43 protein-coding genes and 1 pseudogene (1 of these 44 running past the window's edge) are annotated in these 57,671 nt (G+C 62.3%); 33 read left to right on the plus strand and 11 right to left on the minus strand.

Annotated elements, in window-relative coordinates; translation table 11 throughout:
* Positions 1 to 285, plus strand: a pseudogene (locus tag ASE49_RS18490) (arylmalonate decarboxylase); the annotation flags it as partial.
* A 167-nt stretch (positions 286 to 452) separates the two neighbouring features.
* Here ASE49_RS18490 and ASE49_RS16320 read toward each other — a convergent pair.
* Positions 453 to 2,840 carry a putative bifunctional diguanylate cyclase/phosphodiesterase gene (locus ASE49_RS16320; RefSeq protein ID WP_056774988.1) on the minus strand — a complete coding sequence of 796 codons (2,388 nt, stop codon included), beginning with the start codon at positions 2,838 to 2,840 and terminating at the stop codon, positions 453 to 455.
* Between the two features lie 135 nt (positions 2,841 to 2,975).
* Here ASE49_RS16320 and ASE49_RS16325 point away from each other — a divergent pair, with 135 nt between their 5' ends.
* Positions 2,976 to 4,355 carry an L-serine ammonia-lyase gene (locus tag ASE49_RS16325; protein ID WP_056774990.1) on the plus strand — a complete coding sequence of 460 codons (1,380 nt, stop codon included), beginning with the start codon at positions 2,976 to 2,978 and terminating at the stop codon, positions 4,353 to 4,355.
* A 47-nt stretch (positions 4,356 to 4,402) separates the two neighbouring features.
* Here the strand turns inward: ASE49_RS16325 and ASE49_RS16330 are convergent, their stop codons facing one another.
* The 4 genes from ASE49_RS16330 to ASE49_RS16345 all read right to left on the minus strand — a co-directional run bounded on the left by ASE49_RS16330 (position 4,403) and on the right by ASE49_RS16345 (position 9,087).
* Positions 4,403 to 4,861 carry a GNAT family N-acetyltransferase gene (locus tag ASE49_RS16330; protein WP_056774994.1) on the minus strand — a complete coding sequence of 153 codons (459 nt, stop codon included), beginning with the start codon at positions 4,859 to 4,861 and terminating at the stop codon, positions 4,403 to 4,405.
* Between the two features lie 7 nt (positions 4,862 to 4,868).
* Entirely contained in the window at positions 4,869 to 6,176 is a 1,308-nt protein-coding gene (locus ASE49_RS16335) for a dicarboxylate/amino acid:cation symporter (protein ID WP_056775245.1), read from the minus strand.
* A gap of 110 nt (positions 6,177 to 6,286) precedes the next feature.
* Positions 6,287 to 7,735, minus strand: a complete 1,449-nt coding sequence (locus ASE49_RS16340) for an alginate export family protein (RefSeq protein ID WP_056774996.1) — start codon at positions 7,733 to 7,735, stop codon at positions 6,287 to 6,289.
* A gap of 14 nt (positions 7,736 to 7,749) precedes the next feature.
* Positions 7,750 to 9,087, minus strand: coding sequence for a dicarboxylate/amino acid:cation symporter (locus ASE49_RS16345; protein ID WP_056774998.1), 1,338 nt, complete (start codon positions 9,085 to 9,087; stop codon positions 7,750 to 7,752).
* Positions 9,088 to 9,442: 355 nt separating this feature from the next.
* Between ASE49_RS16345 and ASE49_RS16350 the strand changes: the two genes are divergently transcribed.
* From ASE49_RS16350 to ASE49_RS16385, 8 genes are all read left to right on the plus strand, one after another.
* Positions 9,443 to 11,032 carry a sensor histidine kinase gene (locus ASE49_RS16350; RefSeq protein ID WP_235523027.1) on the plus strand — a complete coding sequence of 530 codons (1,590 nt, stop codon included), beginning with the start codon at positions 9,443 to 9,445 and terminating at the stop codon, positions 11,030 to 11,032.
* The gene (locus ASE49_RS16355) at positions 11,029 to 12,354 is read left to right on the plus strand and encodes a sigma-54-dependent transcriptional regulator (protein ID WP_082456533.1); all 1,326 of its coding nucleotides are present in this window, start codon (positions 11,029 to 11,031) and stop codon (positions 12,352 to 12,354) included. The genes ASE49_RS16350 and ASE49_RS16355 overlap by 4 nt, the downstream gene beginning before the upstream one ends.
* A 364-nt stretch (positions 12,355 to 12,718) precedes the next feature.
* Positions 12,719 to 12,925 carry a cold-shock protein gene (locus tag ASE49_RS16360; protein ID WP_056775003.1) on the plus strand — a complete coding sequence of 69 codons (207 nt, stop codon included), beginning with the start codon at positions 12,719 to 12,721 and terminating at the stop codon, positions 12,923 to 12,925.
* A 94-nt stretch (positions 12,926 to 13,019) separates the two neighbouring features.
* Positions 13,020 to 13,355, plus strand: coding sequence for a DUF6481 family protein (locus ASE49_RS16365; protein WP_056775005.1), 336 nt, complete (start codon positions 13,020 to 13,022; stop codon positions 13,353 to 13,355).
* Between the two features lie 25 nt (positions 13,356 to 13,380).
* Positions 13,381 to 14,088, plus strand: a complete 708-nt coding sequence (locus ASE49_RS16370; RefSeq protein WP_056775008.1) for a spermidine synthase — start codon at positions 13,381 to 13,383, stop codon at positions 14,086 to 14,088.
* Between the two features lie 128 nt (positions 14,089 to 14,216).
* Positions 14,217 to 16,604 (plus strand): DUF3772 domain-containing protein, encoded by a 2,388-nt coding sequence (locus tag ASE49_RS16375; RefSeq protein ID WP_327195771.1) that lies wholly within the window; start codon positions 14,217 to 14,219, stop codon positions 16,602 to 16,604.
* 62 nt (positions 16,605 to 16,666) lie between these two features.
* Entirely contained in the window at positions 16,667 to 17,452 is a 786-nt protein-coding gene (locus tag ASE49_RS16380; RefSeq protein WP_235523028.1) for a MucR family transcriptional regulator, read from the plus strand.
* A gap of 219 nt (positions 17,453 to 17,671) precedes the next feature.
* Entirely contained in the window at positions 17,672 to 18,712 is a 1,041-nt protein-coding gene (locus ASE49_RS16385; protein WP_082456544.1) for an MlaA family lipoprotein, read from the plus strand.
* Between the two features lie 14 nt (positions 18,713 to 18,726).
* On the opposite strand, the gene ASE49_RS16390 is transcribed toward ASE49_RS16385, so the two are convergent.
* Positions 18,727 to 19,632: a LysR family transcriptional regulator gene (locus ASE49_RS16390; protein ID WP_056775016.1), complete on the minus strand. Its 906-nt coding sequence runs from the start codon at positions 19,630 to 19,632 to the stop codon at positions 18,727 to 18,729.
* Between the two features lie 128 nt (positions 19,633 to 19,760).
* Between ASE49_RS16390 and ASE49_RS16395 the strand changes: the two genes are divergently transcribed.
* Positions 19,761 to 21,869: a malate synthase G gene (locus tag ASE49_RS16395; RefSeq protein WP_082456545.1), complete on the plus strand. Its 2,109-nt coding sequence runs from the start codon at positions 19,761 to 19,763 to the stop codon at positions 21,867 to 21,869.
* 71 nt (positions 21,870 to 21,940) lie between these two features.
* On the opposite strand, the gene ASE49_RS16400 is transcribed toward ASE49_RS16395, so the two are convergent.
* Positions 21,941 to 22,321, minus strand: a complete 381-nt coding sequence (locus ASE49_RS16400; protein ID WP_200922079.1) for a ribonuclease HI — start codon at positions 22,319 to 22,321, stop codon at positions 21,941 to 21,943.
* Positions 22,322 to 22,398: 77 nt separating this feature from the next.
* Here ASE49_RS16400 and ASE49_RS16405 point away from each other — a divergent pair, with 77 nt between their 5' ends.
* The 10 genes from ASE49_RS16405 to ASE49_RS16450 all read left to right on the plus strand — a co-directional run bounded on the left by ASE49_RS16405 (position 22,399) and on the right by ASE49_RS16450 (position 33,888).
* Positions 22,399 to 22,686 carry a glutaredoxin domain-containing protein gene (locus ASE49_RS16405; RefSeq protein ID WP_235523029.1) on the plus strand — a complete coding sequence of 96 codons (288 nt, stop codon included), beginning with the start codon at positions 22,399 to 22,401 and terminating at the stop codon, positions 22,684 to 22,686.
* A 70-nt stretch (positions 22,687 to 22,756) separates the two neighbouring features.
* Positions 22,757 to 23,170, plus strand: a complete 414-nt coding sequence (locus tag ASE49_RS16410) for an acyl-CoA thioesterase (protein WP_056775022.1) — start codon at positions 22,757 to 22,759, stop codon at positions 23,168 to 23,170.
* Positions 23,171 to 23,383: 213 nt separating this feature from the next.
* Complete coding sequence (locus ASE49_RS16415; RefSeq protein ID WP_056775024.1) at positions 23,384 to 23,650, plus strand: GlsB/YeaQ/YmgE family stress response membrane protein; 267 nt, start codon at positions 23,384 to 23,386, stop codon at positions 23,648 to 23,650.
* Between the two features lie 820 nt (positions 23,651 to 24,470).
* The gene (locus tag ASE49_RS16420) at positions 24,471 to 25,529 is read left to right on the plus strand and encodes a DUF1838 family protein (protein ID WP_082456534.1); all 1,059 of its coding nucleotides are present in this window, start codon (positions 24,471 to 24,473) and stop codon (positions 25,527 to 25,529) included.
* A gap of 25 nt (positions 25,530 to 25,554) precedes the next feature.
* Positions 25,555 to 26,409 (plus strand): DUF1838 family protein, encoded by an 855-nt coding sequence (locus tag ASE49_RS16425; protein WP_056775030.1) that lies wholly within the window; start codon positions 25,555 to 25,557, stop codon positions 26,407 to 26,409.
* A gap of 175 nt (positions 26,410 to 26,584) precedes the next feature.
* Positions 26,585 to 29,008 carry a TonB-dependent receptor gene (locus tag ASE49_RS16430; protein WP_235523030.1) on the plus strand — a complete coding sequence of 808 codons (2,424 nt, stop codon included), beginning with the start codon at positions 26,585 to 26,587 and terminating at the stop codon, positions 29,006 to 29,008.
* A gap of 105 nt (positions 29,009 to 29,113) precedes the next feature.
* Positions 29,114 to 30,703: a carboxylesterase/lipase family protein gene (locus ASE49_RS16435; RefSeq protein WP_200922080.1), complete on the plus strand. Its 1,590-nt coding sequence runs from the start codon at positions 29,114 to 29,116 to the stop codon at positions 30,701 to 30,703.
* On the plus strand, positions 30,700 to 31,947 hold the full coding sequence (locus ASE49_RS16440) for a serine hydrolase domain-containing protein (RefSeq protein WP_056775035.1): 1,248 nt from the start codon (positions 30,700 to 30,702) through the stop codon (positions 31,945 to 31,947). Before ASE49_RS16435 ends, ASE49_RS16440 begins: the two co-directional genes overlap by 4 nt.
* Positions 31,948 to 31,977: 30 nt before the next feature.
* The gene (locus tag ASE49_RS16445) at positions 31,978 to 32,904 is read left to right on the plus strand and encodes a DUF1838 family protein (RefSeq protein WP_056775038.1); all 927 of its coding nucleotides are present in this window, start codon (positions 31,978 to 31,980) and stop codon (positions 32,902 to 32,904) included.
* Positions 32,905 to 32,991: 87 nt separating this feature from the next.
* The gene (locus tag ASE49_RS16450) at positions 32,992 to 33,888 is read left to right on the plus strand and encodes a pirin family protein (RefSeq protein WP_056775041.1); all 897 of its coding nucleotides are present in this window, start codon (positions 32,992 to 32,994) and stop codon (positions 33,886 to 33,888) included.
* Between the two features lie 26 nt (positions 33,889 to 33,914).
* Here the strand turns inward: ASE49_RS16450 and ASE49_RS16455 are convergent, their stop codons facing one another.
* Positions 33,915 to 34,844: a LysR family transcriptional regulator gene (locus tag ASE49_RS16455; RefSeq protein ID WP_056775044.1), complete on the minus strand. Its 930-nt coding sequence runs from the start codon at positions 34,842 to 34,844 to the stop codon at positions 33,915 to 33,917.
* A gap of 121 nt (positions 34,845 to 34,965) precedes the next feature.
* Here ASE49_RS16455 and ASE49_RS16460 point away from each other — a divergent pair, with 121 nt between their 5' ends.
* The 11 genes from ASE49_RS16460 (at position 34,966) to ASE49_RS16510 (ending at position 51,786) form a co-directional block, all read left to right on the plus strand.
* Complete coding sequence (locus ASE49_RS16460) at positions 34,966 to 35,664, plus strand: pirin family protein (RefSeq protein WP_056775047.1); 699 nt, start codon at positions 34,966 to 34,968, stop codon at positions 35,662 to 35,664.
* A 297-nt stretch (positions 35,665 to 35,961) separates the two neighbouring features.
* Complete coding sequence (locus ASE49_RS16465) at positions 35,962 to 37,476, plus strand: MDR family MFS transporter (RefSeq protein ID WP_056775056.1); 1,515 nt, start codon at positions 35,962 to 35,964, stop codon at positions 37,474 to 37,476.
* Positions 37,477 to 37,566: 90 nt separating this feature from the next.
* Entirely contained in the window at positions 37,567 to 38,259 is a 693-nt protein-coding gene (gene rpiA, locus ASE49_RS16470) for a ribose-5-phosphate isomerase RpiA (protein ID WP_056775256.1), read from the plus strand.
* A gap of 71 nt (positions 38,260 to 38,330) precedes the next feature.
* Entirely contained in the window at positions 38,331 to 39,458 is a 1,128-nt protein-coding gene (locus tag ASE49_RS16475; protein WP_056775059.1) for a zinc-binding dehydrogenase, read from the plus strand.
* Between the two features lie 129 nt (positions 39,459 to 39,587).
* Entirely contained in the window at positions 39,588 to 41,675 is a 2,088-nt protein-coding gene (tkt, locus tag ASE49_RS16480; RefSeq protein WP_056775060.1) for a transketolase, read from the plus strand.
* Complete coding sequence (locus ASE49_RS16485; RefSeq protein WP_056775065.1) at positions 41,675 to 44,449, plus strand: bifunctional transaldolase/phosoglucose isomerase; 2,775 nt, start codon at positions 41,675 to 41,677, stop codon at positions 44,447 to 44,449. Before tkt ends, ASE49_RS16485 begins: the two co-directional genes overlap by 1 nt.
* A 17-nt stretch (positions 44,450 to 44,466) precedes the next feature.
* Positions 44,467 to 45,447, plus strand: a complete 981-nt coding sequence (gene gnd, locus ASE49_RS16490; protein WP_056775068.1) for a phosphogluconate dehydrogenase (NAD(+)-dependent, decarboxylating) — start codon at positions 44,467 to 44,469, stop codon at positions 45,445 to 45,447.
* A complete protein-coding gene (gene zwf, locus ASE49_RS16495; RefSeq protein WP_082456537.1) occupies positions 45,444 to 46,916 on the plus strand; it encodes a glucose-6-phosphate dehydrogenase in 1,473 nt (490 codons plus the stop codon). Before gnd ends, zwf begins: the two co-directional genes overlap by 4 nt.
* Positions 46,913 to 47,743: a Cof-type HAD-IIB family hydrolase gene (locus tag ASE49_RS16500; RefSeq protein WP_056775071.1), complete on the plus strand. Its 831-nt coding sequence runs from the start codon at positions 46,913 to 46,915 to the stop codon at positions 47,741 to 47,743. The genes zwf and ASE49_RS16500 overlap by 4 nt, the downstream gene beginning before the upstream one ends.
* A gap of 177 nt (positions 47,744 to 47,920) precedes the next feature.
* A complete protein-coding gene (locus ASE49_RS16505) occupies positions 47,921 to 50,068 on the plus strand; it encodes a histidine kinase dimerization/phosphoacceptor domain -containing protein (protein WP_056775073.1) in 2,148 nt (715 codons plus the stop codon).
* Positions 50,068 to 51,786 carry a PAS domain-containing protein gene (locus ASE49_RS16510; RefSeq protein WP_056775075.1) on the plus strand — a complete coding sequence of 573 codons (1,719 nt, stop codon included), beginning with the start codon at positions 50,068 to 50,070 and terminating at the stop codon, positions 51,784 to 51,786. Before ASE49_RS16505 ends, ASE49_RS16510 begins: the two co-directional genes overlap by 1 nt.
* A gap of 19 nt (positions 51,787 to 51,805) precedes the next feature.
* On the opposite strand, the gene ASE49_RS16515 is transcribed toward ASE49_RS16510, so the two are convergent.
* Both ASE49_RS16515 and ASE49_RS16520 read right to left on the minus strand, forming a co-directional pair.
* Positions 51,806 to 53,341: an MDR family MFS transporter gene (locus tag ASE49_RS16515; RefSeq protein ID WP_056775078.1), complete on the minus strand. Its 1,536-nt coding sequence runs from the start codon at positions 53,339 to 53,341 to the stop codon at positions 51,806 to 51,808.
* Positions 53,338 to 54,513 carry an HlyD family secretion protein gene (locus ASE49_RS16520; protein WP_056775081.1) on the minus strand — a complete coding sequence of 392 codons (1,176 nt, stop codon included), beginning with the start codon at positions 54,511 to 54,513 and terminating at the stop codon, positions 53,338 to 53,340. Before ASE49_RS16520 ends, ASE49_RS16515 begins: the two co-directional genes overlap by 4 nt.
* 559 nt (positions 54,514 to 55,072) lie before the next feature.
* Here ASE49_RS16520 and acs point away from each other — a divergent pair.
* Positions 55,073 to 56,989: an acetate--CoA ligase gene (acs, locus tag ASE49_RS16525; RefSeq protein ID WP_056775265.1), complete on the plus strand. Its 1,917-nt coding sequence runs from the start codon at positions 55,073 to 55,075 to the stop codon at positions 56,987 to 56,989.
* A gap of 51 nt (positions 56,990 to 57,040) precedes the next feature.
* Here acs and ASE49_RS16530 read toward each other — a convergent pair whose 3' ends face one another.
* On the minus strand, positions 57,041 to 57,671 hold the 3' portion of the coding sequence (locus ASE49_RS16530) for a glycoside hydrolase family 3 C-terminal domain-containing protein (RefSeq protein WP_056775084.1). 1,592 nt of this gene lie beyond the right edge of the window; only the last 631 of its 2,223 coding nucleotides appear in the window; its start codon lies beyond the right edge, outside the window; it ends in the stop codon at positions 57,041 to 57,043.

Raw genomic sequence — 57,671 nt, forward strand, 5'->3', positions numbered from 1 at the left:
ACCGTGAAGCGGGACGCGGCGCTGGAGTGCAAGCGCTGGACCGATATCGCCAAAGTGACGCCTGACACCTTGCGCGACGTGATCGCCCACCTCGATGGCAGCGATGTCGACGCGATCGTGCAGGTCGGCACCAACCTCTCGATGGTCGATCTGGCAGCCGAATACGAAGCGAAGCTGGCCAAGCCGGTAATCGCCATCAACACCGCGACATACTGGCACGCCCTGCGCGCCGTCGGCATCACCGACAAAATCAAGGGCATGGGACGCCTGTTGAACGAATTTTGAGGACGGGCGGCTCACGGCCTTCGAACCGTCGTGAAGGGCCTTGGCCAATATGATGCCTATCGACGCTGCAGCGTTCCCAATCGCGGCAGGCTGCCAATATTCTGGCTGGCGAGATATGTGGTTGGTTCGAAAGGACTGGCGACCCTATTGTGCCACCGCCGCGCCGGTCATCCGGTGTTGGAAAGCTGGTTGATGCCAGACGCAACACCTCGATCTGCGTGCCAGCGATACTGGTGCCGGACCTGCTGCCAAGTGTCCATGAACGTTGGCAGCCGGCCCGCACTCAACGCGCTGCCGAACAGGAAGCCTTGGGCGATGTCACAACCCAGCGCGCACAACTGATCGAGTTGTGCCTGGTTTTCCACGCCTTCGGCCACAGTGCGCACCGACATCCGGCGCGCGATATCGATCACGCCATGCACGATCGCAAAATCGTCCGCGTTCGCGGCATCGAGCTTGGAGATGAACGACTTGTCGATTTTCAACACGTCGACCGGAAACTGCTTGAGATGCGTGAGAGAGGCATAGCCGGTGCCGAAGTCGTCAAGCGCGATCGTCACCCCTTCGGCGCACAGCGTCCTCAGCGCGCGCTCCACGGTGTCCGAGACTTGGCCCAGAAATACGCTTTCGGTCACTTCCAGTTCGAGCATTGAAGGCGGGACGGACGTGGCGTGCAAACGGCTCAGGATGCGTTCGGCGAAATCGTCCCGCTTGAAATCCACCGGCGAGCCGTTGATCGCGATGCGCCCGACGTTTCTTCCCTCATCCAGCCATCGGGTTATGTCCGCTAACACCATGTCGAGCATGCGGTCTGTCAGCTGCGTGGACAGCGCGCCATCGTCGAAGGCCGCAGCTATGGTGTGCGGCGGCTGCAGGCCGCGCTCGTCGTGATTCCAGCGCAGCAGCGCTTCGAACCCCACGACATCGCCGCAGGCCAGGTCGATCTTTGGCTGGTAGAACGGCAGGATCCGGCCCTCATGGATCGCCATGCGGGCTTGGCGCAACATCGTCTTACGGGCTTCAAGGGCATCCCGCATTTCCGGCCGGAAACGTTCGACATCGCCCGCGCCCTTTGCTTTGGCCGCATAAAGCGCCAGATCGGCGCTTTTCAATATCTCTCCGGGCCTGGCGCCATCCGCCGGCCACATCGCGGCGCCCGCACTGACACGTATCTCGATCAGGCTTTCATCGACCGTGATCGGCTGGCTGACTGCCTGAAGTATGGTCCTGACCAAGGCTTCACATTGGACGTCTGGCAGGTTCGGCAGGATCAGCGCAAATTCGTCACCGCCCAACCGGGCTGCCATGGCATCAGGTGCCAGCTGCGCGGTAAGCCGGGCGCCCACGGTCTTGAGGACGAGATCGCCCGCTGCATGGCCCATGCTGTCATTGATGGATTTGAAGTTGTCCACATCGATTACGGCGACGCCTGTCGTCCAGCCGCGTGCAAGCCCCTGCGCCAGCGTTGTTTCCAGCTGTTGGCCGAACCGGGCGCGGTTCGGCAGCCCGGTCAAGGGGTCGTAATACGCTGCGTGCTGGAGCGCGATCTCGGCCGTTACCTGATCGTCGATATCTTCCAGGTTGCCGTACCACTTGAGGATGGTTCCATCGGCATCGAAGCGGGGAACCGATCGTCCGCGTACCCAGCGATAACGCCCGTCCGCCTGACGCAGGCGATAGCGAATGTCGACCATCGGATTGTCTTGCATGCGCAGTGCGGCGTGCCAGGAATCCAGCACGCGTTTCACGTCTTCGGGATGGACGGCTTTGATCCATCCTTCGCCCATGCCTTCTTCAATGCCGAGGCCGGTCATTGCTGTCCAGCGGGCACCTATTTCGCAGATGGACCCATCAGGATCGCTGATCCAGGGGAGCTGCGGATTGAGATCCACCGAATACCGGTGATGCTCCTCGCTTTTTTGCAAAGCGCTCAAAAGTGCGGTCAATTCGGCGCGCGATTGCAGCATCTCGGAAAACGCGGAGTGGTTGGTAGCGACCGTACGCAGGACCACCAGTGCAACCATCACAAATACCAGCCCCATGGCCATCAGGTAGCTGTCACCGGAAAGCAGCAGTCGGAGGATCACCGGCAGAGCGCCGGTGAGCACCACAAGCCGCGCCGCGAGGGGCAGCGCTTGAAGGCAATAGCAGCAGCCCATCGCGCCGAAGAAGATGTACAGCGCGATAGCCCCCGCGCGGGAGGGATCCGCATCGGCAAGAAGCAAAAGCCCCCAGCCCCCGAACAGCAGGCTGATGAGAGCCGCTCCGATCATCGTTCCGCGCATATGCTGGCGCATCCGGTCTACCGAAACATCGCGCCCGCGCCGGCGTATCCAGGTGATGGCCCGTGCCGCGGCCAGCGTGATCAGCACCAGCGGAATGCCAAGCGCCGTGCTGGCGGGCATGTCGCGGCTGGCCACGAACGCCATCGCGCCAGCGTTGATCGTCATCAGCAGGTACATCAAGGGTATCTGGCGCAGCAGATCGCGATACTGCTCACGCAGCACGTTTTCCGACGGATCGATATCTGGCCCTGACCTGTTCACACTGATCACAATGCAATTCACGAGGATGTGCGGAGGGTCGAGCACTAAGGTATAATCGTTAAGATATCGCTCCGCTTACTTGCTCTGGCCGACACTGCAAAAATTGGCATAGTCTTTTGGGCGTAGGCCATTATTGCGTCGGTGATGATCTCCGCGCTCGACTTGTTTCGTATCGGCCTTGGCCCTTCCAGCTCCCACACCGTCGGACCGATGCGGATATGCACCCGCTTTGTGCAGGGGGTGGAGGAAACAGCCGGGCTGGATGCGATCGGCCGGGTGCTGGTGGAACTGCAAGGCTCGCTGGCGTTGACGGGTGAAGGCCACGGCACGCCGGACGCATGCCTGATGGGGTTGAGCGGACTGGCGCCGGAAAACGTCGATCCGCAGCACGCGGTCGACGTCGCGGCCAGAGTAAGGGCGTCCGGGCAGATAGACGTGCTGGGCCGGCACCGGATCGCGTTCGATCCGGCAATGGACCTGATCCTCGATTTCAGCGCCATGCCTGATCTTCACCCCAACGGCATGGTCCTGACCGCGTTCGACACACACGGCGCGCAGATTACCCGGCAGGAATATTTTTCGACCGGCGGCGGCTTTTTCTCCACGCGCCGCCAGCTTGAGCAGCCCGCGCCTGACGATCAGGTCGTGCGCGGCAGGCAGGTGCCCCATCCGTTCGGATCGGGCGCGCAGTTGCTGGAGGTTTGCGCCGGCACCGGGCTGGACATAGCCGGTATCATGCTGGCCAACGAGGGCGTGTGGCGGCCCGAGGCGGAAACGCTGGGCGGGCTGGATGCGGTGGCCGATGCCATGAACCAGTGCATCGATCGTGGGCTGGCACGTGACGGATTTCTGCCAGGGCCGCTCAAGGTGCGGCGGCGGGCACGTTCCATCTACGAAAGCCTGCTGTCGCGCCCGCAGGACAATCAGGCGGAAACGCTGATGGACTGGCTTAATCTGTACGCCATGGCGGTGAACGAGGAAAACGCCAGCGGCGGGCGGGTGGTGACCGCGCCGACCAATGGCGCTGCCGGCATCATCCCCTCCCTGCTGCGGCATTACTGTTGCGAGGGCGGGGCGTTGCAGGTTGCAAGGGCGCGGCGTTATCTGCTGACCTGCGCCGGGATTGGCCTGTTGTATAAACAACGCGCGTCGATCTCCGGTGCGGAGATGGGCTGTCAGGGCGAGGTGGGCGTTGCCTGCTCGATGGCGGCAGCGGGGCTGGCGGCGCTGTGGGGTGGCACGCCGGAACAGGTCTGCGCCGCCGCCGAGATCGGCATGGAACACAACCTGGGGCTCACGTGCGATCCGGTTGGTGGTCTCGTCCAGATCCCGTGCATAGAACGCAACGCCATCGCGGCGGTAAAGGCCGTGAATGCCGCCAAGCTGGCGCTGCATGCCGGTGAAACCCCGCGCGTGTCGCTCGATCAGGTTATCGAGACGATGCGCCAGACCGGCATCGACATGTCCAGCAAGTACAAGGAAACCAGCCAGGGAGGCCTGGCGATCAACGTGGTTGCCTGCTGATCGTTGTCTAACTTGAAACCCCAATGGCTACTGCCAAGGGCGTTGGGTTATAGTGCCAGATGAAGAAATTGGTTGAAGTCGCTCGGCACATAATCGGAGAATGCGGGGCCATTGGTGAAGCCGCGCCGGCTATATAGCGCCAGCGCGGGCTGGAACGACGACCCGCTTCCGGTTTCCAAGCTGAGACGGCGGTTGCCGCGCGCTTTTGCAGCCGCGATGATCGTTTGCAAGATCGCCGCGCCCGCACCTTTTCGAACAAAAGCCGGGGCAGTGCGCATGGACTTAACTTCGCCATTACCGTCCGGGAGCATCTTGAGGGCACCGACGCTGGCGATGTGATCACCCTGCCACGCCGTCCACACTGTTACTTCGGGGCTCAACAAGCCTGACAAATCCAGCGCGAATACGCTACCGGGAGGGGAGCTGGCACGCATCCCTGCAAGATGCAGGGCCAACAGATCACGCGTCGGCTGCCCCGTCAAATCGTCTTCGCGTACCTCGAACATATCGCCGTCACCTTGTCACGCCCATGAGTATGTCATCACGCAGGCCCAGCCGCTGCGACACTATGGTGGGCACTAGGACTTGTCCCGCCACGTTGACCGCAGTGCGGCCCATGTCGAGGATCGGGTCGATGGCAAGCAGCAGGCCCACACCTTCCAGCGGCAGGCCGAGGGTGGAGAGCGTGAGCGTCAGCATCACCACCGCGCCGGTAAGGCCAGCCGTCGCCGCCGATCCGATCACGCTGACGAACACGATCAGCGCATAGTCCGACGGGTGCAGCACCAGCCCATAGAACTGCGCCACGAATATGGCGGATATGGCGGGATAGATCGCGGCGCACCCGTCCATCTTCGTGGTCGAGCCCAGCGGCACCGCGAAGGCGGCGTAGGAGCGGGGCACGCCCATGCGTTCCGTAACTTCTTCCGTCACAGGCATGGTGCCCACCGACGAGCGGGACAGGAAACCGATCTGGATGGCGGGCCATGCCACGGCGAAAAAGCGCAGCGGGCTGATCCGGTTGAGCAGCAGCAGGGCCGGGTAAACCCCGAACAGGACTAGCGCCAGTCCCAGATAGACCGCGCCCGCGAACGCGCCTAGTGCCGAAAGCGCGTCCCAGCCGTAATTGATCACGGCATCCGCGATCAGCGCGGCGGACCCCAGTGGAGTCAGCGCGATGAGCCAGCGCAACAACTGGCGCAGCACGAGGTTGGCCGAGGTCATGAAAGTCAGGAACGGTTCGGCCTTTTCGCCCACCCGCACCGCACCCGCGCCCACGGCGACCGCGGCGATGATGACCTGCAGCACGTTGAACGACACCGAGGTGGTCGCGGCCCCGCCCTCTATCTTCGTGGCAGCGGACAATCCCAGGTAGTTTGCGGGCACCAGTCCTTTGAGGAAATCCAGCCACCCGCCCACAGATGCCGGCGTCTGTGCCGCGCGTGGATCGATGCCGGCGTGCAGGCCCGGCTGGATCAGCACGCCCAAGGTAATGCCGATCGACACCGCGATCAGCGCGGTAAGGGCAAACCAGCCCAAGGTGTGGACCACCAGCCGCACCGCATTGTCCAGTCCGCGCAGCGCCGCCACTGACGCAACGATCGCGGTGAACACCAGCGGTGGCACCAGCGTGCGCAGCAATTGCACGAATATCTGCGCCACAGTGTGGAACGTGGCGATCGCGCCGCTGGCAAACGGTCCCGCAGGGTCCAGTTGGCGCACGATCAGCCCGGCGCTCAGGCCGATGATCATGCCCAGCAGGACCTGGATGCCGAAGCCCGGAAGCCACCGGCGGCGCGAAGTTGGATTTTGGGAAGACATGGGTTGTGCGAACGTCATGCGCTGGCCCCGCGTTCCCGTCAATCAGGCGGGACAGGCAAGAAATACTGCCCGGCCGGCAAGGTCCGTTTGTTCGCTGCCCGCCCGCTCGCTCAGAACCGGAAGCTGATCCAGCCCGACAGGAAATCGGAACTGCGATAGGCCGCGTCTGTCAGCGCTGGTCCTGCGGCCAGATGCTCGAAACGCCCGGTGAAGGACAGGCGCGGCGTGACCGCCCACGCCAGTTGCATACGCGCTACGTCGGCCACCTTGCGCGCATGAAAGTTTTGCGTGCCGGCAAAAGGCTGGCCGTTGGCCCGGTACACAGCATCGTTCACGTTATCGCGCCATACGAACTCGTATTCGGCCAGCAACCGCGCGTTCTTGAATGGGGCGAAGCTGAAATTGGGCGTCACCGCCACGAGGTTGGAAGGCGTCAAATACAGCTGATAGCTGAAATAGATGTTGTTTCCGAACGGGGCATACGCATTGCGCAGCTTGCCATCGCCATACCCGCCGCCGCCGCTGGCATAATCGACATGAAGGCCCACGCGCGGCCCGGTCTTGCTGGCACCCAGGCGGTAGCTTTGCGCCAGAAAACCCTGCCAGGCGGAAATGTCCTGGTTGATGTAGTAGCCCCACTGGCGGTTCACCGACCAGTCGATCTGCAGCGGGCCGACGTCACCGCGCAACCAGCCGCCCAGATAATAGCGCTCGGACGGCCCGATCCGGCCACCCCATGCGCCTACCTGGTTTCGCCTGCGCCAGAAGAAGGTGTCAAAGGCGAGAGTGTTTCCGCCCAGCCACGTCTTGGGCAGCACCACGCCAACGGTCGCACCGGAAAAACGACGTGCCGGATCGCTGATATCGTCTGCGAACTTGTCCTCACCGTAGGACGTAGGCCGAAAGTCGAAGGCGCCGAAGCGCAGCGTCTTGCCGCGCGCATAGAAGCGCCAGCCGTTCAGGGTGTAGCGGATCGTGTTGTTATCACGCTGCGATACCAGGATGTTCGGCCCGTCGACGAATTCCTGCCGCCCGTACCGCACGCCGACATCCATGCCGCCAATGTTCACCATGCCTTCTGCGAACGATTGCTGGATCACCAGATCGTTGCGCAGGCTGGTGCTGGGTACGCCAAGGTTCCGGCCGCCCAGGCCGCCATGCGCCACTTCGCCGTAGAAGCGCAGGTGTTCGCCGACATGCAGATCTGCCCCGCCAACGATGCGGGTGATGTCCTGGCGCTGCGCCTCGGCGTCCCGCAGGTTGGGGTTGGTGGTTTCGTTGACGCGCAGCCGCAGTTCACCTGACAGCGTGATGTAGACATCGCCGGCGTCGTTGAGCGGCAGATATTTCAAGCGGTCCAGCGGGTCGTCGCGCTTGTCGGCATCCGCCATGGAGGTCCAGTCCTCGGCCCAGCGCGACAGGGAGTAGCCGCCGGTAACGGCACCGTCACCGTTGAACGCCTTGGGGTAGGCTCCGTCTGCGCTGTGGGCCAGCGCCGGCAGTCCGGCGAGGGCGAGCGAAAGGGTGGCGGCGCCAAGCCGCGCGGTCGCGAAGCTCATGACAGGTGCCTTGCTTAGGCCGCCGGAGCGGGGGTGGGGGCGGCAAGAACGGCGTCGGGCAATGGCCGCCCGGCCAGCGCCGCGTCCAGCTGCGCATGGTCCAGCCGTCCTTCCCAACGCGACACCACGATCGTTGCCACCGCATTGCCCACGAAGTTGGTCAGGCTGCGACATTCCGACATGAAGCGGTCCACGCCCAGGATCAGCGCCATGCCTGCCACCGGGACCGAGGGGACGATCGACAATGTGGCGGCCAGCGTGATGAAGCCTGCACCGGTGACGCCTGCGGCCCCCTTGGACGAGAGCATCGCTACACCCAGCAGCAACAGTTGCTGGCCCAGTGTCAGGTCCACATTGCAGGCCTGCGCGATGAACAGGGCCGCCAGCGTCATGTAGATGTTGGTTCCATCAAGGTTGAACGAATAGCCGGTGGGCACCACCAGACCGACCACCGCCTTGGGGCAGCCGGCGCGCTCCAGCTTTTCGATGAGCGCGGGCAGGGCGCTTTCCGATGACGACGTGCCCAGCACCAGCAGCAGTTCCGCCTTGAGGTAAGCGATAAGGCGAAAGATCGAAAAGCCGCACAGCCGCCCGACGATGCCCAGAACCACGAAGACGAACAGCAGCGAGGTGGCATAGAATGTCGCCACCAGTTGGGCGAGGTTGGCAAGGCTGCCTACACCATACTTGCCGATCGTAAACGCCATCGCGCCGAACGCGCCGATCGGGGCGGCCTTCATCACGATGGAGACCAGCTTGAACACCACGATCGACACTTCGTCGAGCAACGACAGCACTTTCGCGCCGCGATCGCCGATGGAGGCAAGGGAAACGCCGAACAGGATCGCCACGACCAGCACCTGCAGGATGTTGTCCTGCGCCAGCGCGGACACGAGCGTGTCCGGGATCATGCCGTTCAGAAACCCGACCAGCGTGGTTTCATGTGCTTTTTGCGAATACTGGACGATCTTGCCGGCATCGAGCGTGGCGGGATCGATGTTGAACCCCGCGCCGGGGCGCACCACGTTCGCCACGATCAGGCCGATGATCAGCGCCAGCGTGGAGAAAAACAGGAAATAGGCGAACGCCTTGAGCGCCACGCGGCCGACGGAACCCAGGTCTCGCATGCCGGCGATGCCGGTCACGATGGTGAGGAAGATCACCGGCGCGATGACCATCTTCACCAACTTGATGAACATGTCACCCACCGGCTTCAGGCTTTCGCCGGCAACCGGATAGAAGTGGCCCAGCAGGACGCCAGCGGTGATCGCAACGATCACCTGCACGTAAAGGTGGGTGTACCAGCGCCCTGGCGCGGTGTGGCTGGCGGGAATGGTCGGTTCATAGTGCATGCGAAAGCCCTGTCATCCTCTCAGACCGGTCCCGCCCTAGGCGGTACTCGTTCAATGCCGGCAGAGTGCCCGCGCTTTCGCTGCGCGCAAAGGAAAAGCGCGTAACCAGGAAAATGTATATTTGTCAATAGTATAATTAGATAGATCGACCGTCCATGTGCAAGATGTTGCCCGCTTTCTGGTCAAGGTGTGCCAAAAGTTGCACATGCACGTGCTTGTCGATACATGGATCCGCATGGTCCGGGCACGAACCTTTCTCTCGCTTATTGCCGCGCTTGCATGCGCCGTAACGGCGGTTTCCGTCACCGGAGCGGTGATGCGCCGGGAGCTGACAGCGCGCTTTGCGGCGCAAACGATGGCTGACGTAAAATTGCGGCAGGCGTTGCTCGCCAGCGAGGTCGCCCGGTTTCGGCTGTTGCCGCTCGCGTTAGGGGACGACCGGGATCTGGTGGCGACTGTGCAGGGCAAGCCGGGCGCGCGGGCGGTGATGAACGCGAAGCTGGAGCATCTGGCGCGCGATGTCGGCGCTGCGGTCATCTACGTCATTCGCGGCGATGGTTTGACCCTGTCGGCCAGCAACTGGCGCGACCCGCACAGCTTCATCGGCAGGAATTACGGATTTCGTCCCTATTTTCATGATGCGGTAGTGCGCGGGGAGGCGGAGCAGTTTGCGCTGGGCACCGTCAGCGGCAAGCCTGGCTTGTATCTGGCCCGCCGCGCAGCCGGGGGCAGCGTGGTGGTGGTCAAGCTGGAGTTCGACCGGGTGGAGGCGCAGTGGCGGGCTGCAACGGGCGTCACGTTCGTAACCGACCGGGACGGCGTGATCGTCGTCACCAGCCGGCCCGCCTGGCGCTTTGCCCGAACCTCTGCGCTTACACCGACCCAGGCGCGTACTGCCCGTGAGCGGATCGGCGTTCCCGCGCTGGCTGCCACGCCGTTCACACGAATGGGTCACGGTCGCATCGCTATCGCCGGCACGCGCGGCGAATGGCTGCTGCTGTCTACCCCGCCGGATGCAAGCGGATGGCGCGCGCATCTCGCCTTGCCCTTGCGCCAGGCGGTCGACGCACAAGTGCGCATTGCGCAAGGTCTGGCGGCATTGGCCGTGCTCGCGCTGTTCGCGGCCGGAGCGCTCTTGCAAAATCGCCGCCGTCGCCGGCGCGAGCGCACGTTGCAGCTGGAAAGCGCGGTGGCGGAACGCACGGCGGACCTGCGCCGGGAAATAGACGAGCGGACCGCCGCCGAACGTCAGGCCGCGCAAATGCGCGAAGGGCTGCGTCAGGCCAATCGCCTGGCAACGCTTGGCCAGATCACCGCCAGCGTCGCGCATGAAACCGCACAACCCGTAGCCGCGATCCGCAACTACGCCGCCAGCAGTCAAAAGCTGCTGGACCTTGGCGCAAACCGGGATGTGCGCGAAAACCTCCAGGCCATCGATAGACTGGCCGGCCGCATCGGCGAAGTCACCGCAGAGCTTAGGGGGTTTGCTCGCAAGGGAAGCCGCGCCGGGGGCCCGGTGCCGCTGGCAGAAGTGGTGGACGGCGCCTGCCTGCTGCTCAAGGAAGGTCTATCCCGCATCGCATTTGAGCGGCCCGCGATCACCCCGGACCTGATGGTGCTGGGCGGTCATGTGCGGTTGGAGCAGGTCTTCGTGAACGTGTTGCAAAACGCGCTCGAAGCGCTGGCCGACAGCCCGACTCCGCAGATTTCGATGACGGCGGAGTTGGATGGGGACGCAGTGCGCGTGCTGGTGTCTGATAACGGCCCCGGCATCGCGCCGGACGTTGCCGAGAGACTGTTCACGCCCTTTGCCACCAGCCGCGCGTCCGGCCTGGGCCTGGGGCTGGTAATCGCCAAGGACATCATGGAGGATTTTGGTGGTGCTCTGGGTCTGGCGCCGGCATCGCACGGCGCGTGCTTCGCCATCTTGCTGAGGCGGGCATGAGCACAATGGCGAACGCGCGGCACGTCGCTCTGGTCGACGATGACGAGGACATGCGCCGGTCCACCGCGCAATTGCTGCGACTGGCAGGCTTTGGCGTGGAGGTGTTTGCGGGTGCCGGCGCGGCCCTTGACGCCATCGGGGCGGATTGGCCGGGGATCGTCGTTACCGACGTGCGCATGCCGCATGTCTCGGGGGTCGAATTGTTTCGCACCCTGCACGAACGCGATCCCGATCTTCCGGTCATTCTGGTTACTGGGCACGGCGATGTGGCAATGGCGGTCGATGCGCTGAAGGCGGGGGCGTGGGATTTCCTTACCAAGCCGTTCGATCCCCAAGCGCTTGTTGCTGCCGCCGATCGCGCGTCCACGGCGCGGGCGCTGGCGCTGGACAACCGGCGGCTGCGGGCGGCGGCGCAGGACGAGGAGCCTTCAGGGCTGGTCGGCCAGTCCGAGCCGATCCGCCGCCTGCGCGCGATGATCCCCACGCTCGCCAATGCCGACATCGAGGTGTTCATCGAGGGCGAGACGGGCACCGGCAAAGAACTGTTCGCCAGGCTTGTGCACCGCGCCGGAAAACGGGCGCGCCATCGCTTCGTGTCCGTCGCTTGCGCAGGTCTGCCCGAAGCGCTGGAAGACGCATTGTTCCTGCCCGGCCGGGAGGCGAGCATTGCTTCGGCAAATCGCGGCACGCTGTTTCTGGACGATGTGGACCAGGCCTCTCGCCGTCTGCAGACGCGCTTGACCGCGCTGCTCGAAGAACGGACCTTGCGCGGACCGGGCGTGCGTGAGCCGCTGCCCCTGGACCTGCGGGTGATCGCGACAGCCGGCGCGGGCGAAGGCGTTGCCGGCGATCTGATCGCGCCCGGGTTGCTGTATCGGCTTACGGCACTGCGTTTTCGCATGCCGCCACTGCGTGAACGGCGTGAGGACGTGCCGGCGTTGTTCGCGCATCTGGCCGGCGCTGCAGCCCTGCGCCTGCGTCGACCTTTGCCGGTCATCACGGGCGCTATTCGCGCGCACCTTGCGAATTACGAGTGGCCGGGGAATGTGCGCGAGTTGGCGCATTTTGCGGAACGGGTCGTACTTGACCTGACCGATGCGCCGAGCGGGGTCGCCAGCCCGCAGCCGGGCCATGCGCCATCGGAATCCCTGCCGGAAAAACTGGACGCGTTCGAGCGCGAAACGATCATTGCGGCGGTGCTGGCGGAAAAAGGTGAAATTGGCGCTGCGATCGCGCGTCTGGGGGTGCCGCGCAAGACCTTCTATTACAAGGTCAAGAAGCACGGCATAGATCTGACAGCGCTACGCAGGACTGCCAAATAGCCCGAGATAGGCATAAAACACGACGTTTTCACGGAGAAAAAGACCCGGCCATCACGGGAGGGGGGAGGGGTGGAAAGACGGCCGGGCCTTGGAAAGTCTGCTTACGTTTTGTTTGCATTGGTAACATCCTGCCACCCATCCAGTTCCCGGACGATAGCCATTTCCGTGGCCTGGCGCGCAGTTTCTTGGCGTTCAGTGCCAGCGGCCCGTGACAATGCAGGGCAAGCATGCTACAACTTTCATTGCTGACGTCGCCATCGACGGATTCGGGCCGCTCAGCCGTTCCCTTGTCCATAAGTTGCTTCAAGACGCCGGGTCGCGCCACGTTGGCGCACACCTGCTAATACAGACAAGGAATACGTCTATGATTACCGGAACCGTCAAGTTCTTCAACGCCGACAAGGGCTATGGCTTCATTGCACCCGAAACCGGCGGCGACGACGCTTTCGTGCACATTTCGGCGGTTGAGCGCGCCGGCCTGCGCACCCTCGACAAGGGTCAGCGCGTGTCTTACGAGCTCGAGACCGATCGTCGTGGCAAGACGTCTGCAGTGAACCTGCAGGCAGCCTGATCCACGTCGATCTGGCGGGAGCGGTGCGGGAAGGCGGCCTTCGGGTCGCCTTCCCCCGCTTCGTCGCGATATCAAGAAATTCAGGTAGCAGGTAATGGCAGGATACAAGGAACCGGGTGTCGAGGATCGGCGCAATGCCGCCGCGCAGGCCCGTGCCAAGGCGCTGGCCGCGCTGAAGGCGAAAGCCCCGATCGACCCGGCAGTGCAGGCGGAACGCATCGCCAAGGCCGAAGCGCGTGAAAAGGCTCAGGCCGAAAAGCGCGAAGCCGTGAAGGCAGCCCGCGAAGCCGCGATTGCTGAAAAGGCAGCGGAAGCCGAACGCGCGGCGCAGGCCGCCGCCGCCGCAGCGCCGCCCCCCGAACTCACCGAAGAAGAACGCAAGGCTGCGCGCGATGCGCGTTATGCCGCGCGCAAGGCACGCAGGAAATAATCCTGCCGGTCAGAAAGGTGTTCCGATGACGGGCAATACTTACGCTTCGTTATCGGAAGACCAACTCGTCGCGGTTGCACAGGTGCCGGATGGCGTGGAATTGCGCCTCGTGCGCAATGGCGATGATTTCGCGATCCTGCTCGACCGTAACGAGCTGATGAGCACCGACCTGTACGCTTCGGAAGAAGCGCTTGCCACGTTGACTTGTTCCCGTCTCATTGATCGCGTTCGTCCGCAGTTGCTCATCGGTGGCTACGGCATGGGCTTCACCCTGCGTGCAGCGCTTGAGGTGCTGGGCAGCGAGGCGAGTATCACCGTTGCCGAGCTCGTCCCCGAAATTATCGAATGGGCGCATGGCCCGATGCGGCGGTTGACCGCAGGCTGCCTCGACGACCCGCGCGTGTTGTTGGTACAGGACGATGTTGCGATGCTGATCGACGCCGCGCGCGAAGGCTACGACGCGATCTTGCTCGACGTGGACAATGGGCCCGAAGGGTTGACCCGGCGCCCAAACGACTGGCTCTATTCCGAAAACGGACTGCAATCGGCCAAAGCGGCGTTGCGCCCGGGCGGCATTCTTGCCGTATGGTCCGCCACGCCTGACAAAGTCTTCGCGGACTTGCTGGCAAAGGCCGGTTTCACCGTAGAGGAAGTCCCGGTGGAGGCCAGGACCGGCGACCGGCCCGGCGGCGAAGATCCCGAGCATCTCGTGTGGTTTGCCTGCAAGCGCTGAGGCCGGCGCAACGCGCAGGGCGTAAGCCATGCCAATTTGCGGCTTGCGCTGTGCAGCAACCCCGGTTTTAAGGCGCTTTGCTTCCTGTTGCGAGACACGTCATCCTGCGCCCTCTGATTTTCGCTGCGTTGATCGCCCTGGCCGCACCAGCCGTTGCGGATACAAGGACAGCGGAAAACCCGGCCACCGTCATCAATCAGGCCGAACGCGATCTGCGCGATGTGGACGGTGCGCTGGACAGCCGGGTGGACCCCGATGTTCGCGCGGCCCTGCGCGCCAAAGCCGCTGCGGCGCAAGACTCTCTGGAAACGGCGCAAGGCGATCTTGATGATCAGATGACGCTGGTGGACGCGCGTCTGAGCGGTCTTGGCACGCCTACGCCCGGCGTCTCCGAGGCGCCGGAAATTACCGCCCAGCGCAAGACGTTGGCGAGCGACCGTGCAATCCTGGATGCAGCGGCCAAGCGCGCCAAGCTTGCGACCGTGGAAGCGCAGCAGCTGCTTGACGAGATCGACCGCACCCGGGCGCAGCAGTTGAACGCGCGCTTGTCTACCCGGACCTTGTCGCCCCTCTCGCCGGCGTTCTGGTCCGATCTGCTCGAAGCCTTGCCGCGTGACGTGCGCCGCATCGGCCTGTTCGCGCGGCAAGGCGGTGAGCAGATCCGCAGCCAATGGCGCGGGGGCATACCTTGGCAGGCGTTTGTGGGTGCCGCGCTGGCGTTCATCATCACGTTCCCCGTCAGGATCGTCGGGCGCAATCTGGGGCAACGGTATCTGATCGGCAGCGCTCCGGGGCACCGCATCCGTCGCCAGCTTTATGCCTTGTGGCGCACGCTGATCGGCACCATTGCCCCGTTGCTGGGCGCGGCCAGTGTCGTGCAGGGCTTTCGTTGGGCGGGCCTTTTGCCGCAGCGGTGGGACACCTTGCTGGACGGTTTCGTGGCGTCAGTCGGCTTCGCCGCCTTTACCGTCGCCCTGTCGGGCGCAATCCTGATGCGCGGCCAGCCGTCCTGGCGGGTTGCCCCACTCACTGACGAGACGGCCGACCGGTTACGAGCGCTGTCCTGGCCGCTGGGGCTGATCGCATTTGCCAGTGGCCTTGGCGATGCGGCGATACGGGCGATCGGCGCCAGCGGCGCCACCACGATCGGTTGGCAGATGGCCGAGGCACTGGTCCATCTGGTCTGGGTTGCCACCGCTCTGGTCATCATGGGCCGATTGCGGGCACTGCGGGCCGAACGCGAGGAGGCGGACGGCATTACGCCGGGCGCCGGCATCGCGGCGGCAACACTGCTGGCCTGGGCGCTGGTTATCGGCGCGCTCGTGTCACTTGCCACCGGCTATGTCGCGTTCAGCCTGATCGTATCGCGTATGATCATCTGGGTCGCCATCCTTGGCGGGGCCTTGTATCTTTTGCTGGGCACCGCAGACGATGCGGCGACGGTGCTGTTCCATCGCGATAGCCGGCTTGGCGTTACGCTTACGCGTAGCGTCGGGGTGCGGGCCAGCTTTGTAGATCAACTCGGCGTGCTGATATCGGCGGTCGTTCGGCTGGTGCTGGTATTGCTGGCGCTGGGCCTTGCGATGTCCCCGTTCGGCGGAGGAGAGGGGCTCGCCAGTATTGCCGGTCGTATCCGGGATCTGAGCACTGGTTTCGAGATCGGCGGGGTCACCATCTCGCCCGGCGCGGTACTGCGGGCCATCATCGTATGTGCCGTTGGCCTTGCCATTGTACGCGCGTTCATGGGCTGGCTTGAAAAGCGTTACCTGCCAGCCACTGACCTTGACGGATCCGCCCGTAACTCGGCAAGTCTGGTGGCGCGTTACGTTGCCTTGTCCATCGTCATCATCTGGGCTCTGGCCGCGATGGGCATCGGGGTGGAGCGCATCGCGCTGCTGCTTTCGGCACTGTCCGTCGGTATCGGTTTTGGTCTTCAGGCCATTACCCAGAACTTTGTTTCAGGGCTTATCCTGCTGGCCGAACGCCCCATTAAGATCGGGGACTGGGTGCGCGTTGGCACCGATGAAGGGGATGTGAAAAGGATCAGCGTGCGATCCACCGAAATCACGCTGCCCGATCATTCGACATTGATCGTTCCCAACTCCGAACTGATTACGAAAAGCGTGCTGAACAAGACTTTGTCCAGTCCGCTGGGCCGTATTCAGGTGCAGTTTTCCGTCCCACTGGAGGTGGATGTAGATACGGTGGCCGGCATCGTGCTGCGGGTGTTCGAGGCGCAACAAGCGATCATAGCGGATCCCGCCCCGGTGGCCTACGTGGATTCCATTGCGGACGGGCGGATTATGTTCAACTGCTTTGCGCACGTCAATTCGCCGCGCGAAGTATACCGCACGCGCAGCGCGGTACTGCTGCAGCTGCTGCGCAACTTTGGCGACGAAGGCATAGATATCGGCACCGTTCCGCAACGGCTGGAATTGGCGGCAGGCAACTATTTTCCGGGCGAAGATCCCGGCGCAAAAGCACGCCAGGCCGACGACGAACAATCCAAGACATAGCCCGATCAAGGTCGGATTGCCTGGAATGGATGTGCGGTACTGGTGTTTTTGCGTGTTTGCCGTTGGCGTCCCAGCATTTAGGCTTGATTTGCTGTCACGGAAGTCGAATGATTGTGCCGAAAATAAAAAGGGCGACAATGATGTCTGAAACCGAAAGTGCATCCGATATCGCGGCGCTGACCGTTCAATTGCTCAGCGCATATCTGGCCAACAATACAATCGCGTCGGATGATCTGGCTGGGCTGATCCGGTCCACCCGCGCGGCGCTTACCGAAGAGGCCGCTTCGCCCGTATCAGAACCGGCAGCCCCTACGTATACGCCGGCAGTATCGGTTCGTAAAAGCCTGGCGTCGCCCGATCACATCATCAGTCTCGTCGATGGTAAGCCTTACAAAACCCTCAAGCGTCACTTGGCAACGCATGGCCTGACCCCCGCCGAATATCGCGAGCGCTACGGCCTGCCAGCAAGTTATCCGATGGTAGCCCCCACGTTTGCTGCCCGCCGGCGCGAGATTGCGGAGAAGATCGGTCTTGGCGGGCGGCGCCGGACAGCGGTTGCTCAGTCTGCGGCTGCGGAGGTTCCGGCAGCCCCTCCTGCTCCCGCTAAATCTCCCAAGCTGGCGCGCAAGGCACCTGCGGCCAAGGCGGATGGTGCCAAGCCCGCGGCCGCAAGCACGCCCAAGGCAGAGCCTGCCGCTTCGGTTAAGGCAAAGCGGGCCAGCAAGCCATCAACCCAGGCCGCAGCCGCACCTTCTGCAAAGAGCGCAGAGGCTGCATCAGGCGACAAAGTTGCAGCACCCGGCAAAGCCAAACGGATGGCACGGGCACCAAAAACCGCATCGTCCTGATCGTAACTGATCGAAAGCCTCGCGGCGGCGGGGCTTTCGCGCGGGGGCTGATGGCGCAATCCGTTACAACTGAGCGACACGGGTTGCAATTGACGCCAAACGCTGTTGCGCCTAGCGCGTCCAAGATGCTCATTTCGCAATGGGTAACTGTGCGGCTTAGGCGTTACGTAGACGGCAGCGATTCCGATTGTGGAAAAGGCTGCCCGCAAGGACGACGATATGAGTTTGACGGCCGCCGCTGTCACGTTGCTGATGAGTGCCGCCGGCCCCGCTCCGGACGCAGTAACCAGGACTACGCCTACCACCCCGATCGTGACATTGCCGGTGTTTCAGGGGACGTCGACGGATATCGTGCCAAGCGCCTCGCCGGGCGGCTCGGTACTGCCGGATCCATCCGCATCATCCGCGATGCCGCCGCTTACCACCGCTGCAACGGAGCCGGCTACGCAGGGCTCTGACATCATAGTCATGCGCCGCAAGCCGCCACCGCCCGGTGACCCGCTTGAGCGGGTGAACGAGCAGTCGTTCAAAGCGGTGCAGGCGGTAGACAGTGCGCTGATCGGACCTGTTGCTGAAGTCTACAACAAGGGATTGCCTCGCCCGGTCCGGCAGGGCCTGCGCAATTTCTTCTCTAATCTCAATGAACCCGTGGTGTTCGTTGCATATCTGCTTGAGCTGAAGCCCGGCAAAGCCGCGGAAACAGCGGGGCGCTTCGTGATCAACACCACGTTGGGTATCGGCGGCTTGGTGGACCGCGCCAAGCGCAAGCCGTTCAACCTGCCATTCCACCAGAACGGTCTTTCCAACGTCCTTGGCTACTACGGCGTCGGGCCGGGACCCTATATGTACCTTCCGCTTGTCGGCCCAACCACGTTGCGCGATATCATCGGCGACACAGTAGACAATGCTCTGGTGCCTGCCCTCGTTGGCAAACCGTTAACCGAACCTGCTGTGGTCATCCCGATGTCCATCCTCAATCAGCTTGGCGAACGCGCAGCTTTTGACGAAACGCTCAAGGATATTCGTGCGCAAGGTAATCCTTACGCCTATTATCGCGATCTGTACCTCAAGCAGCGCAAGGCCGAAATCGATGCGTTGCACGGCCGGGTGACGCCTGACCCGATCCAGGTCTACGGCCCTGGCATGCCTACTGCGGGCAAGAAGGGCGGCGCGCTTGACGGCGGGTCGCAATCCACGCCAAACCGGCCGGGCGCCGTCGATGGTCCGGACAAGCCACCGGTGAATTCCGCCAAAAACTGACGCGGGGCAGGCAATTACTGCCGCGCACTACCGTTTTCGTTCCAGTGGGCATGTGCAAACGCATCCCGCAGAAAGTCGGTGAAAGCCTGGACAGCCGCCGGTTGGCCCGGACCCTTGGGATGAACTGCATAGATCGCCAGATCGGCTGGCCCTTCCCAACCTGGCAGGACGGGATGGAGTCGCCCATCATTGAGCAGATCCTGCACGTCCCATAAAGAGCGCAGGGCAATGCCCAGCCCGCTTGTGGCAAGCTCGCGCACGATCTCGCTGGAATTGGTCCGCACAAAGCTGGTGCCCTCAACGGTTTTGCGGCGCGTGCCGAAAACCAGTTGCCACGGAAGCTGGCCATCGGCGGCGAGCAGCCTGTGTTCGGCCAGGTCCTGCAAATGGCGCGGCGCGCCATAGGCCGCAAGATAGGCAGGACTGGCGCATAGAATGCGGCGGTTCGCGGCTAGACGCCGGGCCTGCAGGTTGGGCGGTATTGCGCTCGTCACGCGGACAGCCACGTCGAAACGGCCGTCTAGCAGATCGACATAGGCGTCTGACAAGCGCAGATGCAGCTGGACGCGCGGATATGCGGCCAGGAACGGGCCGATCAGCGGCGCGACGTGCAGCCGCCCGAAGGACGTGGGCGCCGCAACTCTCAAGGGACCGGACGGCAACCGGGTGCGGTTGGTTACGCGCTGCTCCGCCGCCGTGAGCGCTTCCATGATGGCGGTCAGCTCGTGGAAAAGCTGGGCGCCGGTGTCCGTCAAAGCGACTTTGCGCGTCGTTCTGTGCAGCAGACGCGCGCCCAGGCGCGCTTCTAGGCGCATAATGCGTTTTGACATCATGGCAGCCGATATGCCCAGCGCCTGACCCGCTGCAGAGAAACTGCCCAGTTCTGCGACTTTGACAAAAAGAGGAAGATCGGCGTCCATTATTATTTCCTGGAAAGAAATTATCCTTCAATTCTGTTCCGTCTAATCAAGGGAATGGAATCGGTCTATGTCCATCATCGCGCTGACCAGCATCAAGTTTTGGCGAAGGAGCGGTGGACATGAATGGCATGATCGAAAAGGGCGGAGTTCGGGTCGATCCCCAGCTGGTCCGGTTCGTCGATGAACAGGTGCTGCCGGGAACAGGCCTGGCTGCCGCTACGTTCTGGTCCGGCTTTGCCGAAGTGTTTACGCGCTTTACGCCGCGTAACCGGGCGCTGCTTCGCACGCGGGATCACCTGCAGGCGCGCATCGATGCGTGGCATCAGGCCGAGTCGGGCCGCGCGATAGGCGATCCGGCGGCCTACACCCACTTCTTGGAACAGATCGGTTATCTGGTTCCCGAACCCGCGCCGTTCACGATCTCGACCGACAATGTCGATGCCGAGCTTGCCACGCTGGCAGGTCCGCAGCTGGTCGTGCCGGCGCTCAACGCCCGGTTCGTGCTGAACGCCGCCAATGCCCGCTGGGGCAGCCTGTACGATGCATTGTATGGCACCGATGCTATTCCAGGCACGCCGGCTTCTGGCAGCTACGATGCCGAGCGCGGCGCAAAAGTCATTGCCTGGGCAAAAGCGTTCCTCGATGACGCCGTGCCCTTGGCGCAAGGGCGGTGGCAAGACTGGGCAGGCGGGCCGCCAGACCTGCGCGACCCTTCGCAATTGGTCGGTCGCGCCGGCGATAACTACCTGTTGCGGCATAACGGACTTCACATCGAACTGGTGATTGACGCCAATCATCCCATTGGCAAGTCAGACCCCGCCAACCTTGCTGACGTCATCCTGGAATCGGCGCTGTCCGCGATCATCGATCTGGAAGACTCTGTTGCTGCAGTCGATGCTGCAGATAAAGTTGCAGCCTACACCAACTGGCTGGGGCTCATGAAAGGCGATCTTGAGGATATCTTCGAAAAGAATGGGGCGCTCGTCACGCGCCGCCTCAATCCCGATCGCATGTATCAAGCCGCCGACGGTCGCGCTTTCACATTGCCGGGCCGCAGCTTGCTGTTCGTGCGTAATGTCGGTCATTTGATGACAACGCCGGCGGTCCTGCTTGCCGACGGCACCGAGGCGCCGGAAGGTATCCTCGATGGCATCGTCACCACAGCAATCGCGTTGCACGATCTTCGGCGCAACGGGCGGTTGGTCAACAGCCGAAAGGGCAGCATCTACATCGTCAAACCCAAGATGCACGGGCCTGAGGAGGCGGCTTTCGCCAACGACCTATTCGATGCCATCGAAGACATGCTGGGACTTGACCGTCACGTTCTGAAAATTGGCGTGATGGATGAGGAGCGCCGAACGTCCGCCAATCTTGCTGCCTGCATCGAAGCGGTGCGCGGCCGTATCGTGTTCATCAATACCGGTTTTCTGGACCGTACCGGAGATGAAATCCATACGTCGATGCACGCAGGACCAATGGTGCGTAAGGGGGGTATGAAGGCCTCGACGTGGATTGCCGCGTATGAGGATCGCAACGTGCAGATCGGGCTGGCCTGCGGGCTTTCCGGGAAAGCGCAGATCGGCAAGGGTATGTGGGCCGCGCCCGATCGCATGGCCGATATGCTGCAGCAAAAGGTGGCGCATCCGGCAACAGGCGCGAATACGGCGTGGGTGCCTTCGCCCACGGCAGCCACGTTGCACGCCACCCATTATCACGCCATTGACGTGTTCGCCCGCCAGCATGAGCGCCGGACCGAAGGGCCGGCCGCTCTGGAGAGCCTGCTGACCCTGCCTCTGGCGCGCGGCGTCAACTGGTCCGAACAGGACATTCGCGACGAGTTGGATAACAACGCGCAGGGCATTCTGGGCTACGTGGTTCGCTGGATCGATCAGGGCGTGGGCTGCTCTAAGGTACCGGACATTCACGACGTTGGCCTGATGGAAGACCGCGCCACCTTGCGCATATCATCGCAGCATATGGCGAACTGGATGCTTCACGGCGTATGCTCCCCCGCAGACGTGGACGCCGCGCTGCAGCGCATGGCCGCAAAGGTGGACGCGCAGAACGCGGGCGATCCTGCGTATCGGCCGATGAGCGGGCATGAAGCGCACAGCGTTGCATTTCAGGCAGCCCGCGCGCTTATTTTCGAAGGGCTGCAGCAGCCCAACGGTTATACCGAGCCGTTACTTCATCGCTTTCGTAAGAAAGCCAAGACAGAAAACGTATTTGGAGAGTGAAGCATCAGGGGCTTATGCTGCGCATGAAAACATGCAGCATACGCCGCGCGGCTGGAGCGGAACTCGCTTGTTCAACGGGGGTGACGCGCAGCCAGCGCGATGCCGGCCAGGTTCTGCTCCCGCTTGATCCAGCGGATCCTTGACGGCTTTACAAGCTCGGCAAGTGCAAGGAAACGCTCGCTGCGCGCGTCCGATGCTATGCCGCTTTGCAGTATGGTATTGGCGTGGCGAATTACGGGGAGAGCATCTCCGATAAATTCGGCCCCCAGAAGCAATGCGGATTCGCTGACTTCCAACGCGCAGATCAGCGCAAGCCATTCCGCATCGGCGTTGTTCCCGCTGCCCAGATTGTCAAAAAGGTGTGTTTTGCCGCGCAGCACCACCGCCGCTTCGATCGGGCCGGGATTGGGTCGGCAACCACCGTCAAAAAAGATCTTCCGCTTTGTCCACATGCCTACAGTCCTGATGCAAGGCATCTCCATCTGCAAGCAGGTGGTGGCTCGCAACGAATGGCCGGCTCACGCGCTTGATGAACCTGTGGCCCGCCGCGCCCCTTTTTCTGGAGACTGATATGCCTGCCGCCAAAACCGCTGAACTGTACCGCATGGTGCTGCCCGATCACACTTGCCCGTTCGGCTTGCGCGCAAAGCAGATGTTGGAAGATGCCGGCTATGAAGTTCATGATACGGTTCTGTCGTCCCGCGCGGAGGTTGATGCCTTCGAGGAGACGCACGGCGTCGAGACCACGCCACAGGTCTTCATAGACGGCGAGCGTGTCGGCGGAAGCGATGATCTTGCACGGTATCTATCGCGCTGACGGTTTCGGACGGTGTCGGAGCGTTGTATGGACGCGGCCGACTATCAATTCGCCACGACGTGAGACGAGCATGACCGAACCGCATCTACACGAGTACGCTGTCGAGATCCACGATGACGACATCGATTTTATGGGGCACGTCAACAATGCCTCTTATCTCAAATGGATACAGGCCGCGGTGGTGGATCACTGGCAGCGCATCGCCTCTGCGCAGGCGTTGGCTGCCTATCAGTGGATCGCGCTGAAACACGAGATCACGTATCGCAAGCCTGCTCTCCTGACCGACCGGCTGGTGGCATATCTGCGGCTGGAGAGCGTGAAGCGCGAGAGTGCGTTTTACGAAACGATCGTGCGGCGCGGCGAAGACGTGATCAGTACGGTCAAGTCCCGCTGGTGTTGCATTGATCGCCAGTCAAAAAGGCCGGTGAGAATCACCGATGCCGTGAAGCAATGCTTCTTCCCCTCCTCGCCAACTGCAACATGACGGCGGCTATTTAACGCCGACGCTAACAATTTACCGCCGGACGGCAACGTAATCGCGTTCGCGGGGTTCAATCCTCAAGCCATGTCGGTAATCTCGGCACGGCAGTCGGGAAACGGCGGTGTCAAGTCGCGGTTTGTCGGAAAAAAGGGGGGCTTATCAGGCTTGTCTTGCGGCAGTCAGGTAGCCCGAACACACCATTGAAGGAGTTTTCGGATGGGTTGGATTATTGCACTTATCGTAGGCGGCATCGCTGGCTGGTTGGCAAGCATGGTCATGAAGCGCGACGCTTCCATGGGCATCATCCTCAACATCGTTGTGGGCTGTGTAGGCTCGGTCATCGGCAATGCGCTGGCGGGTCCGCTGCTCGGCATTCGTGGCAGCGTTCAGGAATTCTCGATCGTCGGCCTGCTGATCGCTTTTGTCGGCGCCGTGATCCTTTTGGCGATCGTCAACTTTTTCCAGCGTCGTTCGGTTCGGTAACAGCCGCTTCGCGGTACTGAGCTTCAGGGTTTGCCGCCATGCTTGCCGAAAGGCAGGCGTGGCGGTTTGCCGTTCGGGACGGGTAGAGTTTCAAATCTGCCTTTGCGACGACCCATTACCATATTGCCGGCCTCAAGCGCCGTTTTCGCCGGCAATATGTGGCCACGCCCGGCGTTCTGCAACGGGACTCTCCGATGTGCGGTCATCCCGCCGTTATCATTCAAGGGGATCCGCCAAGACAGTGCTGACGGGCTCCCGACGAGAATGTCGCGTTGCGCAGGGGCTGCCTGTCCCACAAGATGGACCTGGAAAGTGATTGCACGCAATCACTTGGTCCGTTCACCAACGTTGACTTTCGCAAGGCACCAAGTTGCAACATTTAGCCGTTACGGCTGCGTTGCGCATTTCACAGGTCAAGGGTTCTGCCTGTAGTTTGCAGTGCAGGTAACCGTTACTGATGAAGCGTGGTCTAAGCCTTGCGGCGCAATTCCCTGATAAAACAAGGCATCGCACGCACCGCCTCGGCGAGAACTGACGGAACGTATCCGCCAGTCGGATTACTTGCCCCAAATCCGTTCCGTTATTGCGTATGAAGTTCAGTTTCAGCGCATGAAGAATGATCCAGATGCAGCGTGCATTGAGGGTTACGCTTCATATACCAATCCGGGATCACGCATGATGTATCGGACGGCAACATCCTGAAATACGCATCCTATGCAATGATCTTACGATGATCTGAAATATACATAGAGACTGTAGAGTACAGCGCAGATAAATACGCCATTTGTCGCAGATACTATTCCTTACGGGATTTTCAGTCATGATTTTCAATAGTATCTATGCAGCGGTAAACAGGCGCACTATGATCGGCGGTATATGCGGTGCAGCGGCCATTATGGCTGGCTCAGCCACTTCAGCCGCTGCTGGATCAGCTCTGAAAAATCCGCACATCAGGCCGATAAATGTTCTGGACCCACGCGATAATCTGTATGGTTTTGCAAAGATGTGGGGAACTATCGGCCCCAAGTCTGTAAAATCTGGATACTATGGTGTGCAATATGCCATCATCGGTACGAAGCGGGCGATGCCTTTGTTTGGCTATTATGGCTTTGGCAATACACGCAACATTATTCAACCGGACGGTACCGTCAAAGTTCTGGGCAAAGAGTGCGGGTACTTCACCGATCTTGCCACGGGCGAGATCATGGACGTTTGGGAAAATCCATGGACGGGCGAGAAAGTGGATGTGTTTCCCTTTCTCAACGATCGCTGGCGCGGGACTTTGGGTCTTGAACAGATGGTTTTCAACGTCGGTGACAGCCAGACCCTCAACAACGATATGGGTAAGGGCGCCAGTCGCAAGGGCGAACCTTTCCGGTTGCCGTGGAATCGGGTGGGCGATCAGTACCTGCTGTCGTGGGACTATGCGCACGAATATACAAATCCGGTAACTCCGGAGGGCTGGCCCAAGGCGTCCACGGGCACGATCGCCAACCCTTCCGAACATTTCTGCATCTGCACACCGGCGGACGAGATCGACGATCGGTCCCTGCCTTCCGCGCGCTATCACGCCGGATTTACCCGGCAGGGCCCCTGGTGGCCCTGGATGAAGATGGGCCAGAGCGGTGTTGCCGGCGTCCTTATGGGACGCATGCATAGCTACAAGATCACCGGCACCGAGGAGGATATCCCCCCCGTCGTACTCAAGCGCGTGCAGCGCGATCGGCCGGACCTTCTCGAAGAACCGACTGATGGCCCGGAAGAAGGCGTGCGCGGAACGCTGGAGGCCTATGCCGAGGAGGTCCCGCCCGAAGTGCCAGGTTACGTTTCGCCCTTGGCGCGCAAACGTCAAGCTCAGCACGAGGGGGTCGGACAATGACTGGCCTTGATGAAGGATTTTGCACATGGGCATGACGTTCGGCCGGCGTGGTGCACTTGGCGTAGCCGCAGCGGGATTGTTTGCGGGGCACGCCGGTGCGGCGCTAGCCTCTGCAAAGATGGCGGGCCCTTCACTCGATACGCCTGCGGGGCGTCTGCGTGCTTACATGATGATGCACGGCGCCCTGGATGAGCGGCTGGTCATCGGCTACCTGAGCGGGAGCTACTTTGGCGTGGTCAATGCCGAGATGACCCCGCTTTGGGACGTCGTGGGCGTCACATTCTCGCGATACCGGCGGCGTTCGGATGGCGGCTATGATGGTGTCACGGGCGAAATTGCCTTTTTCTTCGACCCCGCCACGGGCAAGGCGCCGGGGCGCTTCTTCAATCCGTACACTGGCGCATGGGTAACGGACCCGCAAAGCAATCTGCCGCCCAGCCGGATCACCTTTTCGCCGACCGGCGAAATGCAGGTGCCCCATTTGCCGCCCGGCGCCACGTTCGACCACGTGATCAAGGCCCCGCAAGTGCGCGGCGACGACATCTGGATTTCAGCAGTGACCCGCGCAGGCATTCCTGCACCGGCCGGCAAGCCTGCGTTCCATTACAACGAGATGGTCACGCTGCATGGTCGGGTGTCCGATCTGTCGCGGGGCGATCTTGGGCGCATTCCCTGTGAAGTCACGTTCACCAACGTCGTCGATTGGCGACCGTGGATGGGGATGGCGGGGCGTCCGGGGCACCTGACGGCGATCGGCAGCGGGCGCCTAGGTGTCAGTATCTCTGACCTGCCAAAACCCTGGATCGAGGCGACGCGCCAGAAATTTCCAGCAATACTCGACGATCCCGGTTCACTGATCGAGCAACTCTGGGAAAGTTGAACGACGTTCGTCTTTGCGTGAGGTCAAGATCAACACACGCGGCGATACATGGGGTGATTACAAACGGATTAGACTGACCGGTTGGCGACACATGCGTTGCCGATTGAAGATATATTATGTCAATATGACACCAAGGGGAAAAGTTATGGGGAAATCCAGGAATTTATTTTACGCGATGGCATCGATCCCGGTAATCGCGGCGTTTCTTGTTCAGGCCGGTCCGGCGATGGCGCAGGATGCTGAAGAAAAGGCCAGTTCTTCGCCGGGTGACATCGTCGTTACGGCCCGTAAACGTGAGGAGGATATCCTCAAGACGCCCGTGACCGTCGTTGCGATCACGCGTGAGCAGATGGACATCAAGGGCATCAAGACGATGCAGGATCTGGCCGCATCGACGCCAGGTATCAACATTAACGACAGTTCTTCGGGGCACGCGGACCGTTCGTTTCAGCAGGTAATCCTGCGCGGCATGACGCCGTCCACTACCTTGGCAACGACGACGTCGTTGTTCATCGACGGCGTTCCCATCGCTTCGCCTTCGGCCTTCACCGCGATCAGCGCGCCGGAACGCATCGAAATCCTCAAGGGCCCGCAAAGCGCCTATTTTGGCCGTAATACCTTTGCCGGGGCCATCAACGTGGTGAACTCGATCCCCAAAGGCGAATGGAGCGGCTCTGCCACCGGCATGGTCGGCACGCGCAGCAATTATCGCGTCCGGGGTGAACTGGAAGGGCCCATCATTGGTGATGCGCTGACTTTCCGCGTGACGGGCGAAAAGTTCTCGAAAGACGGCTCGTGGCGCAACGAGTCCAACGGCGAGACCCTTGGTGATCAGTCCACCGCAACCGGCACGCTGCTGATCGTCGCCAAGCCTACCGATAAGCTGACGATCAAGCTGTTCGGCATGATTGCCAAGGATGACGATGGCCCGTCCGCGCAGACCCGTATCCTGGCGCAGAACATTCGCGATACCAACGGCAACCTGATCTATGCCAGCCAGTCCAACTGCGTGCTGAACGGTAATCCGTATATCTGCGGGACCTTGCCGCGCACGATCAACGGGGTGTCGGCCAACACAACGGTCACCACCAATCTGCGCAACTTGCTCGCCATCGACACAAATCGCGTGGTTTCTCCAGAAGATACCGTCGATCACTATGGCCTGCTGCGTCATACCCGGCATGCGCATGCCACGCTCGATTATGAACTGAACGACCAATTGTCGTTGTCGGTGCTGGGCGGTTACAATCGCGAAAAGTGGAGCACGCTGATCGATCTGGATGGATACGATACGTCGATGCTTGCATCGCCGTTTTCGCCGGACGGCTATTTCGACTTTCCGTACGTTATTGAGCGCGACAATCTTGACTGGTCGACGGAAGCGCGGCTGAATTTCGACTTCGGCAAGCTGCGCGGCGTGGTAGGCGCCAGTTACTTGTACGCCCGGACGTATGGCGCGCTTGCAAGCGGGCTGTCGACGGCTTCGAACACCAGCTATTCCAAGGGCGGTAAGGATCAGAGCGAAACCAAGGGCGCGTACTTTGGCCTGACGTATGATTTCACCGACCAGCTCTCTCTCAGTGTCGAAGGACGCTACCAGATCGATAAGCTGGCTTCCTACGTTTCGGCGTCCGGTCTGACTGTACGCGGCTCACAATTTGTTCCGGCGGGCGTATACGCGCCGGGCACACTGCTCGCTGAAAAAGAGTTCAAGAACTTTACGCCGCGCGTGATTCTAAATTTCCAGGCAACGCCTGACCTTATGGTCTATGCATCGTGGGCGAAGGGCATAAATCCCGCGCAGTTCAACACAGGCATTCTGAGCCAGACAGCATCAATCCAGCAGGCCGCCGCCAATGCGGGAATGACGCTGACAGTCGATCCGGAAAAGCTCACCAACTACGAGATGGGTGTCAAGGGCCGTCTGTTTGGCGGTTCGCTTACGTATGCAGTTTCTGCCTATTATGCGCAGTGGCGCAACCAGATCAATTCGATCCTATTGACCGTGCCGGACGGCACTTTCACTAACGGCATCGAAAATGTGGCTTTCGTCAGCGGGTACTCTAATTCGGGCTCGGTTGATCTGTACGGCGTGGAAGGGCAGTTCGCCTGGCGTCCGATCGACTTGATAACGATTGATGGTGGTGCTGCTTTCAACATGACTGACATCCGCTCGTTTGTTAGCCCAACGATCACGGCGCTTACCGGTATTACCGATTACACCGGCTACGAAATGCCCAATGCATCCAAGTATTCGGCAAATCTTGGTATTCAGATCGGCGGCAACGTGAAGGGTCAGGAGAACACCACGTGGTTCCTGCGTGGTGACTGGAACTTCAAGTCCGGTTTCTATACGAACCAGGCTAATACCACCAAGACCAGCGATGCGCACAAGTTCAACTTCCGCACCGGCGCCACCTGGGGGAACAAGTCACTTCAGGTGTTTGTGAACAATGCCTTCAACAACAAGGCGTACACCAGCGCAACGGATAACTGGACGATCGAGCAAGGCTATCGCTACTTGTCCACCTACTCGGCGGTTCTGGTCGGATTGCCCGAGTTGCGGACTGCTGGCGTTGAATTCAGAATCAATTTCTAAGCTATGACCCTACCTTTCAGCCGGCAGAATGCATTTTGCTTCGCCGGCTGAAAGTTCCGGCCTGAAGGTTTGGCCTGACCCCTTTTTACGTATGGTAACCATTGAATGAAGCATTCAGCACGACGCACAGCAAAAGCGATGATCCCGGCGTTGGCGGCTTTCGTCACGCTGCAAGCTGGCGCGCACGCCCGTGACGCAGGTAGCGCGCCGACCGCTACCGTTTCGGCAGGGGCTTTGCGCGGCGTCAATGCGGGCAACGTTGCCGTGTTTCTGGGCATCCCTTATGCCGCGCCGCCTGTGGGTGACCTGCGTTGGCGTGCTCCGCGTCCGGCTGCGGCCTGGCCCGCGGTGCGCAACGCCACCGCGTTCGGCCATGACTGCATGCAAAACCCGTTTCCAGGCGACGAAGCGCCTTTGCGGACCACGCCTGACGAGGATTGTCTTTATCTAAATGTCTGGAAACCGGCGACCGCGCGGCCTGGCGCAAAGTTGCCGGTAGTGGTGTGGTTTTATGGCGGCGCGTTCATCGGCGGTGGCACGTCTCCGGCGATCTACGACGGGTCGGCGTTCGCGCGGCAGGGTGTGATCTTCGTCAGTTTCAATTACCGCGTGGGGCGGTTTGGTTTCTTTTCGCATCCGGCGTTGACGGCGGAGCAGGGACCCGTAGGCAACTTCGCGGTCTCCGACCAGGTGGCTGCATTGGCCTGGGTGCGTGACAACATCGCCGCGTTCGGGGGCGACGCCACCAAAGTGACCATCATCGGCGAATCCGCCGGTGGCACGTCGGTGATCAACATGCTGACTGTGCCGTCAGCGCGTGGGCTGTTTCGCGGCACCATCTCGATGTCGGGCGGTGGGCGTTCGTTGCTGCGCACCGCCACCCTTGAAGCGAGCGAGCAGGTGGGCCTCAATTTCGCCAAACGTGAAGGTGTGGAGGGCACCAGCGCGGATGCCTTGGCGGCCTTGCGCCGGCTACCCGCCGCGCAGGTCCAGGGAAAAAACCTTTTCGCCGATCGGCTTGGAACGCCGATGACGTATATCGGCGGTTATGTCGCGGATCGCAGCGTCGTACCCCGCCCCAGCGATACCGCGATGGAAGCAGGTGCCATGGCCCGTGTTCCCGTGATGATCGGATGGACCAGCGCGGACGCAGGGCTTTCCTTCGCGCAAGACAAGACGCAGCTTTTCAAAAGTTTCGGTTCGCATGGCGAGGCAATCCGCAAGGCCTACGATCCGGATGGCACGCGTCCGTTCGAAGCGCTACGCTACGAGATCACCCGGGACCAGTACATGGCTGAACCCGCCCGTTTCGTGGCGCGCCACGCCACGCACCTTGGCAGCCAGGCCTTCGTCTATCGCTTTGGGTACGTGGCGCATGCGATGCGGGCGAAATGGCGGGACGGCGCACCGCACGCCACCGACATTCCGTACTTTTTCGATACGGTAGAGGCGCGGTATGGGGCGAGCACAACACCGCAGGACCGCGCCGCAGCGCGCCTGGCCAATCGCTACGTCGTGAATTTCGTCAAGACTCAAAACCCTAACGGCAGCGGCAATCCGCCCTGGTCTGCCTACACCAAGGGCGGCGAGGCGATGATGGATTTCACGATGGACGCGGCGGCAAAAAGTATCGCCAACCCCTCGACTGCCAAACTCGACGTTATCGCCGCCACTGCCCAGGTGCCCGAGCAATGATCCGGGTGAGCTTCAAGACGTGGCCGCGCCTGCTTGCTGTGGCAGCTGCTTTGGGGTCGCTGACGCCGGTCGCGGCGCAGACGCCGACATCACCGTCCGCCCAGGATGAGGCGGTCTACCGCCAGCGCCTTGCCGCTTTCGTCGCGGATCCGGGTAACTTCCCATATGCGCCGATGGAACCACTGCGCGGTGCGGCGCGGTGGCAGCCGCTGCCATTGGCCGCGCGGCCAGTGATCGCATCCGCTGCGCTCGACAGCGCGACCGCGTATGCCAAAGCCATGCGCTCAAGCGCGTTCATCGTGTGGCGGGATGGGAAGATCGAGCGGGAATGGTATGGCGAGGGTGTCGATCGCACCACGCCGCTCATCTCGAAATCGCTGTCCAAGCCGCTGGCGGCCATCGCTGTCGGTCGGGCGATTGCCCTTGGCAAGATCGCTTCGCTCGACCAGCCGATCAGCGATTTTCTGCCGGAGACGAAAGGCACCCAAAAGGGGCGCATCCTGCTTCGGCACCTGCTCGATATGCGTTCAGGCATGTTGCACCAGGGCTTCAGCCGCGATCCGAAGAACCCTTACAATCGCGCCTTTCTGGATGTCGATTTCGGACAGCGCATTGTGGACAGTTATCCGATGATCGCGGAGCCCGGCACGCTGTATTCGTACGCCAACGCGCCGGCCGATCTGGTGGCGGTGGTGATCGAACGGGCCACCGGCCAGCGCTATGGCGATTTCGTGTCCCGGGAAGTGCTCCGCCCGCTTGGCGCGCAGGGTGGCGAAATCTGGGTCGGCAAGCCTGGCGGTCTGGCGCATTCAGGCTGCTGTGCACGACTGCCGGCAGAAACGTTCCTGAGGCTGGCGGTGCTGCTGCTCGATGATGGGCAATGGCACGCAAAGCGGCTGCTGCCGCGCGGCTACGTCGCCCAGATGCGCAAGGGCACCCCCCAGAACCCGAGCTTCGGGCTGGGCATCTGGCTGGGTGAGCCTTACCTGCAACGCCGCGGTTTCGGCGCGCCTGGTCAGCTGGGGCCTCAGGTGCTGCATTCGCAGCCTTACCTCGATCCAGCGCTGTTCCTGTTCGACGGCAATTCCAACCAGACCGTGCAGGTATCTCCGGCGAACCGCCTGATCGTGCTGCGCATGGGGCCTACCCCGCCCGCGCCAACAGCCGGCGGGGCAGGCGAATGGGACAACAGCATCCTTCCCAATACGCTGATCCGCGGCTTGCCGACAGCAAACCGGCGGTAACGCGATCCTATCATGAATGGAGAAGCTCCGATGGATACCAATGTCTCGCGCAGAGGCCTGATGGTCGCAGGATCGATCGCGGCTTCGCTGACCGCTGCAGGGGCGGTTGCTGGCCGGGCGGTGGCTGCCGCACGCGGCCCCGTCACCGATGGCGATGTGGCAAGCCGCCTTGCTGATCCCGCAACCCGGGCCCGGGTCCAGGCGCGCGTTCGCGGCTCTTGCGGGCGGGAAACGATTCCGATCTTCTATCGCCTGGATCTGTATGGCTATACCGGCGAAGGCAATCTGGTTCCGTATTTTACGCTCAACCATCTGAGCGTCAACGAATGGCGTCCGTTGCCCAATGACGAGTACGAAGCCAAGACGTTCGAATGCGGCGCGTACTGCAAGTTCGGCACGGACGAAGCGCTCGACACCTGGACCAACCCGATTACCGGGGAGACCCGCGAGGTGTTCCATTTCCTGGGCGGCCCGTTCACCGTGGTCACCGGCGCCAACGGCATTCGGGCGATGGGCGCGGAGCTAACCCCGCATCCGGCCCGGATGGAGGCTTTCGGCGGGACGTTCTTCCTGACCTCGTCCGCCAGCATGGCCCGCCCCAACCCCACAGCGGCCAAGGATCATCCCGAACTTTACAGCGGAAAGGTATCGTACTGGGATACGATCTCTACCGTCACATGCAGCACGAAGGCCGCGTTCGACGATACGCTGTCCAGCGCGCCGGCGGTCTGCCATTTCCAGAACATGGGTTCGTGGCACCCGTGGCTGGGCATGGGACAGAAACCGGGGCGGACTTATGGACGGGCGGCCGGCACCAAGCTGCGGTCTATCGACGAGATCCCGGCGGCTGCCCGTAAAACGCTGGAGGCCAAGACGCCGCAGATATTTGACCGCGCGAACTGGACGACGCCGCTGATGGATATTCCGGAATATATCAGGTCGCTGGACAAGCGCTGAGGTTGCGGCGTCGGTGCGGGGGGTGGCTCACCCTGCGCTGCGCGGCTATACAGCCGCGAAGAGCAGCATCGGCAAAGGTGAACCGGCATGATAGAAATGGTGATCGCGCAGCGCCGCCGCAGCCTTGGCGGCGGGCTGGATGTCGGCCGGGTGCTGCCCTTCGCGCAGCGGCGCATGGTGGGTCCGTTCGTGTTCTTCGACCATATGGGCCCGCTGGACGTAGCGGCTGGGGCAGACCGCAGCCTTGATGTGCGGCCGCACCCGCATATCGGTCTGTCCACGGTCACATATCTGTTTTCCGGCGAGATCGTGCACCGCGACAGCGTGGGATCGCATCAGCCGATCCGCGCGCGCGAGGTGAACTGGATGACGGCCGGCAGCGGCATCACCCATTCGGAACGCTTCGAAAAGGCGCGAGCGGTGGGCGATCATCTGCATGGCATCCAGGCCTGGGTTGCCCTGCCGGACGGGCAGGAAGAAGTAGCGCCGGCATTCTCCCACCATGCGGGAGACGACCTTCCACAGTGGCACGAGGGCGGCGTGCAAGGCCAGTTGATCGCCGGGAGCGCGTATGGGCTGACGGCAGGCGTGCAGACCCATTCCCCGTTGTTCTACGCTCATCTGGACATGGAAGCGGGGGCGGTTGCCGAAATACCGTCGGGCTTTTCGGAGCGGGCCGTATATGTCGCCACCGGCGCGGTGGAGATCGACGGTGCCCGTCATGAGGCGGGCAACATGCTGGTGGTCACCGGCGCGGCATCGCAGGTTCGCGCCGTGGCACCGTCCACCATCATGGTTCTGGGCGGGGAGCCTGTGGGCGAGCGGCATCTGTACTGGAACTTCGTTTCTTCGTCGAAGGACCGGCTGCGACAGGCCGCGGAGGATTGGAAGGCCGGGCGGATGAAACTGCCGGATGCCGACGATGCCGAGTTTATCCCCCTGCCCGATGATGCGCCCGTGCCCTCGCCACCAGCGATGTCCTGACCGGCATTAGCGCTGCGATGCGGGCGTTAAATGTCCGCCATGCCCGTAACCGGGCGATCGTCTGCGCCCAGCACCACGAACTGGTCCAGCAGCCACGATGCCGCTGGGCCCGGCGGCGTGTCGCGGCGCCAGATGCCGGAGAGCCGATATATGCCGCCGGTGTGATCGGGCATCGCCAGTTGCACCAGCGTTCCGGAAAACAGGTCCGCCTCGATCATCGGCAGTGGCATGTTGCCCCAGCCGATGCCCTGCCGCAGCAACGCGTGTTTGGCGCCAAGGTCCGCAAGCCGCCACGTGCGTGGACTGATGACCGAATATTCGCGACCTTCGGTGAAGCGCGACCGGTCGGTCAGCACAAGCTGCGTATATTCGCGCGCTGCGCCCGGCTCGATCTTCGTCATCCGTCCCAGTGGATGGTCCGGCGCGGCGACCGGCACCATCGTTACCGCGCCGGCCAGCCGGCTTTCGATGCCTTCCACGCCTTTGGACAACGGCCCTGACACGCCGATTACCGCCTCCTTGTCCAGCACCATGGACGTTACCGCCCCCAGCGCCTCGACATGCAGGCGCAGTTGCACCGTGGGAAATTCCGCCGCGAAGCCGCGCAGGACCTGGCCAAGCCGCTCCGCCGGCAGCATGACGTCAACGGCAAGATCGACTTCCGCCTCCAGGCCTTCGAGCAACCCCTTCACCTTGGCGCGCAAGCCATCGACGCCTTGCGCCACGTTGCGCGCTTCGGTGAGGACAGCGCGGCCGGCGTCGGTCAACCTGGGCTTGCGGGTGCCTTCACGCTCGAACAGCAGGACACCCAGCTGGGCCTCCAGGTTGGCAACGCCGTAGCTGATCACCGATACCGCGCGGTTGAGCTTGCGCGCGGCGGCGGCAAAACTGCCGCAATCGACGATAGCCAGCAGTATCCTGATCTGATCGAGGGTGGGGGTGCCGGGCGTATTCACTATTCAGCTTTCTCGAACAAATGATGCAAACTTATGCCTCTGCACAGGAAAGCTGGCAAGGCCTACATCGGTCTCAACACGAAGCGAACCTTACCAGCCGCTTCTTATGAGGAGACCCGAGATGATCGAACTGCGACCTTTTGACAGCCTTGGCGGCGCCAATCACGGCTGGCTCAATGCCAAGCACCACTTCTCCTTCGCCGACTACCATGATCCGGCCCGCGTCCACTGGGGCAACCTGCGGGTGTGGAATGATGACATTATCGCGCCGCAGACCGGTTTCCCCCCGCACCCCCACCGCGACATGGAAATCATCACGTACGTTCGGGAAGGCGCGATCACCCACGAGGACAGCCTTGGCAACAAGGGCCGCACCGAAGCGGGCGATGTTCAGGTGATGAGCGCGGGTACCGGCGTGCGCCACTCCGAATACAATCTCGAGGACGTGGAGACGCGCATTTTCCAGATCTGGATCGTCCCCACTCGCAACGGCGAGGCGCCATCCTGGGGCGCCAAGCCCTTCCCCAAGGGCGAACGGTCCGGCCGTTTCGTCACTCTGGCGTCGGGCTACGAAGACGATAACGACGCGTTGCCGATCCGTACCGATGCGCGGGTTCTGGGCGCGACCTTGAAGGCCGGCGAAGTGGCCGAGTATCCGCTGGGGCGGGACCGCAAGGCCTACCTCGTGCCCGCGACCGGATCTGTCCGCATCGATGACGTGCAGGTCAATGCCCGCGACGGTGCGGCGATCAAGGATGTCGATGTGCTGCGCATCACCGCGCTGGAGGATAGCGAGATCGTGATGGTCGATGCGGCCTGAGGCAATCGGCTACAACAAGTAGCCGCAGATATCGAGAGCGGCGGCGCCCTTTCCGATTGCGGAAAAGGCGTCGCCGCTTGCGTTTTAAAATGTCCGGTTGAACGCGGGAAAAGATTACGCCGAGGAACTGCGTTGCAGTCCGGGGTTTTCACATGCTGCACCGCAGCTATATAGCGGCCCTGCCAGCGCGCCTGTCTTGTCGCCTCCCTATCTCAAAAGGGTGCAAACGAACGCTTTTCAGTCCGACTATCCGGAATCGTCGATGATCCATGCCGTAACCATATCGCCAGAGGCTTCATGTTGAGGCCCCGCCGCCGGGGGATTGCCTCCGTCAATGCCGAAGTGCGCGATGGCATCGTGCCCGCTGGCGGCGCGCTTGCGAGAACCAGCGACCACGGCCCGGAAACGTCCGGCGCCAATTATCGGCTGGTTGCGCTCATCATCGCCTCGGCGCTGTTCATGGAATTCGTGGACTCGACCGTGCTGGCGACGGCGCTGCCCACGATGGCGCGTGACTTCGGCATTCGCCCGCAGGAAATGAGCGTCGCACTCACATCTTACTTGTTGGCGCTGGCCATCTTCATCCCGGCATCCGGTACCATCGCAGACCGATTTGGATCGCGCACCGTATTTCGCTGCGCGATCCTGCTGTTCGTGCTGGGCAGCCTGGCTTGCGGACAGTCCAGCTCTCTGGAAATGATGGTCGCCGCGCGGTTCCTGCAAGGGATCGGCGGGGCGATGATGATACCCGTGGGCCGGCTGGTGCTGCTACGCTCGGTCGCCAAGCGTGACATGGTGAACGCGATGTCTTGGCTGCTGGTGCCCGCGCTGATCGGTCCCATTCTCGGCCCGCCGCTTGGCGGCTTTATCGTTACTTATCTCGACTGGCGGTGGATATTCTACATCAACCTGCCGATGGGCGTTCTGGGTTTCTGGCTGGTCGGGCGTTTTATCGCCAATTTTCGCGAGGATAATCCCGCCCGCTTCGACACGCTCGGCTTCGCGCTCAGCGGGGTGTCGCTGGGTTGCCTGCTGTTCGGCTTTGAAATGGTCAGCCGCCCTGGCGAAGGTGCGATGGCAGGTACTCTTGTCACGGTCGGCGCGCTTGCCGGGTTCTTGTATGTCCGCCACGCCCTGGGGCGCAAGGATGCTATCCTCGATCTGGGATTGCTGCGTGATCCTACGTTCCGGCTGTCCGTAATCGCGGGCTCCATCACGCGCATAACCCAAGGCGCGCAGCCGTTCCTGCTGCCATTGATGATGCAGGTGGGCTTGGGCTTTTCGGCGGCACGCAGCGGCACCATCACCGTGGCAACGGCGATCGGTTCGCTGGCCATGAAAAGCCTGGCCCCCCGCATCCTGCGCCGCTTAGGCTTCCGGCGCTCGCTGGTATGGAACGGCGGCATCGCCACGCTGGGCTACGCCGTATGCGGCTTCTTCGGGCCGTCCTGGCCCGTGTGGGCGATGTTCGGCACCCTCATGCTGTGCGGGTTTTTCATGTCGTTCCAGTTCACTGCCTACAACACCATCGCGTACGACGGCGTGGATAAGCAGCACATGAGCAGCGCTACCGCATTCTATTCGACATTTCAGCAGCTCATGCTGTCGCTCGGGATATGCCTGGCGGCAGTGGCCTTGCATCTGACAACCATCGCCAACGGCCACGATGCTCCCCGGATCGGCGACTTTTCGGTGGCATTCTGGATTGTCACGGCGATTTCCTTCACCGCGACGTTCTGGAACCTGAAATTCGCGCCCGACGCAGGGGCGGAGATCAGCGGGCACGCCGCCGCTGCGGCCAAGCACGGCTAAGGTGGGCTTGGCAGGTTTCATGGGCCTATACGCAGGTATGGCCTTGCCAAGACCGTCCGTGGTTCCCAGCTTGCCCATGCCATGACCGAAATGATCACTTCTGACCTTGAAAAACGGACGGCTGCGCAAGCTGCTGTTCAAGAAGTCAGGGACGGTATGATCGTGGGTCTCGGCACCGGTAGCACTGCCGCGTTTGCCATCGCCGCGCTGGGGCAGCGCTGCCGGGAAGGACTGGCCATTCGTGCCGTGGCCACCTCGCAGCGCACGGAGGCGGCGGCCCGCGCCGAGGGCATCTCGATCATCGACTTTGCCGATGTGGCCGCGATAGACCTGTGCATCGATGGCGTGGACGAGATCGATCCGGACCTTCGCGCCATCAAGGGCGCGGGCGGCGCGCTGCTGCGGGAAAAGATCGTGGCGCAGGCGGCCAGGCGGATGGTTGCCATTTGCGGCGGTGGCAAGCAGGTTCCCAAGCTTGGACGCGGACCGCTGCCGATTGAAGTGCTGCCCTTTGCCCATACGTTTGTTGCCGCGCGCATCGCCGACCTGGGCGGGGCACCTGTGCTGCGGATTGGCGAGAACGGGGCACCCTACCGGACGGATCAGGACAACGTCGTGCTCGATTGTGGACTGCCGCAAGCCGGCGGGATCGGCGCATTCGTCATGGAATTGCAGCATGTGGCTGGTGTTCTGGGTCACGGCTATTTCCCGGACGAAATCGATGCTTTGTACGTTGGCCAGGTCGATGACGTGATGCGGATCGAGCGCTCCGGAACCGAATGAACAGACCTTACCCGATGCGGCAACCGGATGGGTGCCGCAGTGTTGATGCCACATAGAATTTGGAGACTACGATGACGACCAGCGGACGGGAACTGCGCTCCCTCATCGAGCAGGACGGCGCGCTCACACTGTCTCTCGAACCCGTGGACGTGGGCGATCCGGGCGACGACGAGATCGTCGTTCGGGTAGAAGCCGCTCCCATCAATCCAAGCGACCTTGGCTTGCTGGTTGGGCCGGCGGACGTCGGCTCGGCTGCGGTCGATGGCAACGCGGATCGCCCGGCGCTTAAAATGACGGTGCCGCAATCGCGCCTTGCCAGCGCCAAGGGGCGTATCGGCCAGTCGCTTCCCGCCGGCAACGAAGGCGCTGGCGTGGTGATCGCGGCAGGGCGCAACGTGAAGGACCTGGAAGGCAAGCGGGTCGGCATGATCGGTGGGGGGATGTATGCCGACTATCGCAAGATCGCCGCGCGCGATGTGATGGTGCTTCCCGAAGGCGCAAGTTCGGCCGATGGCGCAGCGATGTTCGTCAACCCGCTGACGGCGCTGGGTTTTGTGGAAACGGCGCACCGTGAAGGCCACAAGGCCATTGTCCATACCGCCGCCGCGTCGAACCTGGGTCAGATGCTGCAGCGCATCTGCCTGGCCGATGGTATTCCACTGGTCAACATCGTGCGCTCCCAGCAGCAGGCCGATATTCTGCGCAAGATCGGCGCTCAGTACGTCGTCGACAGCACCGCGCCCGACTTTCGCGAGCAGCTTGCCAAAGCCATCGCCGAAACAGGCGCCACCATCGCGTTCGACGCGATCGGTGGTGGCACGATAGGCAGCGACATCCTGCGGGCGATGGAAAAGGCGGCGGTGGAGTCGAGCAGCGAGTTCAATCGCTATGGCTCAGAGACGTTCAAGCAGCTTTACATTTACGGCGTGCTCGATTTTTCCCCCACGGTTCTGGACAGGGTCGCTTTCGGCTTTCACTGGTCCGCAGGCGGCTGGTTGCTATTTCCGTTTCTGGGCACGGTCGGGCCAGAGGTCGCCGGGCGCATGCGTGAGCGCGTGGTGCGTGAACTCAAAACCACATTCGCCAGCCACTATTCGCGCACGATCAGCCTCGCCGAAGCCCTTCAGCCGGACGTTTTGCGCGCCTACGAAAAGAAGGCGACCGGCGAGAAATTCCTCATAGACCCGACGCGCGGCTGAGATCATTTTGCACTGCAGCACGGTTGATCCCGTGCTGCGCTCATCTCGGAACAATTGTGGGAGCGGAGCGGCCTTTCGCTCGTTCAGCAACAAACATTAACATTCCCGGAAAGCTGACAGGAGACCCTCATGGCCAGCACCAACACCGCTCCCCCTCCGACATCCGGCGCCGTCGATCAGACGACCGCCATCAATACGATTCGCACGCTGGCCATGGATGCGGTGCAAAAGGCAAATTCCGGTCATCCGGGAACGCCCATGGCGATGGCGCCGGTAGGCTATACGCTGTGGCGGGATTTCCTGCGCTACGACCCCCAAACCCCGGACTGGCCGAACCGGGACCGCTTCGTGCTGTCGATCGGCCATGCTTCGATGCTGCTATACGCACTGCTGCATCTTTCCGGTGTTGAGGAAATCGGGCCGGATGGCGGCAAGACCGGCAAGCCGGCTGTCAGCCTGGATGACATCCGCGAATTTCGCCAGCTCGGCTCCAAAACGCCGGGCCATCCAGAATACCGCATGACCACCGGCGTCGAAACGACCACTGGCCCACTTGGGCAGGGCGTTGCCAACGCAGTTGGTATGGCGATCGCCGGACGGTCGCTTGCGGCCCGTTTCAATCGCCCCGATTTCACGCTGTTCGACTATGACGTCTATGCGCTGTGCGGCGATGGCGACATGATGGAAGGCATATCGAGTGAAGCCGCCTCAATGGCCGGCCACTTGCGGCTTTCAAACTTGTGCTGGATCTACGACAGCAACCACATCACCATCGAAGGCGGCACCAGCCTTGCGTTCGACGAAGACGTGGGCAAGCGCTTCGAAGCGTATGGCTGGGCGGTGATCCATGTCGATGACGCCAACGATACGGGCGCGCTCGCCAAGGCATTCGAAACGTTCCGGGCCACCGACGATCGCCCGACGATGATTATCGTGCACTCGGTCATCGGCTGGGGTTCGCCGCGCGCTGGCAGCGAAAAGGCGCATGGCGAGCCGCTGGGTGAGGACAATATCCGCGCAACCAAGCGCGCTTATGGCTGGCCGGAGGACGCATCGTTCCTGGTGCCTGAAGGCGTCGCCCAAGACCTGAACGCTGCCATGAAAGCGAACGGCGGCAAGGCGCGCGCGGAATGGGAAAGCCTATTCGAACGCTACCGCGCGCAGTTCCCCGAGCTTGCCGAGGAACTGGACCACTTGCGCCAAGGCAAAATCGCCAGCGACTGGGCGCAGGACATTCCGGAATTTCCTGCAGACGCCAAAGGCTTGGCCTCGCGCGAATCCGGTGGCAAGGTGATCAACGCGATTGCGCCGCATGTGCCGTTGCTGATCGGCGGCGCGGCGGACCTGTCGCCTTCCACGAAAACCAACCTGACCTTCGAAGGCGCGGGCTCTCTGGAAGCGGATACCCCCGGCGGTCGCAACATGCACTTCGGCATTCGCGAACACGCGATGGGGGCGATCGCCAACGGCATGGCGCTGTCGTACGTGCGCTCCTACACCGCGACGTTCCTGGTTTTTGCGGATTACATGCGCGCGCCGATCCGGCTGGCGGCAATCATGGAATTGCCGACGACTTTCGTCTTCACGCACGATTCCATCGGCGTGGGCGAAGACGGGCCGACCCACCAGCCGATCGAGCATCTCGCCACCCTGCGCGCGATACCCGGTCTGGTGACGATTCGCCCGGCAGACGCGAACGAAGTTGCCGAGGCGTGGAAGGTGGCGATGGAATCCTCCAACGCGCCGACTGCGCTGATCTTCTCGCGGCAGGCCCTCCCTACGCTGGACCGCACCCGCTTTGCCGCGGCAAGCGGGCTGAAGCGGGGCGCTTATGTACTGGACGATACGGGACAGGGCGATCCGCAAGTGATCCTGATCGCAACCGGCAGCGAAGTGTCGCTGGCGATCGCGGCGCACAAGGAACTTGCCTCACAAGGCGTGCGTTCGCGGGTGGTGTCCATGCCAAGCTGGGAATTGTTCGAAAAGCAGGACGAAGCGTATCGCCACAGCGTTTTGCCCCCCGGCGTTCGCGCGCGCATCGCCATCGAGCAGGCCGGACGGTTGGGATGGGACCGCTATGTCGGGCTCGATGGAGCGACCGTCACCATGTCTACCTTCGGCGCATCGGCCCCGCTTGCCAAGCTGCAGGCCAAGTTCGGCTTCACTGTCGATAACGTCGTTAAGGTCGCCACAGACCTCATTGAGAAAGCACGCTAATGACCAGCCGTCTTGCACAACTTCGGGATGCCGGTCAGGCACCCTGGCTTGACTTCATCGATCATGACCTGCTCGCCAGCGGCCGGTTGGCGCACCTGATAGCGGACGACGGCGTGACCGGCGTCACGTCCAACCCGTCGATCTTCCAGAAGGCTTTGGCCGACCGCGCAGTGGACGATGGCAATGGCACCTCCAGCGCCATCTACGAGCGTGAAGCGATTGGCGATATTCAGGGCGCGGCGGATGCGCTGCGCGCCACGTATGATCGTCTCGAAGGCCGGGACGGATATGTGAGCCTGGAAGTCTCGCCATACGCTGCGAACGATACCGAACAGACGATTTCCGAAGCGCGGAGGCTGTGGGCGGCGGTCGATCGCCCCAACCTCATGGTCAAGGTGCCCGGCACGCCCGCCGGTGTGCCCGCCATCAGGCAGCTGATCGAGGACGGGATCAACATCAACGTCACGCTGCTGTTCGCCGTATCCGCCTATGAGGACGTGGCCGAAGCGTATCAGGCCGGGCTCGAAGCGCGCGTCGCCAAGGGCGAGCCGATCGAAAAAATTGCCAGCGTCGCGAGCTTTTTCGTCAGCCGGATCGACGGCATGATCGACAAGGCCATCGACGAGCGCGTTGATGGCGACGACAAGGATGCGGACCGCCTTCGCGCGGTGCGTGGCAAAGTGGCCATCGCGAACGCCAAGCTCGCGTATCAGAGCTATCTCCGGATGGTTCAGTCAGACCGCTGGCAGGCGCTGGTTGCCAAGGGTGCGAAACCGCAGCGTTTGCTCTGGGCGTCTACCGGCACCAAGGACCCCGCGTATTCCGATACGCTGTATGTGGATACGCTGATCGGTCCGGATACGGTCAACACCATGCCGCCCAAGACGATGGACGCGTTTCGCGATCACGGCACCGTGGCCATGACCCTGACTGCGGATGTCGATGCGGCGAAACAGGTTCTGGCAGACGCTGACGCGTTGGGGCTGGACCTGCCGGGCGTTACCGAACGCTTGCTCACCGATGGACTGGCACAGTTCGCCGAGGCATTCGACGGACTGCTGGGAACGGTGGCGGAAGGTCGCACCAAGTGGCTCGGCGACAAACTCAACACCATGGCCACGCACCTGCCGCAGCCCTTGGCAGATGCGGTGGAAGCGCGGCTGGAAACCGCCCGCAAGGAGGGCTGGGCACGGCAGCTGTGGGCGGGCGATGCCACGCTGTGGACCAACGCGGACGAGAGCAAGTGGCTGGGCTGGCTTGCCGCCGGGCAAGGCCAACAGGTTGATTTCGATGAATTGGCCAAGCTAGCGGGCGATGCAGGCGACTACCGCGATGCGGTGCTGCTGGGCATGGGCGGCTCCAGCCTCGGGCCGGAAGTGCTTTCGCTGGTGATCGGGTCCGCTGCCGGGCATCCGCAACTGCATGTGCTGGACACCACCGACCCTGAACAGATCGGCGCGGTTGCCAGCAAGATCGATGCGAAGAACACACTGTTTATCGTGTCGTCCAAGTCCGGCTCGACAATGGAGCCCGAGCTGCTGCGTGCCTTCTTCTACGATGCCGCGGGGCAGCAGGGCAATAATTTCGTTGCCGTGACAGACCCCGGCTCCAAGCTGGAAGCCAAGGCCAAGGCGGACGGGTACCGGCAGATATTCCCCGGCGATCCGGCTATCGGCGGACGGTATTCGGTACTTTCCGTGTTCGGCATGGTGCCGGCAGCGGCGATGGGTATCGACGTAAAGGCGCTGTTCGCGCAGACCCGGCCCATGGTGCTGGCCTGCGGAGATGACGTGCCGCCCGCACACAACCCCGGCCTGCATCTTGGCGCAATCCTTGGCGAAGCGTCGGTAGCAGGGCGTGACAAGCTGACCATCGTCACGTCAAAAGGCGTTGCCGCCTTCGGTTCGTGGCTTGAGCAACTGTTGGCCGAATCCACCGGCAAGCAGGGCAAGGGCATCGTTCCGGTAGACCTCGAGCCGCTGAGCACGCCCGATGTGTACGGCGATGATCGGGTTTTCGCGCATATCCGTCTCGCCAGTGATGTGGATGACGGCACCGAGGCAAAGCTGGCGGCGTTGGCAGAAGCCGGTCATCCGGTGGTGTCCATCGAAGTGACCACGCCGATGCAGCTGGGTCAGGAATTCTTCCGCTGGGAAATGGCCACGGCAACTGCTGGCGCGGTAATTGGCATCGATCCGTTCGACCAGCCAGATGTGGAGGACGCCAAAGTCGCCACGCGCAAGCTGGTCGATGCCTACGAGCAATCCGGCGCGCTGGAGCCCGAAAAGCCGGTATGGGAAGATGATGCCGTGGCGGTATTTGCACCGAAGGACGGAGACTTTGCCGGCCTCGATCTGCAAGGCATTCTGGCCCGCCATCTGGAAACGCTTAAGCCCGGCAGTTACTTCGGTATCCTGGCGTATATCGAGCGTGATGCCCAGGACAGCGATGCCATCGTGCGGATGCGCGCTGCAGTCCGCGACGCGCGCGGCGTGGCGACGGTTGGGGGCTTCGGCCCGCGCTTCCTGCATTCCACCGGCCAGGCGTATAAAGGCGGCCCGGTGACCGGCACGTTCCTTGAGATTACGCGGACGCCGGCAAAAGACCTCATCATTCCGGGCCACCGCGCCAGCTTCGGCACGGTGCAACTGGCGCAGGCGCGCGGCGATCTCGATGTGCTGGCGGACCGGGGCCAGCATGCCCTGCGCGTCCATCTCAAGACCGATGATCTCGGTGCCATCGACGCCGCGCTCGCGTCTGCTCTCACTCTTTGACACACAAGGAAAATTCCATGCGTATTGCCGTTGTAGGCCTTGGCCGGATGGGTGCGAACATCGCGCGCAGGCTGATGCGGGGCAGCCACGAAGTTGTGGCGTTCGATCGCAACGAGCCGGCCGTGAAGGCGCTTGCGGATGAGGGCGCAATTGCCGCAACCTCTATCGCGGACGCGGCCGCCAAGTTCGAAGGCGGTCCGCGTATCTTCTGGGTCATGCTGCCCGCCGGTGACCCGACCGAGCAGACCATCGCGCAGCTGACCGATATTCTCTCGGACGGCGATATCATCATCGATGGCGGCAATACCTTCTACAAGGACGACATTCGCCGCGCGAAGTTACTGCGCGAAAAAGGCTTGAAGTACGTTGATGTCGGCACCTCGGGCGGCGTCTGGGGCCTGGAGCGCGGGTATTGCATGATGATCGGCGGTGACAAGGATACCGTCGATCTGCTCGACCCGATCTTCTGCGCATTGGCCCCCGGCCTTGGCAGCATCCCACGCACCGAAGGGCGTGACGGCGAAGATGATCGGGCCGAACGCGGGTATATCCATGCGGGGCCAGCGGGCGCGGGCCACTTCGTCAAGATGGTGCACAACGGCATCGAATATGGCCTGATGCAGGCCTACGCCGAGGGTTTCGACGTGCTGAAGGGCAAGGCGTCCAAGAAGCTGCCCGAAGACGAACGCTTCGAAATCAATTTGCCCGACGTTGCAGAAGTGTGGCGGCGTGGTAGCGTGATTTCATCCTGGCTGCTCGATCTCACCGCGATCGGCCTGGCCAAGGATCATAACCTCGACCATTTCTCCGGTCACGTGGCGGACTCGGGCGAGGGACAGTGGACGATCGATGCCGCCATGGAAGAGGCAGTGCCGGTGTATGTGCTGTCTGCAGCCCTGTTCGCCCGCTATCGCAGCCGCGTGGACACCACCTTCGGTGACAAGCTGCTGTCGGCCATGCGCTATGGTTTTGGCGGCCACGTAGAGATGCCCCAGTGAGCGAGCCCGGCAGCGCGGCCGCGCCAGTTGCGCCGCCCGCAACGCTGGTGATCTTCGGCGCTATGGGCGATCTAGCGCGCCGCCTGCTGGTGCCCTCGATCTTCAACCTCGCCCGGGATGGCCCGATACCAGACGATTTTGCGATCCTGGGCGTCAGTTACCACGATGTGGGTGACGAGGATTTGCGCGCGTCGGTCGAGGCCTTCATCCCGGACGAGGAGCGCGGCGGCAAGGCTTGGCAATCGCTGCGGGAGCGGATCGCCTATCATAAAGGCGATTTCACCGAAGCGGGCACGTACGAAAGCCTGGCCAAGCGGGTGGATGCCAACGCGTTGTTCTACCTGGCGACCGCGCCGCAGTTTTTCGGCACGATCGTCGATGCCCTATCCCGTGCCAAAATGCTGGATGAGGAAAAGGGCTTTCGCCGGGTGCTGATCGAAAAGCCGTTCGGCAACGATCTTGAATCTGCCCGCGCGCTCAATCGCCAGATTCTGGCCTGCATTCCCGAAACCCAGATCTACCGGGTCGATCATTTCCTCGGCAAGGAGACCGTCCAGAACATCATGGTGGCTCGCTTCGGCAATCATCTGTTCGAGGCGATCTGGAACAACCGCTATATCGATCATGTTCAGATCACCGCCGCCGAAACCGTGGCGGTGGACAGCCGGGGCAAGTTCTACGACGCCACCGGCGCGCTGCGCGACATGGTGCCCAACCACTTGTTCCAACTGCTGTCCATGGTGGCGATGGAACCACCAAACTCGTTCGACGCCGAAGCGATTCGCAACGAGAAGGCAAAAGTTCTGTCAGCGGTGCGCGGTCCGCGTGCGAATGAAGTAAAGGCAGACGCGGTGCGCGGACGCTACCGGACTGGTAAAGCCGGGGGCAAGAAAGTACCCGATTTCCGCAACGAAGCGGACGTTGCCGCAGATAGCCGGACCGAGACGTACGCGGCACTGAAGGTAGGCATCGACTCCTGGCGCTGGGTTGGCGTGCCGTTCTATCTGCGTACCGGCAAGGCACTGAGCGCGCGCGATACGGAAATCGTGCTCCAGTTCAAGCCGGTGGCCTTCGCGCTCTTCCGCGATACCGATGTGGACAAGCTGCCGCCCAATCGCCTCGTGCTGCAGATCCAGCCGCACGAGGGTATATCCCTCAAATTTCTGGCCAAAAAGCCGGGGCCGGTTGTCGATACCGCGGAAGTCAGCATGGATTTTTCCTATGCCGATACATTCGATCTTGGCCACCGAACTGGATACGAAACGCTGCTCTACGATGCATTGACCGGCGATCAGACGCTGTTCCAGCGCGCGGACATGATCGAAGCGGGCTGGGCCGCCGTGCAGCCCGTGCTGGACGCGTGGGGCAAGGACGGTGAGCCGGAAGATTACGATGCCGGCAGCGAGGGCCCTAAGGGCGCCGCCGCCTTGCTGGAGCGGGACGGCCGGCACTGGAACACATTGTCATGAGCGAGAAACCGGCCATCCGCCTGCTGATTTCCGACATCGACGGGACGTTGGTGCGCTCGGACAAGTCGCTTGCTCCCGCGACCGTCGCCGCTGCGAAGAAACTGGTCGATGCCGGCGTGTCGATGAGCCTTATCAGCGCGCGTCCCCCATCCGGCATCCGCTGGATCATCGATGAACTCGATATGCCCGGCCCGTTCGGCGCGTTCAACGGCGGAACCTTGTTCAAGCGCGACGGCAGCGTGATTGAGCGGCACGGGGTGGACCCGGAAACCGCAAAGACGATCCTGCGCCTGATCGCAAAGGCCGAGACCACATGCTGGGTATTCGCGGACGGCCATTGGTACTCCAACGCCGCCGACGAGCCGCATAATGCCCGCGAGGTGAAGTCTGCCGGCGTAAAGCCCGACATCGTCGACAACTTCGACGGATTGACCGAGCGGGTGGACAAGATCGTGGCGGTGAGCGACGATCATGAGGCTTTGAAAGTGCTGGAGCGCCAAGCGATCGAAGCCGCTGGCGACAAGGCCACCATCGCCCGTTCGCAGTTGTACTACCTTGATGTCACCGCCCCCACGGCCAACAAAGGCGATGGCGTTGCCAGGATCGCGGACGCCTTTGGCGTTTCGCTGGCTGACACGGCGGTGATCGGCGATCAGGCGAATGACCTGCCAATGTTTGCGCGCGCGGGCGTGTCGGTAGTCATGGGGCAGGCGCCGGACGAGGTAAAGGCCAAGGCAGATTACCAAACGTCATCGTGCGATGAAGACGGCGCTGCCGCAGCGATCGAGCAGATTCTGGCTGGAGAAATTTCCATACCGCCAAAGTGACCGCTGCCACAAGCGTGCATCATTATTTATGATCACTTTTGAACTTTCATATAGTCGATAGTGTATCGTTTCGTATCGCTATTGTCTTTGTGACGCCTCGTGACTTCCCACGCTGCCCAACCTTGCTTAAGGAGCTAATCTGGCGCGACTGCCGATTGGTCGCTAAACGTGGTGACCATGGATCTGACGCAGTGCGACCGCGAACCTATTCACGTCCCGGGGGCTATCCAGCCCCACGGGGCGCTATTGGTTGCGTCGGCGGATGATCTTGTCATTGTTGGCGGTGCCGGCGATCTGGAAGCGCGCTTCGGGGCACCCTGGCAGGGGCAGCTGGTCGCGGCGTTGCTGGGATTCGAGACGGCGCAGAAGCTGGCCTCATGCAGCACCGACAAGTGCCCGCTGGGTTGGCTGCCCAATCTTGGCAGCAATGCGGTAGCGTTTCGGGCCGACGGTCACTGGCTGATCCAGATCGAGCCATCGGAAGGCCCGGAACTCGCCGTCGATATTCTGGGCTGGATCGATGATGTGGGCGGCCATTTCGAACGTGCTGCTGGGCTGAAGGACTTGTGCCAGCGGGCCGCGGAAAGCTTCAGCGAACTGACCGGCTATGACCGGGTAATGATCTACCGCTTCCTTGATGATGAGGCCGGAACAGTAGTCGCCGAAGCCACGAAGCCGGGCATGAGCAGCTTCATGAATCATCACTTCCCGGCCTCCGACATTCCCAAGCAGGCACGCGCGCTGTATGTGCGCAATCGGGTCCGGGTGATCCCGGACGTGCATTACACGCCGCAACCAATCCGGCCCGAAGCGCTGGCGGGCATTGACTTGTCGGATGTCGAGCTGCGCAGCGTGTCGCCGATCCATGTGCAGTATCTCAAGAACATGGGCGTCGGCGCATCGGCGTCTGTGTCCATCGTGCGTGACGGGCTGCTATGGGGCCTGGTAGCTTGTCATAATCAGACGCCGCGCAACCTTGGCATGGCCCAGCGCCGCGCCGCCCAGCTGGTCGCTGGCGGGATGGCGCGCCAGATCGGCGCCAAGGAGGAGGCGGAGGTCTATCGTCAGCGCATCCGCGTCCGCACCGAGGAAGACGCGCTTCAGGGCAAGCTGGCCGGCAGCGAACCGCTGTTCGATTTGCTGGCGGCCGCGTCGGATAGTCTGATGCGCATGTTCGACGCCGATGGCTTTGCCATCGTGCATGGCGCGCAGGTGCATATGCACGGTGAATGCCCTGATCGCGACGGCGTTCGCGAAATCGCCGACTGGGCCCGGACGCGCGGTGCTGCGCCGTTTCATACGCATGAGTTGTCGCGCCATTTTGCTGCTGCGTCCGCCTATCGCGCGCATGCCAGCGGGCTGATTTCGCTCACGCTGTCCACGCGCATCCCTACGGTGCTGCTGTGGTTGCGGGCGGAAGCACCGCAAGTCGTGGAATGGGCCGGCAATCCCCACAAGGCCGTCGCGCTCAAGGACGGCGAGATACTCACCCCGCGCGCCTCGTTCGACGCGTGGACGGAAGTTGTCCGCAGCCGCGCGCGGCCCTGGTCGATCGCCGAGACCGAAGGGGCGCACCGCCTACTGGCAAAGCTGTACGATGTTCGGCAGAACCAGCGTGTCAGGGACTTGGCCGACAGTCTGACCGTGGCGGTGGCCGACAAGGAGCGATTGCTTGAGCAAAAGGATGTTCTGCTCAAGGAAGTGAACCACCGCGTCCAGAACAGTATTCAGCTGATCATCACGTTCCTGTCGATGCAGGCGCGCAGCAGCGACGACCCAACCGTGCAGCGCCATCTGGCCGAAGCGCAAAGTCGCCTTTCAGCGGTGTCGCTGGTGTACCGTCGCCTGTATTCAGACGACAACGTCGAGACCGTCGATCTTTCGCGCTATCTCGAAGAGTTGGTGAAAGATCTGGATACGGCCATGGGTCCGGAATGGGCAGGTTGTGTCGCGACGGATTTTGCGCCGGTGATTATCCCTGCAGACGATGCCGTGCGGGTCGGCCTGATCCTTGTCGAACTCGTCATCAACGCGCAGAAATACGCGTATGGCGGCGCGCCAGGCCCGATTTCGATAATCCTGGAGCAGCACCGCAATCGTTTCCGCCTGATCGTTAGCGATCGTGGCGGTGGGCGCAGCGGCACACGCCGCGGTTTCGGGTCCCGCATGCTGGACGCGATGGTCAAAAGCCTGTCGGGAACGATGGAAGACTCCGATAACCTGCCGGGCTTGCGTGTGATCCTCTCCGCACCTATCGGCACGCCCGGTACACATGCATATCAGCCGGTGTTTGCCAGCGAATCGAATAGTGACAGGGCCGACTGATGGGTGACGATGAAGCAACCGGCATCCCTGCGAATGGCGAGATGGTATCGCCCCACGACGATATACTGGGGCGGAGCGGCGGCCATCAGCATTGGCGCCAAAGCGTCATAACTAACCCGTCGCTGAGCGAGCGAAGCGGGATCTTCTTTGCGGCGATCGAAATGACCCGCATGCCGATGATCCTGACCGACCCGTCCAAGGACGACAATCCGATCGCATTCGCCAACAACGCGTTTCTGGACCTGACCGGCTATGACATGTCGGAGATAGTGGGACGGAACTGCCGCTTTCTGCAAGGGCCCCAGACGGACCGTGACGTCGTTCGCCAGTTGCGTGAAAGCGTTGCGCGGCGCGAGGCGATCAGCGTCGAGATCCTTAATTATCGGCGTGATGGCACCCCGTTCTGGAACGGCGTGTTCATCGGACCGGTCTTCGATCCTGACGGTAACCTGTTGTATTTTTTCGCAAGTCAGCTGGATGTCACTGCGCGCAAAGAGGCGGAATCCAAGCAGCTTCAATCACAGAAAATGGAGTCGGTCGGCCAGCTTACCGCGGGTTTGGCCCATGATTTCAACAACATGCTGCAGGTCCTTCGCGGCAGTCTGGAACGGATGGCGGCGCGGCGCGACGATGAGCGTGCATTCAACCGCTTTCATTCTGCCGCCACCCAGGCAGCGGAGCGGGGCACCAAGCTGACGCAGCAGCTGTTATCCTTCGCGCGGCGCAGCCGGTTGGAGCCGCAGAGCGTCGAGCTCTCGGGCCTGGTGGCGTCGATTGCCGAACTGCTGGAATCCACGGTGGGATCGCGCAGTGAATTGCAGCTCAATCTGCGCCGGCGCCTGCCTGACATCGAGGTCGATCCCAACCATCTTGAAATGGCGCTGCTGAACGTGGTGGTCAACGCGCGCGACGCGGTGGCGGCCGGCGGCCTGATCACCATCTCCACCGGAACCCGGGTGGTCGATGAAGCCAATCCGATCGTGGGTCTACGCGCCGGCACATACGTGACCCTACAAGTGACGGATGACGGCGCTGGCATGTCCGAAGAGGTCCTGCGCCGCGCGGTTGAGCCTTTCTTCACCACCAAGCCCAAAGGGGCGGGAACCGGCCTGGGGCTGGCGACGGCGCACGGATTTGCGCTGCAATCGAACGGCGTGCTGGTGATAGATAGCGAGGAACGCAAGGGCACGACCGTATCGTTCTACTTCCCGCTGGCCGGCCAAGAAGATCGCCAGCGCGCCGTGGTGCCCGACACCAGCGGTTTTCATCCAGAGGAAGTCGATACCGACAGCCCGCCGATGATCCTTGTTGTCGAGGACGAAGAGGCCATCGCCAGTCTGGCCGAAGATGCGTTGACCGAGGTCGGCTATCGGGTGCGGATCGCGTACGACGCGGATCAGGCGATGGACGCGTTCAAGGAACTGCGCGCGAAGGACGACGTGGCGCTGGTGTTTTCCGATGTGGTCATGCCGGGCAACCGCAACGGGCTGGAACTTGCTCACGATATCAGGGCCATAGACCCGAATGTTCCGATCCTTATGACGACCGGTTACAATGATGAAATGTCGCTGCAAGGCCCGCGACCCGATGCGCTGGACGTGCTGGGTAAGCCGTATCGTCGCAGCGAATTGATTTCCCGGGTGCAAGCGGCGATCCGTCGCGGCGGTCGCGACAGGCAGAGCCATACGCTGTCCGATTTCGGCCACGCCGAGGGCTGAGCCCCGGCGCAACTGCCTGTCAGTGCCCGGTCACCATCGGTGCATGCTTGGGCAGGGGGCGTAGCAAAAGCCCGAGCGGGACGACGAAGACGATGCCTACGGACATGATCCAGAACATGTCTGCATAGGTCATCGTCAGGGCCTGCGTCTGGATCGTGCGCGAGATGGAGCGCAACGCGCCGCTGCCCTGGCTTGCTACGTAATCTTGTACCGCGAGCGAGTTCGCGTTCAGATTTTCTTCAAGCCGCCGACTATGCAGCCACAAGCGCTGGTCCTGGATGATGGCGATGCCGGCCAGCGCGAGTGATCCTCCCAGGTTGCGGGCGGCATTATACAGACCGGATGCATCGCCCGCTTCTTCCGGCGGCACCGAACGGATGGCTGCCTGATTGAGAAACATCATGCAAAACACGGTGCCAACACCGCGCAAAAGTTGCGATTCAACGAAGTCGCTGCCGTCTGAAATTGCTGTAAGTCCTGTCTCCAGCCATGCGCTGAGCGCCAGAACGGACAGCCCCATGCACACCGAGATCCGGATATCGACATTGCGCAGCAGCCACGGGGTGACGGGCATCATCAGCATGACCGGGATACCCGAAAGCATCACCACCTGCCCCGACTGGAGCGAGTTGTAACCTGCGATCGTGGCCAGGAACTGGGGGATCACATACGACGTGCCGTAAATCACCATGCCCACGACCATGACCATGATCACGACGCTGCCAAACTGCCGGTTCAGCAACAGCCGCAAGCGGATAACAGGTTTGCTTGAGGTGATTTGACCAAGCCCCAACAGCATGAAGCCCAGCAACGAAACCGCCGAGATCGTGAGGATCAACGAGGACGAAAACCACTGTTCTCGCTCTCCTTCCTCCAGCACCACCGTCAGCCCGCCCAGACCGAGTGCAAGCCCGGCGATGCCCAGCCAATCAGCCTCACGAATGAGGTTGAGCTTGGCCGGTTGATGGGGGATGGCGAGCAGCAACAGCGAAATCAGGCCTATTCCCACCGGTAGGTTCAGGAAAAACGCGTAGTGCCAGCTGACGTTTTCGGTCAGCCAGCCACCGAGCACCGGCCCGACGACAGGGCCGAGCAGCGCCGTCGCACCAAACAGCGCATTGCCCACCGGCTGCTGTGAGCGGGGCAGGCGGGTAGCCACGATCGTCATGGCCGTGGGAATGAGGGCACCGCCGGTAAACCCTTGCCCGATGCGGCCCACGATCATCATCGGCAGGGTGGTGGACAACCCGCACATGATCGAAAAAAGCGTGAACAGCGATGCCGCGACCAGCAGCAGCGTGCGCAGACCCAGCAGACGTTCAAGCCAACCGGAAAGCGGGATCACCACGATTTCGGCCACCAGATAGGCGGTGGCGATCCACGTACCTTCCGTGCCGCTAGCCCCGATCTCGCCCTGGATGGTGGGCAGGGACGAATTGACGATGGACACGTCCAAGGTCGCCATCAACGCGCCGAGCGTGCCCGCTGCCACCGCCAGCCATGCCGCGGTATCCGCGCGCGGTTCAGCTTGCGCCGTCGCGGCCTGTGCGCTCACTTGCTGGCGTCCAGGCGGGCCTTTTCCTGATCCGCGATCTGGCGCTGCGTCCCTTTAGCCGGAAGCGTGTCCACGGTCACCGTGACGGACAGGCCCGGAACCAGCACCCGTCGTGCGTCGGGCCCTGCGTCAAGCGCGATGCGAACCGGTACGCGCTGGACGATCTTGGTGAAGTTGCCGGTGGCGTTTTCAGGGGGCAACAACGAGAACTGTGCGCCGGTGCCGGGGGAAATGCTCTCCACGTGGCCGGATACCTCTGTGCCATCCAGCGCGTCCACCTTGATTGTCGCACGCTGGCCGGGCCGCATCAGGCCGATCTGGGTCTCTTTGAAGTTCGCGGTCACATACAGCTTGGAGAGGGGGACGACCGTCATCAACCGCGTGCCGGCCTGTACGAACTGCCCCACGCGGACACTGCGATCGCCCACGCGTCCGGGTTCACTGGCCTTGATAACCGTGGCACCGACGTTGACATGCGCGGCGTCCAACTGCGCTTGCGCCGCTTCGCCTTGCGCGGCAGCCTGGCGTATTTGCGCATCTAGACCATTGACCCTGCGCTCTGCCGCTAGCAGCGCGGCGCGCTGGGCGGCGACCGCCGCACGGGCCTTGATCGCATCGTTACGCAAAGTAGCGAAGCGTTCGCGGGTTTCCGCGCCAGTGGCGGCCAGCGGGGCGTATCGGTTTGCCTCCTGCTCGGCGAACCGGGCATCTGCCTCAGCGGATTTCAACTGGGCACGGGCTTGGCTGATCGCCGCTTCCTGCTCGCCGATGGTGGCTCGCACGTTGTCGGCATTGGCCTTGGCCACGTCGATCTGAGCGCGATATTGCTGGGCCTGGGCGGTATAGTCGCGAGGGTCGATCCGGACCAACGGTTGTCCTGCCTTGACGTCCTGATTGTCACTGACGAGAACGGCCTGGACGTAGCCGGAAACCTTGGGCGCGATGGTTACCGCATCTGCCTGGATATAGGCGTCGTTGGTATCCTGCATGTACTTGCCGCGGGTCTGATAATCAAACAGCCAGACCGCCCCCAGTACTAATGCGACGATAACCCCGATCACCAGCACCCGGCGGACCGCCGGGCGCTTGAGCGCCGGCGTTCGTCCGCCATCGTTCGAGGTGGATTGATCAGACACGGACCGCTCCTGCGATTCGCTTGATTCGGTTGCCATCAATCATGTCCGTGTAATTGCGCTGCATCGCCGCGAAAACCCGGCGCCTGTCCGCTCGTAGGCACTATGCAGTAGGCACGGCAATACCAATTACAGCATCAGCACGATAATTTCCGCTTCGGCGAGGGGAACCCTGCGGCGCGAAAACCGCAAATGCGTAACGGGAGCTGATGGTCAGCACGAATGTGGAAAAGATGGCTGAACGTGCGGTCTCATGCAGCGGCCAAGGCTATGCCACACAAGCGCACTTTGCAGTTTTGCGAAGATTCTGCGGCCTTGTCAGTGTTGACCAGCGGGGTCGATCACATCACGTCAGCAGCGATACAATGATCAGCGCAAGCGTGCTAGTGCACAACACTGCTACGCACAACACGCGGAATTCGCAGTCACCAATAGCAGGTTCCAAACCGTTCATGTGCCACTCTCCAACCGCCTCATTCTTGAGTGTGAGCCGAGCGTATCACACGTCGTATGCAGAATAAATCGAAGGTTTTTGTTGCCCCGCAGGCAAGGCCGATGCGTAATGCGCGGCAACCGCCAGGATGGAGAAAAGACGAAAATGGCGCAATCTTTTGACCTGAAAGATCGGGCGGGTGCGTACCGGCACGCATTGGAAGCGGCGGATGCGTTCTGGATCGAACAGGCTGACCGTCTGGACTGGATACAGCCGCCTACCGAGGCGGGCGACTGGTCGTTCGGGGAGCACGATTTCCACATCCGCTGGTTCGCGGATGGCGTGCTGAACGTATCCGCCAATTGCCTCGACCGGCATCTTGCGGAGCGTGGAGACCAGACGGCGATCCTGTGGGAGCCTGACGCACCCGGCGAGGCGCCGCGCAGCTTCACGTATCGGGAACTGCACGAGCAGGTCTGCCGGTTCGCGAATGTGCTCAAGGGGCTCGGCGTCGCCAAGGGGGACCGGGTCACTATCTACATGCCGATGATACCGGAAGCCGCGTTTGCGCTGCTGGCGTGCGCGCGCATCGGCGCGGTGCATTCGGTGGTGTTTGGTGGGTTCTCGCCTGAAGCGCTGGCGGGCCGGATCGAGGATTGCGGCAGCCGGGTGGTGATCACCGCTGACGAAGGCCGGCGCGGCGGCAAGCGGGTCGCGCTCAAGACCTGCGTGGACGAGGCGGCACAGCTGTGCGCGCTGGTCGAGACGGTTCTGGTCGTGGAGGCCACCGGTGTCCAGGTGCCGATGCAAGAGGGCCGCGACCATTTCTATGCGCCGCTCGCCCGCCAGGCATCGGCGGAATGCGCGCCCGAACCGATGGCGGCGGAAGACCCGCTGTTCATCCTGTACACGTCCGGTTCGACCGGGCGGCCCAAGGGCGTGGTGCACACCACCGGCGGCTATCTGCTGTGGGCGGCGATGACCCATGCCACGGTGTTCGACTATCGCGCGCCCGAGGTCTATTGGTGCACGGCCGACATCGGCTGGATTACCGGGCACACTTATATCGTCTACGGCCCGCTGGCGAACGGCGCTACCACGCTGATGTACGAAGGCGTGCCCAACTGGCCCACGCCCAGCCGTATCTGGGAAGTGGTGGATCGCCATCAGGTGACCATCGTCTACACCGCGCCCACCGCCTTGCGCGCACTGATGAAGGAGGGCGATGGTTTCGTCACCGCAACCAGCCGCAAGTCGCTGCGTGTGCTGGGCACCGTGGGCGAGCCGATCAACCCGGAAGCGTGGCGCTGGTATCACGATGTGGTGGGCGAAAAGCGCTGCCCGGTCGTCGACACCTGGTGGCAGACCGAAACGGGCGGGGCGATGATCACCCCGTTTCCCGACACGCCGACCAAGCCGGGCTCGGCCACGCTGCCGTTCTTCGGGGTGGAACTGGCGCTGCTGGACAACGAGGGCAAAGTTCTGGACGGTGCAGCGGAAGGCAACCTGGTCATCACCCGCAGCTGGCCCGGGCAGATGCGCGGTGTTTGGGGGGATGAGGCGCGCTTTTTCGAGACGTATTTTCGAGCGTTCCCGGGCGTCTACACCACCGGGGATGGCGCGCGCCGGGACGAGGACGGGTATTACTGGATTACCGGGCGGGTGGATGACGTCATCAACGTGTCCGGCCACCGAATGGGCACCGCTGAGGTGGAATCGGCGCTGGTCCTGCACGATCAGGTCGCCGAAGCTGCCGTCGTCGGCTTCCCGCATGATGTGAAGGGGCAGGGCATCTATGCCTATGTGACGCTTAACGCGGGCGTCGAACCCGGCGATTCCTTGCGGGCAGACCTACGTAGCTGGGTGCGACGCGAGATCGGCCCGATCGCCACCCCCGATGCCATCCAGTTCGCGCCGGCCTTGCCCAAGACCCGCTCGGGCAAGATCATGCGTCGCATCCTGCGCAAGATCGCGGAGAATGAGACCGGCGCGCTTGGCGATGTGTCTACGCTGGCGGACCCCGGCGTGGTGGACGATCTGGTGGCGAACCGTATCGTCTCGGAAAGCGCAGCCAAAGCCTGAAAGGTGCGCGGGGCCGGCCGGGGAGGAGATCGGCCGGCCCCGCTGGGAGGATCACTCCTCCCAATGGCGTGCGCGCAAGCGGGCGGTAACCGGCGTGCCAAGGGTTTGCGCATCCTTGCCGATGGCGAACGCATATTCGCCTTCGGGCATGGTCCAGCCGCCGTCCTTCCAGTCTGCCAGCAGGCGCGGGTCGATGGTAAGGGTGACCTTGCGGCTTGCACCGGGCGCCAGATCCACGCGCTGGAAACCGACCAGACGCTGGAGCTGCGCGCCAGACCGGCTGACGAGATAGACTTGCGCCACCGTGGCGCCTGCGCGCTTGCCGGTGTTCTTCACGGTGAGGCGCGCGGTGGCGCCATCGGTCTGCAAGCCCGTGGCATCAAAGCTCGTGTAGCTAAGTCCATAGCCGAAGGGGAACAGTGCCTTCTGCCCCTTACGGGCGTTCCATCGGTAGCCGACGTCGGAACCTTCGATGTCGTAGTTGACCGTCAATTTGGCATCGGGGGTAGGCGGGCCGCCCATGAAGTTGGGCTCCAGCTGGTCGTACCCATCAAGGGCAGGGCGGGGCAATTGCGACAGGCTGGCCGGGAAGGTGATCGGCAGGTGCCCCGACGGGTTGGTGTCGCCAAACAGCACCGAAGCAATCGCTTCGCCCCCGCGTGCGCCGGGGTACCATGCCTGG

The organism is Novosphingobium sp. Leaf2 (assembly GCF_001421325.1).
Lineage (GTDB): Bacteria > Pseudomonadota > Alphaproteobacteria > Sphingomonadales > Sphingomonadaceae > Novosphingobium.

Bases quoted from the DNA above. Each gene is read 5' to 3' on its own strand.
- ASE49_RS16385 (WP_082456544.1), top strand. From the start codon at position 17,672: ATGAGTTTGACGGCCGCCGCTGTCACGTTGCTGATGAGTGCCGCCGGC.
- ASE49_RS16460 (WP_056775047.1), top strand. From the start codon at position 34,966: ATGATCGAACTGCGACCTTTTGACAGCCTTGGCGGCGCCAATCACGGC.
- ASE49_RS16510 (WP_056775075.1), top strand. From the start codon at position 50,068: ATGGGTGACGATGAAGCAACCGGCATCCCTGCGAATGGCGAGATGGTA.
- ASE49_RS16330 (WP_056774994.1), bottom strand. From the start codon at position 4,861: ATGTTCGAGGTACGCGAAGACGATTTGACGGGGCAGCCGACGCGTGAT.
- ASE49_RS16365 (WP_056775005.1), top strand. From the start codon at position 13,020: ATGGCAGGATACAAGGAACCGGGTGTCGAGGATCGGCGCAATGCCGCC.
- ASE49_RS16400 (WP_200922079.1), bottom strand. From the start codon at position 22,321: ATGTGGACAAAGCGGAAGATCTTTTTTGACGGTGGTTGCCGACCCAAT.
- ASE49_RS16325 (WP_056774990.1), top strand. From the start codon at position 2,976: ATGATCTCCGCGCTCGACTTGTTTCGTATCGGCCTTGGCCCTTCCAGC.
- ASE49_RS16430 (WP_235523030.1), top strand. From the start codon at position 26,585: ATGGCATCGATCCCGGTAATCGCGGCGTTTCTTGTTCAGGCCGGTCCG.
- ASE49_RS16420 (WP_082456534.1), top strand. From the start codon at position 24,471: ATGATTTTCAATAGTATCTATGCAGCGGTAAACAGGCGCACTATGATC.
- ASE49_RS16390 (WP_056775016.1), bottom strand. From the start codon at position 19,632: ATGGACGCCGATCTTCCTCTTTTTGTCAAAGTCGCAGAACTGGGCAGT.
- ASE49_RS16340 (WP_056774996.1), bottom strand. From the start codon at position 7,735: ATGAGCTTCGCGACCGCGCGGCTTGGCGCCGCCACCCTTTCGCTCGCC.
- ASE49_RS16465 (WP_056775056.1), top strand. From the start codon at position 35,962: ATGTTGAGGCCCCGCCGCCGGGGGATTGCCTCCGTCAATGCCGAAGTG.
- ASE49_RS16405 (WP_235523029.1), top strand. From the start codon at position 22,399: ATGAACCTGTGGCCCGCCGCGCCCCTTTTTCTGGAGACTGATATGCCT.
- ASE49_RS16415 (WP_056775024.1), top strand. From the start codon at position 23,384: ATGGGTTGGATTATTGCACTTATCGTAGGCGGCATCGCTGGCTGGTTG.
- ASE49_RS16370 (WP_056775008.1), top strand. From the start codon at position 13,381: ATGACGGGCAATACTTACGCTTCGTTATCGGAAGACCAACTCGTCGCG.
- ASE49_RS16440 (WP_056775035.1), top strand. From the start codon at position 30,700: ATGATCCGGGTGAGCTTCAAGACGTGGCCGCGCCTGCTTGCTGTGGCA.
- ASE49_RS16500 (WP_056775071.1), top strand. From the start codon at position 46,913: ATGAGCGAGAAACCGGCCATCCGCCTGCTGATTTCCGACATCGACGGG.
- ASE49_RS16410 (WP_056775022.1), top strand. From the start codon at position 22,757: ATGACCGAACCGCATCTACACGAGTACGCTGTCGAGATCCACGATGAC.
- ASE49_RS16505 (WP_056775073.1), top strand. From the start codon at position 47,921: ATGGATCTGACGCAGTGCGACCGCGAACCTATTCACGTCCCGGGGGCT.
- ASE49_RS16450 (WP_056775041.1), top strand. From the start codon at position 32,992: ATGATAGAAATGGTGATCGCGCAGCGCCGCCGCAGCCTTGGCGGCGGG.
- gnd (WP_056775068.1), top strand. From the start codon at position 44,467: ATGCGTATTGCCGTTGTAGGCCTTGGCCGGATGGGTGCGAACATCGCG.
- tkt (WP_056775060.1), top strand. From the start codon at position 39,588: ATGGCCAGCACCAACACCGCTCCCCCTCCGACATCCGGCGCCGTCGAT.
- ASE49_RS16395 (WP_082456545.1), top strand. From the start codon at position 19,761: ATGATCGAAAAGGGCGGAGTTCGGGTCGATCCCCAGCTGGTCCGGTTC.
- ASE49_RS16360 (WP_056775003.1), top strand. From the start codon at position 12,719: ATGATTACCGGAACCGTCAAGTTCTTCAACGCCGACAAGGGCTATGGC.
- ASE49_RS16475 (WP_056775059.1), top strand. From the start codon at position 38,331: ATGACGACCAGCGGACGGGAACTGCGCTCCCTCATCGAGCAGGACGGC.
- ASE49_RS16485 (WP_056775065.1), top strand. From the start codon at position 41,675: ATGACCAGCCGTCTTGCACAACTTCGGGATGCCGGTCAGGCACCCTGG.
- ASE49_RS16355 (WP_082456533.1), top strand. From the start codon at position 11,029: ATGAGCACAATGGCGAACGCGCGGCACGTCGCTCTGGTCGACGATGAC.
- ASE49_RS16350 (WP_235523027.1), top strand. From the start codon at position 9,443: ATGGCTGACGTAAAATTGCGGCAGGCGTTGCTCGCCAGCGAGGTCGCC.
- ASE49_RS16435 (WP_200922080.1), top strand. From the start codon at position 29,114: ATGAAGCATTCAGCACGACGCACAGCAAAAGCGATGATCCCGGCGTTG.
- ASE49_RS16520 (WP_056775081.1), bottom strand. From the start codon at position 54,513: ATGGCAACCGAATCAAGCGAATCGCAGGAGCGGTCCGTGTCTGATCAA.
- ASE49_RS16335 (WP_056775245.1), bottom strand. From the start codon at position 6,176: ATGTCTTCCCAAAATCCAACTTCGCGCCGCCGGTGGCTTCCGGGCTTC.
- rpiA (WP_056775256.1), top strand. From the start codon at position 37,567: ATGATCACTTCTGACCTTGAAAAACGGACGGCTGCGCAAGCTGCTGTT.
- ASE49_RS16345 (WP_056774998.1), bottom strand. From the start codon at position 9,087: ATGCACTATGAACCGACCATTCCCGCCAGCCACACCGCGCCAGGGCGC.
- ASE49_RS16425 (WP_056775030.1), top strand. From the start codon at position 25,555: ATGGGCATGACGTTCGGCCGGCGTGGTGCACTTGGCGTAGCCGCAGCG.
- ASE49_RS16445 (WP_056775038.1), top strand. From the start codon at position 31,978: ATGGATACCAATGTCTCGCGCAGAGGCCTGATGGTCGCAGGATCGATC.
- acs (WP_056775265.1), top strand. From the start codon at position 55,073: ATGGCGCAATCTTTTGACCTGAAAGATCGGGCGGGTGCGTACCGGCAC.